53 protein-coding genes, 1 tRNA gene and 1 other RNA gene (2 of these 55 running past the window's edge) are annotated in these 55,462 nt (G+C 61.6%); 27 read left to right on the forward strand and 28 right to left on the reverse strand.

The features are described from left to right. Positions 1 to 524: the end of an NADH-quinone oxidoreductase subunit N gene (locus L4X63_RS04985; protein ID WP_250677482.1), read on the forward strand. The gene continues 883 nt to the left of window position 1, outside the view; the window shows 524 of its 1,407 coding nt (coding positions 884-1,407); its start codon lies beyond the left edge, outside the window; its stop codon occupies positions 522 to 524. Between the two features lie 285 nt (positions 525 to 809). Here the strand turns inward: L4X63_RS04985 and obgE are convergent, their stop codons facing one another. The 7 genes from obgE to L4X63_RS05020 form a co-directional block, all read right to left on the reverse strand. Continuing rightward, complete coding sequence (gene obgE, locus L4X63_RS04990) at positions 810 to 1,826, reverse strand: GTPase ObgE (protein WP_250677483.1); 1,017 nt, start codon at positions 1,824 to 1,826, stop codon at positions 810 to 812. A 78-nt stretch (positions 1,827 to 1,904) separates the two neighbouring features. After that, a complete protein-coding gene (gene rpmA / locus L4X63_RS04995) occupies positions 1,905 to 2,162 on the reverse strand; it encodes a 50S ribosomal protein L27 (RefSeq protein ID WP_250677484.1) in 258 nt (85 codons plus the stop codon). Between the two features lie 72 nt (positions 2,163 to 2,234). Beyond that, positions 2,235 to 2,543, reverse strand: coding sequence for a 50S ribosomal protein L21 (gene rplU, locus L4X63_RS05000; RefSeq protein ID WP_250677485.1), 309 nt, complete (start codon positions 2,541 to 2,543; stop codon positions 2,235 to 2,237). A 348-nt stretch (positions 2,544 to 2,891) separates the two neighbouring features. Then, positions 2,892 to 3,194, reverse strand: coding sequence for a Rieske (2Fe-2S) protein (locus tag L4X63_RS05005; protein ID WP_250677486.1), 303 nt, complete (start codon positions 3,192 to 3,194; stop codon positions 2,892 to 2,894). A 125-nt stretch (positions 3,195 to 3,319) separates the two neighbouring features. Then, a complete protein-coding gene (purT, locus tag L4X63_RS05010; protein WP_250677487.1) occupies positions 3,320 to 4,498 on the reverse strand; it encodes a formate-dependent phosphoribosylglycinamide formyltransferase in 1,179 nt (392 codons plus the stop codon). A gap of 178 nt (positions 4,499 to 4,676) precedes the next feature. After that, positions 4,677 to 6,164, reverse strand: a complete 1,488-nt coding sequence (locus L4X63_RS05015; RefSeq protein ID WP_250677488.1) for an Rne/Rng family ribonuclease — start codon at positions 6,162 to 6,164, stop codon at positions 4,677 to 4,679. Between the two features lie 103 nt (positions 6,165 to 6,267). After that, positions 6,268 to 8,763 carry a TIGR03960 family B12-binding radical SAM protein gene (locus tag L4X63_RS05020; protein WP_250677489.1) on the reverse strand — a complete coding sequence of 832 codons (2,496 nt, stop codon included), beginning with the start codon at positions 8,761 to 8,763 and terminating at the stop codon, positions 6,268 to 6,270. Positions 8,764 to 9,059: 296 nt separating this feature from the next. Here L4X63_RS05020 and L4X63_RS05025 point away from each other — a divergent pair, with 296 nt between their 5' ends. Continuing rightward, positions 9,060 to 9,308, forward strand: coding sequence for a hypothetical protein (locus L4X63_RS05025; RefSeq protein WP_250677490.1), 249 nt, complete (start codon positions 9,060 to 9,062; stop codon positions 9,306 to 9,308). 148 nt (positions 9,309 to 9,456) lie between these two features. Here L4X63_RS05025 and L4X63_RS05030 read toward each other — a convergent pair whose 3' ends face one another. From L4X63_RS05030 to L4X63_RS05050, 5 genes are all read right to left on the reverse strand, one after another. Beyond that, on the reverse strand, positions 9,457 to 9,834 hold the full coding sequence (locus L4X63_RS05030; protein ID WP_250677491.1) for an exosortase system-associated protein, TIGR04073 family: 378 nt from the start codon (positions 9,832 to 9,834) through the stop codon (positions 9,457 to 9,459). A gap of 1 nt (position 9,835) precedes the next feature. After that, on the reverse strand, positions 9,836 to 10,258 hold the full coding sequence (locus L4X63_RS05035) for an exosortase system-associated protein, TIGR04073 family (protein ID WP_250677492.1): 423 nt from the start codon (positions 10,256 to 10,258) through the stop codon (positions 9,836 to 9,838). Positions 10,259 to 10,508: 250 nt separating this feature from the next. After that, complete coding sequence (locus tag L4X63_RS05040; protein ID WP_250677493.1) at positions 10,509 to 11,117, reverse strand: peroxiredoxin; 609 nt, start codon at positions 11,115 to 11,117, stop codon at positions 10,509 to 10,511. A 190-nt stretch (positions 11,118 to 11,307) separates the two neighbouring features. Then, complete coding sequence (locus L4X63_RS05045) at positions 11,308 to 12,039, reverse strand: ATP-binding protein (RefSeq protein ID WP_250677494.1); 732 nt, start codon at positions 12,037 to 12,039, stop codon at positions 11,308 to 11,310. A gap of 59 nt (positions 12,040 to 12,098) precedes the next feature. Then, positions 12,099 to 12,452: a nitrous oxide-stimulated promoter family protein gene (locus L4X63_RS05050; RefSeq protein ID WP_250677495.1), complete on the reverse strand. Its 354-nt coding sequence runs from the start codon at positions 12,450 to 12,452 to the stop codon at positions 12,099 to 12,101. Positions 12,453 to 12,644: 192 nt separating this feature from the next. Between L4X63_RS05050 and L4X63_RS05055 the strand changes: the two genes are divergently transcribed. Beyond that, positions 12,645 to 14,129, forward strand: a complete 1,485-nt coding sequence (locus L4X63_RS05055) for a tRNA nucleotidyltransferase/poly(A) polymerase-related protein (protein ID WP_250677496.1) — start codon at positions 12,645 to 12,647, stop codon at positions 14,127 to 14,129. Positions 14,130 to 14,333: 204 nt separating this feature from the next. On the opposite strand, the gene uvrB is transcribed toward L4X63_RS05055, so the two are convergent. Both uvrB and L4X63_RS05065 read right to left on the reverse strand, forming a co-directional pair. Further along, on the reverse strand, positions 14,334 to 16,319 hold the full coding sequence (gene uvrB / locus L4X63_RS05060) for an excinuclease ABC subunit UvrB (protein ID WP_250677497.1): 1,986 nt from the start codon (positions 16,317 to 16,319) through the stop codon (positions 14,334 to 14,336). Between the two features lie 208 nt (positions 16,320 to 16,527). Further along, complete coding sequence (locus L4X63_RS05065) at positions 16,528 to 16,974, reverse strand: response regulator (protein WP_250677498.1); 447 nt, start codon at positions 16,972 to 16,974, stop codon at positions 16,528 to 16,530. A 266-nt stretch (positions 16,975 to 17,240) separates the two neighbouring features. Between L4X63_RS05065 and L4X63_RS05070 the strand changes: the two genes are divergently transcribed. The 3 genes from L4X63_RS05070 (at position 17,241) to L4X63_RS05080 (ending at position 20,398) form a co-directional block, all read left to right on the forward strand. Then, complete coding sequence (locus L4X63_RS05070) at positions 17,241 to 17,429, forward strand: twin-arginine translocase TatA/TatE family subunit (protein WP_250677499.1); 189 nt, start codon at positions 17,241 to 17,243, stop codon at positions 17,427 to 17,429. Between the two features lie 154 nt (positions 17,430 to 17,583). Further along, a complete protein-coding gene (locus L4X63_RS05075; RefSeq protein ID WP_250677500.1) occupies positions 17,584 to 19,476 on the forward strand; it encodes a GspE/PulE family protein in 1,893 nt (630 codons plus the stop codon). 34 nt (positions 19,477 to 19,510) lie between these two features. Then, positions 19,511 to 20,398 (forward strand): HDOD domain-containing protein, encoded by an 888-nt coding sequence (locus L4X63_RS05080; RefSeq protein WP_250677501.1) that lies wholly within the window; start codon positions 19,511 to 19,513, stop codon positions 20,396 to 20,398. Here the strand turns inward: L4X63_RS05080 and L4X63_RS05085 are convergent. After that, a complete protein-coding gene (locus L4X63_RS05085) occupies positions 20,374 to 20,769 on the reverse strand; it encodes a response regulator (RefSeq protein WP_250677502.1) in 396 nt (131 codons plus the stop codon). The two genes, L4X63_RS05080 and L4X63_RS05085, sit on opposite strands and share 25 nt — an antisense overlap. A gap of 510 nt (positions 20,770 to 21,279) precedes the next feature. Between L4X63_RS05085 and L4X63_RS05090 the strand changes: the two genes are divergently transcribed. Further along, entirely contained in the window at positions 21,280 to 22,269 is a 990-nt protein-coding gene (locus L4X63_RS05090) for an AI-2E family transporter (protein ID WP_250677503.1), read from the forward strand. Between the two features lie 133 nt (positions 22,270 to 22,402). Here the strand turns inward: L4X63_RS05090 and L4X63_RS05095 are convergent, their stop codons facing one another. Beyond that, positions 22,403 to 23,065, reverse strand: coding sequence for a flavodoxin family protein (locus L4X63_RS05095; RefSeq protein ID WP_250677504.1), 663 nt, complete (start codon positions 23,063 to 23,065; stop codon positions 22,403 to 22,405). Between the two features lie 73 nt (positions 23,066 to 23,138). Further along, positions 23,139 to 24,338 carry a protoporphyrinogen/coproporphyrinogen oxidase gene (locus tag L4X63_RS05100; RefSeq protein WP_250677505.1) on the reverse strand — a complete coding sequence of 400 codons (1,200 nt, stop codon included), beginning with the start codon at positions 24,336 to 24,338 and terminating at the stop codon, positions 23,139 to 23,141. Between the two features lie 259 nt (positions 24,339 to 24,597). Here L4X63_RS05100 and L4X63_RS05105 point away from each other — a divergent pair, with 259 nt between their 5' ends. The 6 genes from L4X63_RS05105 (at position 24,598) to L4X63_RS05130 (ending at position 29,726) form a co-directional block, all read left to right on the forward strand. Next, positions 24,598 to 25,521 carry a DnaJ C-terminal domain-containing protein gene (locus L4X63_RS05105; protein WP_250677506.1) on the forward strand — a complete coding sequence of 308 codons (924 nt, stop codon included), beginning with the start codon at positions 24,598 to 24,600 and terminating at the stop codon, positions 25,519 to 25,521. 967 nt (positions 25,522 to 26,488) lie between these two features. Further along, positions 26,489 to 27,346, forward strand: a complete 858-nt coding sequence (locus tag L4X63_RS05110) for a hypothetical protein (protein WP_250677507.1) — start codon at positions 26,489 to 26,491, stop codon at positions 27,344 to 27,346. Positions 27,347 to 27,484: 138 nt separating this feature from the next. Next, on the forward strand, positions 27,485 to 28,606 hold the full coding sequence (locus tag L4X63_RS05115) for a hypothetical protein (protein WP_250677508.1): 1,122 nt from the start codon (positions 27,485 to 27,487) through the stop codon (positions 28,604 to 28,606). A gap of 52 nt (positions 28,607 to 28,658) precedes the next feature. Next, complete coding sequence (locus L4X63_RS05120) at positions 28,659 to 29,105, forward strand: hypothetical protein (protein ID WP_250677509.1); 447 nt, start codon at positions 28,659 to 28,661, stop codon at positions 29,103 to 29,105. Between the two features lie 190 nt (positions 29,106 to 29,295). Continuing rightward, positions 29,296 to 29,520 (forward strand): VF530 family protein, encoded by a 225-nt coding sequence (locus L4X63_RS05125; protein WP_250677510.1) that lies wholly within the window; start codon positions 29,296 to 29,298, stop codon positions 29,518 to 29,520. Next, positions 29,517 to 29,726, forward strand: a complete 210-nt coding sequence (locus L4X63_RS05130) for a hypothetical protein (protein ID WP_250677511.1) — start codon at positions 29,517 to 29,519, stop codon at positions 29,724 to 29,726. The genes L4X63_RS05125 and L4X63_RS05130 overlap by 4 nt, the downstream gene beginning before the upstream one ends. A gap of 105 nt (positions 29,727 to 29,831) precedes the next feature. Here L4X63_RS05130 and L4X63_RS05135 read toward each other — a convergent pair whose 3' ends face one another. From L4X63_RS05135 to L4X63_RS05145, 3 genes are all read right to left on the reverse strand, one after another. Beyond that, a complete protein-coding gene (locus L4X63_RS05135; RefSeq protein WP_250677512.1) occupies positions 29,832 to 30,074 on the reverse strand; it encodes a type II toxin-antitoxin system HicA family toxin in 243 nt (80 codons plus the stop codon). Beyond that, positions 30,071 to 30,277: a hypothetical protein gene (locus L4X63_RS05140; RefSeq protein WP_250677513.1), complete on the reverse strand. Its 207-nt coding sequence runs from the start codon at positions 30,275 to 30,277 to the stop codon at positions 30,071 to 30,073. Before L4X63_RS05140 ends, L4X63_RS05135 begins: the two co-directional genes overlap by 4 nt. A 188-nt stretch (positions 30,278 to 30,465) precedes the next feature. After that, entirely contained in the window at positions 30,466 to 31,284 is an 819-nt protein-coding gene (locus L4X63_RS05145) for a ParB/RepB/Spo0J family partition protein (protein WP_250677514.1), read from the reverse strand. A 327-nt stretch (positions 31,285 to 31,611) separates the two neighbouring features. On the opposite strand from L4X63_RS05145, the gene L4X63_RS05150 reads away from it, so the two are divergent. Beyond that, a complete protein-coding gene (locus L4X63_RS05150) occupies positions 31,612 to 32,619 on the forward strand; it encodes a transposase (RefSeq protein WP_250677515.1) in 1,008 nt (335 codons plus the stop codon). A gap of 149 nt (positions 32,620 to 32,768) precedes the next feature. Here L4X63_RS05150 and L4X63_RS05155 read toward each other — a convergent pair whose 3' ends face one another. Further along, on the reverse strand, positions 32,769 to 33,044 hold the full coding sequence (locus L4X63_RS05155) for a type II toxin-antitoxin system RelE/ParE family toxin (RefSeq protein ID WP_250677516.1): 276 nt from the start codon (positions 33,042 to 33,044) through the stop codon (positions 32,769 to 32,771). Then, the gene (locus tag L4X63_RS05160) at positions 33,044 to 33,316 is read right to left on the reverse strand and encodes a prevent-host-death protein (protein ID WP_250677517.1); all 273 of its coding nucleotides are present in this window, start codon (positions 33,314 to 33,316) and stop codon (positions 33,044 to 33,046) included. Before L4X63_RS05160 ends, L4X63_RS05155 begins: the two co-directional genes overlap by 1 nt. 168 nt (positions 33,317 to 33,484) lie before the next feature. Here L4X63_RS05160 and L4X63_RS05165 point away from each other — a divergent pair, with 168 nt between their 5' ends. Next, positions 33,485 to 33,664 (forward strand): site-2 protease family protein, encoded by a 180-nt coding sequence (locus L4X63_RS05165; protein ID WP_502799895.1) that lies wholly within the window; start codon positions 33,485 to 33,487, stop codon positions 33,662 to 33,664. Here L4X63_RS05165 and L4X63_RS05170 read toward each other — a convergent pair. From L4X63_RS05170 to mfd, 4 genes are all read right to left on the reverse strand, one after another. Then, entirely contained in the window at positions 33,661 to 35,286 is a 1,626-nt protein-coding gene (locus L4X63_RS05170) for a methyl-accepting chemotaxis protein (protein WP_250677518.1), read from the reverse strand. The two genes, L4X63_RS05165 and L4X63_RS05170, sit on opposite strands and share 4 nt — an antisense overlap. A gap of 243 nt (positions 35,287 to 35,529) precedes the next feature. Then, positions 35,530 to 36,492 (reverse strand): peptidylprolyl isomerase, encoded by a 963-nt coding sequence (locus L4X63_RS05175; RefSeq protein ID WP_250677519.1) that lies wholly within the window; start codon positions 36,490 to 36,492, stop codon positions 35,530 to 35,532. 79 nt (positions 36,493 to 36,571) lie between these two features. Next, positions 36,572 to 37,516 carry a peptidylprolyl isomerase gene (locus tag L4X63_RS05180; protein WP_250677520.1) on the reverse strand — a complete coding sequence of 315 codons (945 nt, stop codon included), beginning with the start codon at positions 37,514 to 37,516 and terminating at the stop codon, positions 36,572 to 36,574. A 53-nt stretch (positions 37,517 to 37,569) separates the two neighbouring features. Next, complete coding sequence (mfd, locus tag L4X63_RS05185; RefSeq protein WP_250677521.1) at positions 37,570 to 41,043, reverse strand: transcription-repair coupling factor; 3,474 nt, start codon at positions 41,041 to 41,043, stop codon at positions 37,570 to 37,572. Between the two features lie 169 nt (positions 41,044 to 41,212). Between mfd and L4X63_RS05190 the strand changes: the two genes are divergently transcribed. The 8 genes from L4X63_RS05190 to L4X63_RS05225 all read left to right on the forward strand — a co-directional run bounded on the left by L4X63_RS05190 (position 41,213) and on the right by L4X63_RS05225 (position 48,850). Beyond that, entirely contained in the window at positions 41,213 to 41,557 is a 345-nt protein-coding gene (locus tag L4X63_RS05190; protein ID WP_250677522.1) for a hypothetical protein, read from the forward strand. 120 nt (positions 41,558 to 41,677) lie between these two features. Continuing rightward, a tRNA-Ser gene (locus L4X63_RS05195) sits at positions 41,678 to 41,768 on the forward strand. A 30-nt stretch (positions 41,769 to 41,798) separates the two neighbouring features. Beyond that, an RNA gene (gene ffs, locus L4X63_RS05200) (signal recognition particle sRNA small type) lies at positions 41,799 to 41,897 on the forward strand. A 94-nt stretch (positions 41,898 to 41,991) separates the two neighbouring features. Beyond that, entirely contained in the window at positions 41,992 to 43,758 is a 1,767-nt protein-coding gene (dnaX, locus tag L4X63_RS05205; protein ID WP_250677523.1) for a DNA polymerase III subunit gamma/tau, read from the forward strand. A gap of 50 nt (positions 43,759 to 43,808) precedes the next feature. Continuing rightward, on the forward strand, positions 43,809 to 44,123 hold the full coding sequence (locus L4X63_RS05210) for a YbaB/EbfC family nucleoid-associated protein (RefSeq protein ID WP_250677524.1): 315 nt from the start codon (positions 43,809 to 43,811) through the stop codon (positions 44,121 to 44,123). Positions 44,124 to 44,262: 139 nt separating this feature from the next. Then, positions 44,263 to 44,856: a recombination mediator RecR gene (gene recR, locus L4X63_RS05215; RefSeq protein ID WP_250677525.1), complete on the forward strand. Its 594-nt coding sequence runs from the start codon at positions 44,263 to 44,265 to the stop codon at positions 44,854 to 44,856. 123 nt (positions 44,857 to 44,979) lie between these two features. Continuing rightward, the gene (nifJ, locus tag L4X63_RS05220; RefSeq protein WP_250677526.1) at positions 44,980 to 48,555 is read left to right on the forward strand and encodes a pyruvate:ferredoxin (flavodoxin) oxidoreductase; all 3,576 of its coding nucleotides are present in this window, start codon (positions 44,980 to 44,982) and stop codon (positions 48,553 to 48,555) included. 94 nt (positions 48,556 to 48,649) lie between these two features. Beyond that, complete coding sequence (locus L4X63_RS05225; RefSeq protein WP_250677527.1) at positions 48,650 to 48,850, forward strand: cold-shock protein; 201 nt, start codon at positions 48,650 to 48,652, stop codon at positions 48,848 to 48,850. Positions 48,851 to 49,034: 184 nt separating this feature from the next. Here the strand turns inward: L4X63_RS05225 and L4X63_RS05230 are convergent, their stop codons facing one another. Next, positions 49,035 to 49,655: a pentapeptide repeat-containing protein gene (locus L4X63_RS05230; protein ID WP_250677528.1), complete on the reverse strand. Its 621-nt coding sequence runs from the start codon at positions 49,653 to 49,655 to the stop codon at positions 49,035 to 49,037. Between the two features lie 252 nt (positions 49,656 to 49,907). Here L4X63_RS05230 and uvrA point away from each other — a divergent pair, with 252 nt between their 5' ends. From uvrA to L4X63_RS05250, 4 genes are all read left to right on the forward strand, one after another. Further along, complete coding sequence (gene uvrA / locus L4X63_RS05235; protein ID WP_250677529.1) at positions 49,908 to 52,763, forward strand: excinuclease ABC subunit UvrA; 2,856 nt, start codon at positions 49,908 to 49,910, stop codon at positions 52,761 to 52,763. Positions 52,764 to 52,845: 82 nt separating this feature from the next. Continuing rightward, a complete protein-coding gene (locus tag L4X63_RS05240; RefSeq protein ID WP_250677530.1) occupies positions 52,846 to 53,016 on the forward strand; it encodes a hypothetical protein in 171 nt (56 codons plus the stop codon). Positions 53,017 to 53,102: 86 nt separating this feature from the next. Further along, complete coding sequence (locus L4X63_RS05245; protein WP_250677531.1) at positions 53,103 to 53,678, forward strand: hypothetical protein; 576 nt, start codon at positions 53,103 to 53,105, stop codon at positions 53,676 to 53,678. Between the two features lie 12 nt (positions 53,679 to 53,690). Then, positions 53,691 to 55,238 (forward strand): class I SAM-dependent methyltransferase, encoded by a 1,548-nt coding sequence (locus tag L4X63_RS05250; RefSeq protein WP_250677532.1) that lies wholly within the window; start codon positions 53,691 to 53,693, stop codon positions 55,236 to 55,238. An 8-nt stretch (positions 55,239 to 55,246) separates the two neighbouring features. On the opposite strand, the gene L4X63_RS05255 is transcribed toward L4X63_RS05250, so the two are convergent. Continuing rightward, positions 55,247 to 55,462: the 3' end of a serine/threonine protein kinase gene (locus tag L4X63_RS05255; RefSeq protein WP_250677533.1), read on the reverse strand. Its footprint extends 771 nt past the window's final position; the window shows 216 of its 987 coding nt (coding positions 772-987); its start codon lies beyond the right edge, outside the window; its stop codon occupies positions 55,247 to 55,249.

Here is a 55,462-nt window from a genome sequence, read left to right on the forward strand (position 1 = left end):
CGCACATGGGTTACCTGGCGCTGGCGCTTCTCACCGGGAGCAGGGAAGGATACTCCGCCGTCCTTCTCTACGGGGCCATCTACACCGCCATGAACCTGGCCGCCTTCGGCGCCATCGCCTCCCTTTCCGGTGCCGAAGAGCGGGGCGAATTGACCGCCTACACCGGGCTTGGTCATACCGCCCCCTTCCGCGGGGCGATACTGGCCCTGGCGATGCTGGCCCTGGCTGGCATCCCCCCGACCGCCGGTTTCCTCGGCAAGTTCTACATCTTCTACGCCGCCATCCGCGGTGGCGAGACCACCCTGGCCATCATCGGTATCGTCACCGCCGCCATCTCCGCCTACTTCTACCTGAAGGTGGTGGTGCAGCTCTACATGCGCGAGCCGGAAGGCGCCGCTCCCGCCGCTCCGCATCAAGGTACTCCGGCCGAATCCCTAGCCCTTACCTGTGCTGCCGTAGCCATCCTCTTCATCGGCATCTATCCTTCCCCCATCCTCCGCGTCCTCGACGCCGCCCTCCGGTAAGGCACGGAATACAAAAAGGTAGGTTGCGTTGAACAGCTTCACCGTGAAACGCAACGTTCCGGCCACCCGTATGGTGGAAGCCGTCGCGTTTCGTCCCTCAACGCGATCTACTAGCGGTCCAAGCTGGCTTGGCGTTCCCCCCTTGTCAAAGGGGGGGACAGGGGGGATTTCAGCGCTGCTTCGAATGGTAAATTCCCCCAGCCCCCCGTTAACGAGGGGGATAGCGAATAAAAAAAGGGCCGCTGTTTGCGGCCCTTTTCGTTACTGCTCAATTTTCACAATTACCTACCAGGTCTCGTCCGGCTCGCCCCAGAGGTTGTGGGCGATGTCGTCCAGGAGCGCCTCGATTCCCTCGCCGGTGGCGGCGGAGATCGGGAACACCTTGATCCCCCGCTCTTCGAAGTAGGGGAGGATCTCCTTCAGGTTTTCCTTCACGTGCGGGAGGTCGATCTTGTTGATCACCACGGTCTGGCGCTTCTCGGCCAGCTCCGGGCTGAAGAGTGCGAGCTCGCGATTGATGGCCTCGTACTCGGCGATCGGGTCGCGCTCGGGCATCCAGGAGAGGTCCAAAAGGTGCAGAAGCTGGCCGGTCCGCTCGAGGTGCTTCAGGAAGCGGTGCCCAAGGCCGGCCCCTTCGCTGGCTCCCTCGATGAGTCCGGGGATGTCGGCCATCACGAAGGTTCGGTAGTTCTTGTAGCGAACCACGCCCAGGTTCGGCACCAGGGTGGTGAAGTGGTAGGCGGCGATCTTGGGACGGGCGGCGGAGACCTTGGTGATCAGCGAGGATTTCCCCACGCTCGGCATCCCCAAAAGCCCAACGTCGGCCATCAGCTTCAGCTCGAGCCGTATGCAGCGTTCCTCACCCGGCTCGCCCGGCTGGGCAAAGCGGGGAGTCTTGTGGGTGGCGCTCTTGAAGCGGGTATTCCCCTGGCCTCCGCGCCCCCCCTTGAGGAGCACGATGGATGACTCGGGCTGGTCGAGGTCGGCCAGGATCTCATCCGTTTCGGCGTCCTTGATCACCGTCCCCTGCGGGACCAGGATCTCCAGGGTTTGGCCGCTGGCGCCGTGGCGCTCCTTCCCCATCCCGTTCCTGCCCTTGCCGGCCTTCTGGTGGGGGTGCTGGCGGAGGTCCAGCAGGGTGGCGAGGTGGCGCGATACTTTCACCACCACGTCCCCCCCCTTGCCGCCGTCGCCGCCGTCAGGACCGCCGAATTCGATAAACTTTTCGTGCCGGAAGGAGACGCATCCTGCGCCGCCGTCGCCCGACTTTACGTGAATTTTTACTTCATCGATGAAACTCATGAGTGCCTTTATCCCGTGCAAACGGCAAAAGCCCGGACCATTGTGGCTCCGGGCTTTTGCACTGGTATGTTGCGGCTGTTAGCTGGCCGGGTAAACGGAGACCTTCTTGCGGTCTTTACCCATCCGCTCGAACTTCACCACGCCTTCGATGAGGGCGAAGAGGGTGTAGTCCTTGCCCAGCCCGACGTTGTTGCCGGGGTGGACTTTGGTGCCATGCTGACGGTAGATGATGTTACCGGCTTTAACCGTCTCGCCGCCGAACTTCTTGCAACCTAGCCTTTGGCCGTCGGAGTCACGTCCGTTCCTGGAGCTACCGACGCCTTTCTTGTGTGCCATTTCACTTTCCTCCTGCGGGAGGTTCCGCCTTTATCAGTACGGGTACCGCGCCGCCTTTTTTAAAATTACCACTTAGGCGTTGATCTTTTCGATCTTCAGGATGGTCCTGAGCTGGCGGTGCCCGTTAAGTTTCCTGGAGTCCTTCCGGCGCTTGGACTTGAAGACCAGAATCTTCTTGTCTTTGCCCTGCTCGACAATTTTGCCGACCACAGAGGCGCTGGGCACTAAAGGTGTTCCGATAACGACCTTATCGCCGCCAACCATCAGGACTTCGGAGATCTCGACGGTATCACCTACCTCGCCCTCCAATTTCTCGACTTTAAGAAAGTCGCCCTCGGAAACTTTGTACTGTTTCCCTCCGGTTTTAACTACTGCGTACATTCGACTTCACCACCTTTACTCTGGATTTACTCTGAGCGGCAAACCTTATCTTGAAAAAGACCCAAAGTCAAGGGGTTTTCAAGATCCGCTCAAAATTCTACCTCCGGTACCACGACCAGCCACCGGTAACTTCAGGTTCCTTCCCTTCAACTGGAGGGGAAGGATGAGGATGGGGTGATCTGCTCAGCCGGCAGCTCAGCGCCGCAGCGGGGACAGGTCGCCTCAGGCAAAAGGCTGTCACCGATGGTCCACCACTGTCTGCACTTCCCGCATTGATAGTGGTAGAGCGTCTCCACCGAATAGCTATGACTGCCCTTGTTGGTGTTCATAGTGTGGAGGGAGTATATCTTATGACAGCTCGACGAAGATCTCGTCCCCGCGGATCTCCACCGGGTAGATCTTCAGCGTGCATTCCGGGTGTCCCTCGCAGGCTCCGGTCTTCAGGTCGAAGCGGTAGCCGTGCCGCTGGCAGGAGAGCTTTCCCGCCTCCTTCACCAGCGCGCCTTCCAGCGGCGCGCCCTGGTGCGGACACTCGCGCTCGCAGGCGTACACGACCCCCTTCATCTTCAAAAGCAGGACCTGCTGGCCTTCGATCTCGACCAGCTTCTTGCCCCACTCCGGTACCTCGGTTACCTTCGCAGCGAAAACCATGTTAGTTCCTCCGTTGCATCGAGATCGGGACGGCAGTGCCTGTCCCCTTGCCAGGGATCAGCCCCCTTATATCCCCTCGCCCTCCGGGAGAGGAGCAGAAGTGAGGGAGGGGATGGAAGCCAACGCTAGACGTTGGCGATGGTAACGGCGTGGGCGGACTCTTCGGCGCGCTTCCTCGCGTCGTCGGTGTCTTTGCCGAAGCAGAGGGCGACACCCATGCGGCGCCCTTTGCGGGTGTCCGGCTTACCGAACAGCCTGATCTTGGCGGTCGGGACCGACAGCGCGTCGGCGACTCCCTGGAAGGCGACCTCTTCGGCTTGGTCCTCGGCCAGGATGACGTGGGAAGCGGCCGGCCCGAGGTTCTCGATGGTGGGAACCGGCAGCCCGAGGATCGCGCGCACATGGAGCTCGAACTCGGAGACGTTCTGGGAGAGAAGAGTGACCATGCCGGTATCGTGCGGGCGGGGGGAGACTTCGCTGAAGAAGACCTTGTCCCCCTTGATGAAGAACTCGACACCGAAGATGCCGCGCCCGCCCAGGGCGGTGGTCACCGCCTCGGCCTGGCGCTGGGCCTCGGCCAGCACCGCGGGATCCATTCCCATCGGCTGCCACGACTCGTGGTAGTCGCCGTCGATCTGGCGGTGGCCGATGGGCGGGCAGAACGAGGTGCCGTTCGTGGAGCGGACGGTAAGGAGGGTGATCTCGTAATCGAAGGGGATGAATTCCTCGACGATGACGGTGTCGGAGGCGCCGCGGGCGCCTTCCAGCGCATAGTTCCAGGAGCGTTCGAGAAGCGCGCGGTCGCGCAGCACGCTCTGCCCTTTCCCGGAGGAGCTCATGATCGGCTTCACCACGCAGGGAACCCCGATGGCGTCCACCGCGGCCCGGAACTCTTCCAGGGTGGAGGCGAAGCGGTAGGCGGCGGTCGGCAGCCCCAGCTCTTCGGCGGCCAGGCGGCGGATTCCCTCGCGGTTCATGGTGAGGTTGGTTGCCCGGGCGGTCGGGATGACGTTGAAACCTTCCTTTTCGAGCTCCAAAAGGTAGGTGGTGTCGATCGCCTCGATTTCCGGCACGATGTAGTCCGGTTTCTCCAATCGGACCACCCGCTCCAGTTCGGCGCGGTTGAGCATGTCGATGACGTGGCTGCTGTGGGCGACCTGCATGGCCGGTGCGTTCGCATAGCGGTCGACCGCGACGACCTGGATGCCAAGCCGCTGGGCCTCGATGACGACCTCTTTGCCAAGCTCACCCGAGCCGAGCAGCATAATCTTGGTGGCGCCTTTTTTAAGCGGGGTTCCGATCATTGCCTCTCCTTTGCAAATCTACGTAAAAGGTTAAAAAAGTCCCCCTTTGCAAAAGGGGGATTTAGGGGGATTTGTCTGTATGCTGCGGTGCCGAAATCCCCCCCGGCCCCCCTTTTTCAAAGGGGGGAGAGTTTTCACCAAGTGGGGGGGGAGGGATGGAGTTCTGGGCCCGCCGGATCTAGCTGACGGCGACCTCGAACTGCTCCTGATGGAACCCGGGCTTGGCGCGGACGGTGATCCGCTTCTTGAAGTTTTTCTCCAGCTCCTCCAGGCCGCGGCGCTCCTCGTCGTAGAGAAGGTCGGCCACCTGGGGGTGAACGGTCAGCATCACCTTGGTGCCGCGGATGTCCAGCATCTCCCGGCGGAGCTCCCGGAAGATCTCGTGGCATACGGTGATCTTGGACTTCACGTAGCCCCTTCCCTCGCAGTAGGGGCACGGCTCGCACATCATCCTCCCGAGGCTTTCGCGGACCCGCTTCCTGGTCATCTCCACGAGGCCCAGCTCGGAGATCTTGAGGATGTTGGTCTTGGACTTGTCGCTTTTCAGCGCCTCCTCCAGAGCACCGTAGACCTTCTCGCGGTTCACCTCCTTCTCCATGTCGATGAAGTCGATGATGATGATCCCGCCCAGGTTCCTGAGCCGGAGCTGATAGGCGATTTCCTTCACCGCCTCCAGGTTGGTTTTCAGGATGGTGTCTTCGAGGTTGTGCTTGCCGACGTAGCGCCCGGTGTTCACGTCGATGGCGGTCAGCGCCTCGGTCTGCTCGATGATGATGTAACCGCCGCTTTTCAGCCAGACCTTCCGGCCGAGCGCCCGGCTGATCTCCACCTCGAGGCCGAAGTGGTCGAAGATCGGCTCCTCATCGTCGTAGAGCTCGATCGAATACTTCATCTTCGGCATGAAGGTGCTGATGAACTGCACGATCTTGTCGTGCTCGGGCTTCGAGTCCACCACGATCCGCTCGACCGACTCGGTCAGGATGTCGCGCACCACCTTCTGGGTCACGTCCAGGTCGGAGTGGATGAGGGTGGGTGCCCCCGCCTTATCCTTCTTCTTGGCGATCTCCTCCCAGAGCTTGGTGAGGTAGTGGAGGTCGGCGACCAGATCCTCCTCGCTCTTGCCGTCGGAGACGGTACGGACGATGAAGCCCCCTCCGACCGGTTTGATCCGGTCGACGATCTCCTTCAGGCGCTCGCGCTCCACCTCGTCCTCGATCCGGCGGGAGATCCCCACGTGGTCGACGGTCGGCATGTAGACCAGGTGCCGTCCGGGGAGCGATATGTGGGCGGTGATGCGGGCCCCTTTGGTGCCGATCGGCTCCTTGGAGATCTGCACCAACAGTTCCTGCCCCTCCTGGAGCAGTTCCTCGATCGGGTGCAGCGGGTGGGGAACCGGTTCCTCACCCTCGCGCTCGATGAAGGTGTCGTACTCCTCGACCGAGTCGAAGACGTCCGCCACGTAGAGAAAGGCGGCCTTTTCCAGCCCGATGTCGACGAATGCCGCCTGCATGCCGGGCAGCACCCTCACGACCCTGCCCTTGTAGATGTTGCCGATGATCCCCTTGACCCTGCTCCTCTCCACGTACAGCTCCGCAATGGTGCCGTTCTCGATGAGGGCGATACGGGTCTCGTGGGAAGTTGTGTTGATGACCAACTCGTTTCCCATACAAACCCCTTCTACATCTATATTGAAATCAAAAATAAACTATCTGGGAACGAGTCTTGCCGGTTATGCCGGACAAGCTGGGCGCGCCGGGTGGCGGGCCCGGCTACTGCTCGTTACTGAAGAGAACCTCGAGTTTTTCCAGACGGGCGTCTTTCAGCTCGTCCGTGGAGACCCCGAGGATGGCGGCGGCGTATTCGGCAGGCTTGCCGCGGCCGACCACCATCTCCAGCGTGTTTCCGCTCCCGGTAAGCTCGGAGAGCTCCTCCCGGAGGTCGAACTCGATCACCTTCCCCTTCTTTTCCCGCCGGAGCGGACACGACGCGAGCGCCAGGAAGGCTTCCACCTTCTCCTCGATGCCCGTTGCCATCCCTTCCGGCAGGGTCACCCGGTAGCGCACCCGCTCCATAATAACGGAGAGTGACGGCGCCTTCAGGCCGATCTCCCGCGCCTCCGCCACCCGCACCCCTTCGGGAAGTGCCGCGTTGAGGGCCGTCTGCAGCTGTTCCGCACTGTATCCCTGCTCGACCTCGAAGTCCATGTACTCGGCGTACGACTCGACACCTACCGACAGCGCGGTCGCGAAGGAGAACTTCGGGTGGGGATGGAACCCCTGCGAGTACCTGATGGGAATGCCCGCCCGCCCGACCGCGCGGGTGAAGAGGGTCAGCATTTCCAGGTGGCTCAGGTAACGCATCCTTCCCAGTTTCTCGAAACGGATCCGGATTCGCTGCCCCTGCTCGCCCGGCTCCTGCCCTGTCTGCTGGCAGGCATAGGTGTCGAAGGCAACCGCCTCGTGAAGTCTCAGTTTGACGGTATCGAAATCGCAGACCCCGCAGCCGGTGCAGAAACCGTCCCGGCAATCCGGGGTGGCGGCCTCCACGAGGGCCGCCTGACGCTCGGCCGCCAGGAAGTCGCGAGTGACGCCGCAGTCGATGTGATCCCAGGGGAGCGGCTCGTCCAGCTCGCGCCGGCGGTGGTAGAAGCGGGGATCGAGGCCCGTGGCCGCGAACGCCTGGTTCCACTTCTCACGGTCGAAATGCTCCCACCAGCCGTCGAAGCGGCAGCCCACCCGGTGCGCCTCCACGAGGAGCTTGCCGAGCCGCCGGTCGCCGCGGGCGAAGACACCCTCCATGACGGAAAGGGAGGACTCCTGCCACTTCATGATCAGCTTTTTCTGCCTGAGGGCGCCCCTGAGCCAGCGCTGCTTTTCGACGATCTCCTCTTCGGAGATCTGCGCCTCCCACTGGAAGGGGGTGTGGGGCTTGGGGACGAAGCTGGAGACGGAGACGTTGACGTCGCCGCCGGAGCCGGCGAACTTACCTTGCCGCTTCACCTCGCGGGAGAGATCCACGATCCCCTGCAGGTCGTCCATGGTCTCGGTCGGCAGCCCGATCATGTAGTAGAGCTTGATGAGCCGCCAACCCGAGCCGAACACCGCCCGGGCGTTGTCCAAGAGGTCTGCTTCGGTGATCCCCTTGTTGATGACGTTCCTCAGCCGCTCGCTCCCCGCCTCGGGGGCCAGGGTGAAGCCGGTCTTCCTGACCCGCCTGATCTCCTCGGCCATCTCGGGGCTGAGGCTCCCCACCCGCATGGAGGGAAGCGATACCGCCTTCTTCTGTGCCGCGTAACGGTCCATCAGCCCCTTCAACAGCGGGGTGAGACAGCCGTAGTCGCCGGTGGAGAGCGAGAGGAGGGAAACTTCGTCGTAGCCGGTGTTCTTGAAGGCCTCTTCGGCGATCTCCAGCACCCGCTCCGGGCTCCGCTCGCGGACGGGGCGGTAGATGTACCCCGCCTGGCAGAAACGGCAGCCGCGCGTGCAGCCGCGGGAGATCTCCACGCTGACCCGGTCGTGTACCGTCTTCAGGAAAGGAACCACCGGGGCGGTCGGGTAGTAGGCGCTGTCCAGGTCGGCCAGAAAACGCCGCCGCACACTCCGGTAGCCCGGCTTGAGCGGGGTGATCTCCCTGATCCGCCCGTCGTCCTGGTAGCTCACCTCGAAGAAGCTCGGGACGTAGACCCCCTCGATGCGGGCCAGCCGTTCCAAAAGCTCCCCCTTGGAGAGCCCCGCCTCTTTGGCGTCCCGCACGCAGGCGGCCAGCTCGATGACCGCCTCTTCGCCGTCGCCGATCAGGAAGGCGTCGAAGAAGTCGGCCAACGGCTCCGGGTTGTAGGCGCAGGGGCCGCCGCCGATCACCAGCGGGTAGCAGTTGTCGCGCTCCGCAGCCAGCAGGGGAATCCCGGCCAGGTCGAGCATGTTGAGGATATTGGTGTAGGAAAGCTCGTACTGCAGCGTGAACCCGAGGATATCGGCCGACGCCAGCGGAAGTTCCCCTTCCAGGGTCGCCAGCGGCCTTTTTTCGGCCCGCAGGATCGCCTCCAGGTCCGGCCACGGGGCATACACCCGCTCCGGGGCGATCCAGGATACTTCCTTCAGAACACCGTAGAGCACCTGCAATCCCAGGTGGCTCATCCCTATCTCATATACGTCGGGAAAGGCGAGGACGAAACCGATCCCCTCTCTCTTCCCGGTTGTGGCACCCATTTCGCCGCCCATGTAGCGGGCAGGCTTCTCAACTGTCAAAAGCAGGTTGTCGCTCAAAAAACCCCCGGATTTCTTTTACAATGACCGGCCATAATACCAAATATGCTTCCCCGCTGGCAAGCAATATGGCCCGGGGGCGCGAAGGGAAGCCGACTTGGGCAAATTTATCATGAGTATACCGCATTTGAGGTACTCATTGGAGGATTTCGGGTTCTTTGGGCGCGATATGAAGCCCGATTCGGGCATCTCTCTCATGAAAAGTGCAAAGAAACAGGGATTTGTGACACTCATGAAAACTTGGCACGTCGCGTGCTACTGGAAAACTATCAAACATTTCTCAAAGGAGTTTCAAAATGAAAAAAGTTCTGTCCTCCGTAGTTGCCGCTCTCGTTGCTGTTGCTTTCGCTGGTGTTGTTTTCGCTGCTGACGCTGCTCCGGCTGCTGCTCCGGCTGCTGAGAAAAAAGACGAGAAAGCTGAGAAGAAAGCTCCGGCTAAGAAAGCTAAAAAAGCAAAGAAAGCAAAAAAAGCCAAGAAAGCCGAGAAAAAAGCTGAGAAGAAAGAAGAAGCTCCGGCTGCTCCGGCCGCTCCGGCTGCAAAGTAATTCTCTTTCCAGAGAGTTCGAAAAGGCCGCATCGAAAGATGCGGCCTTTTTTTTTGCCCTGCTCCCGCCAACAAAAAAGGGGGATCAACGATCCCCCTTCCCATTTCCTCTCAGCCGACGGCCGCTACCGGCCCGTTTGGTCAGTTATCTACTCTTTGCGCCACACGTACGGGGGATCGATCAGCGGGTCGTAGAACCCGGGCGTCGACACGAAGAAGGTCATCGTCTCGGCCACACCGGAAATCGTCCGTACCAGCGTCATGCCGATACCCTTGATGGGACCGACGGCAATCGCTTTGCCGACCCCTTCCTCCTTGGAGGTGTTCACGATCTGTTTCGGGATTTCGAGCCAGCCGGTGGCGATGTTGGCGACCCCGCGGGCCAGCTTGTTCGCCATCCCGTCGACGACCTCCTGGGCGGAGGCGTTTTCGATGGTCTGGTTTTCCAGCGCTCTCGCCGAAGGTGCGCAGGTCAGCAGGCAGGCGGCCAGGACCACCGCCGGCAGGGTCAGGCGTGGCATCTTCATCTTACTCTCCCTTGTTCTCGGCACTCTGCTCCGGACTCTGTTCCGGATTCTTTTGCCGCGGCTCGACCCGCTTCTCGTCCCAGCCCTGCCAGACGAATTCCGGCTGGATCATGGAGTCGTAGTACCCCGGCTGGGGGACGGCGAAGAAGACGGTCTCGGTCAGGCCGGTAAATAACCGGTAGAATCCCATCCCGAGCCCCTTGAGAGGCCCGACCACGTACGCGATGCCGCCGCGGTCCCGTGCCATCAGGTAGGACTGTTTGGGTATCTCCACCACCGAGGTTACCGTGTTGGTCACGCCGCGCACGAGCTTGAACGCCATCTTCTCGGCGATCGCGTCCGGCTGCGGTTCGTCCAGCGCAAAGGACGGTGTGGCAGCGAGCATGACCAGCAACAGGGGAAACAGCATGGCGTTCCTACGCATCGTCTTCCTCCACACGGGTACCTGGCGGTTAAAAGCTATGTCCTTTTAACATAGTTGCCCCTCATTGGCAAGCCGCAAGGGTATTTACGGCGGTACGGGCGAGGCGGCTTGAAAGGGGGTAAGCAAGGCCCCGCTCTCCCGGAGGAATCCGCAGGGGAGGGGAGGGGAGAAGAGCACGGCCTACAAAAAGAAACGGCGCGGCCCCCTGCCAAGGGCCGCGCCGTTCCAGGAAGAAGGATCCGGACGAAATTTATTTGCCGCTACCGTGAGTTCTCTTCAGGTAGGTTTTTACGCCTTCGTTAGATGCCTTCATAGACTCGTCACCTTCCTGCCAGTTGGCCGGGCAAACTTCGCCGCCGTGGGTCTCGACGAACTGGAGTGCGTCCAGCATCCTCAGCGCCTCGCTGACGCTCCTGCCGAGCGGGAGGTCGTTGATGACGGAGTGACGGACGACGCCTTTGGTGTCGATGAGAAACAGGCCGCGCAGGGCGACCGACTCGTTGAGCAGGATCCCGTAGGTACGGGCAATATTTTTGTTGAGGTCCTCGACCAGCGGGTACTGGATGTTACCGATGCCGCCGTTGTCGACCGAAGTGTTTTTCCAGGCCAGATGGGTAAAGCGGGAGTCGATGGACACGCCGATCACTTCGCAGTTTTTCTCCTTGAACTCGGCCAGACGCTTGTTGAAGGCGAGAATCTCGGAAGGGCAGACGAAGGTGAAGTCGAGCGGGTAGAAGAAGAGCACGACGTACTTCCCCCGGTAGTTGGAAAGGGTCATCTCGGCGAAAGTGTTGTCAGGCATAACGGCCTGGGCGGTAAAGTCGGGAGCTTCCTTGGTAACCAGGGTGGTAAGGCTCATTCGCTGTCTCCTTTGCTCGGAAATAAGTTCTAATGGGGGAAACTGTACCAGCCTCCTAATACCTTGTCAATGGAAAAAGACTAAAATTATCTTTTTGGTCCCGAAAACGTTTTGCACGAAAAAAAGGCCGGTTAGCGCCGGCCTGAGAACCCCTCCGTTTCCGGAGGGGGAGGAGCGTTTGTGGTGTAGTCTACTTCACGTCGCCGCGGATACCGATGGTGATCTCCTTGAAGGGGATCTCTTTACCGGAGGCAGCCAGCGCCTGGCGGGCGGCCATGACGATGCCGCCGCAGCAGGGGACTTCCATGCGGAGCACGGTGATGGATTTGATGGCCGAGACCCGGAAGAGCTCGGTCAGCTTCTCGCGGTAGGCGTTGTTGTCGTCGAGCTTGGGGCAGCCGACCACCACGGCCTTGCCGGCCAGGAAATCCCGGTGGTAATCGGCGTAGGCGAAGGGGACGCAGTCGGCGGTGATCAGGAGGTCGGCATCCTGGAAGTAGGGGGCGGAGACCGGTACCAGGTGCAGCTGGACCGGCCACTGGGCGAGCTGGCTCGGCTGGCTCGCGCCCGCTGCCGCCGGGGCGGAGGAGGGGGCCGGTGCAAAGGAGGCGACCCGGGAGCCGGGGCAGCCGCCGTGGCCCGCGTGGTGAGGTGCCGGCGCCGGTTTCGGCTGGGGAGCGGCCTCGGCGTGGAGATGTTTCTCTACCGCCTCCTCGTCGAACTCGTCGGCATCCCGCTCGATGATGGTGATGGCGTCCTGCGGGCAGTCGCCGAGGCAGGCACCGAGCCCGTCGCAGAGGTTGTCGGCGGCAATCTGGGCCTTGCCGTCGACGATCCTGATGGCGCCCTCGGCGCAGGACGGCACGCAGAGTCCGCAGCCGTTGCATTTTTCCTGGTCGATATTTACGATTTTCCTGATCATCCTGGTCCCCTTGGCTATTTGAAATTAAATGGTGGCGTAAGAAAAAATACGATAACGGATCAGAAGAAATAGTGCCACAGGAGATCGAGGCGCCCCCTGAGGAGCAGCCGCCGTCCCGAATAGGCCATGACTTCGCGGATGGCGGCCCGCTGGCTCTTCCCGTAGCAGTGAATCGGGCAATGCTTGCAGTCGGGCTTGGGGTCGAGCGGACACTTGGCGCGCTTGGTCCGGGCGTAGGCGAGCAGATCGTGGCAGCTCGTGCAGAGTTCCCCCTTGCGTGAGCCGTGTTTGCCGCGGCAGTAGAACCCGATGAAAGTCTCGAGGACCTTGATGTCGTTGGCCTCTTTGGCCGCCCTCCCTGCGGGTTTTTCCCCGCCGGGCGATCCCGCCTGCGCGGGAGATGTCTCATTCATGGAAGCCACTTTAGTCCTCGGTAAGCACTCAGGAGATGGCGGTGGCTGTCTGTGACGAGCCGCCGTGCCTTTCCGCGATCTTTCATGATAGTGACCATAACGCCAAAAGTCAGCTAAAAGTATGACTAAAATCAAGAAAATGCACTCTGCAACCTTTGCCTTTGCCGGTGATCTGTGTTATTTTTGGCGGCAATGAACACCAACATACCTACAGTCATCATACCCCGCTCGGAACACGGCATCTCGCGCTCCCTTCTCAGTCAAAATGGCGTACGGGTCCTTTACAAGCTCAAGGAGCAAGGCTTCATAGGCTACTTGGTAGGGGGCGGAGTCCGCGATCTTCTGCTCGGGCGCGAGCCTAAAGACTTCGACGTCGTCACCGACGCCACCCCCGGCCAGCTCAAGAAGCTCTTCCGCAACTGCCGCCTGATCGGCCGCCGTTTCCGCCTCGCCCACCTTCATTTCCACGACGAGATCATCGAAGTGGCCACCTTCCGCTCCACGGTCGACAGTGCGGAGGCAGCCGAATCCGCCGAATCCGCGGAGGCCGTCGAGACCGCGGAGACCGCCGAGACCGCCGAGACCGCCGAGACCGCCGAGACCGCCGCTCCCCCGGAGCCCCGCGACGATGGCGACCAGTTCGTCCGGGAGCGCGACGCCCGCCGCCACGGCCCGCGCATGCTGAAAAGCGAAGATGGGATGGTGCTGCGCGACAACGTCTTCGGCACCCCCGAGGAAGACGCGGTCCGCCGTGACTTCACCGTCAATGCGCTCTTCTATAACATCGCCGACTTCTCGATCATCGATCACGTCGGGGGGATGGAGGACCTCAAAAACGGCGTCATCCGCACCATCGGCGATCCGCTGGTCCGTTTCACCGAAGACCCGGTCCGCATGCTGCGCGCGGTCCGCTTCGCCTCCATGCTCGGCTTCAACATCGAGGAGAGGACGGCGGCCGCCCTAAACGAGCTCTGCTCGACCATCAACAAGGCCACTCCCCCCCGCCTGTACGAAGAGATGCTCAAGATGCTCCTCAAGGGGGAAGGCGAGCGTACCTACCAGATGATGAGGAGCACCGGGCTTTTCGCCCCGCTCTTCCCGCATTTCGACGCCTGGCTGGAGCGGGAGTCGGGGGGCTTTCCCCATGCGCGGGTGGGTAAGGCACTGGAATGGGTGGACGAGAAGGTGGGGAGCGGGGTGCAGGTTTCGCCGCAGCTGCTGATTGCCCTGATGTTCGGGGAGTACCTGGAGGATAAAGTCGCCTCCTTCCGGGCCGAAGGGGCCGCGCCGCAGCTCGCCACCGACATGGCGGTGGCCTCCTTTGCCGGGGAGCTCGGGCTGACGGTAGCCATCCCCAACCGGGTACTGATAGCGGTCCGCGAGATCCTCTCCTGCCAGCACCGTTTCCAGAAAACTCCCGGCCGCAACGGCCGCGGCGTGGTGGCGAGGGCGATCTTCCCGGACGCCCTGGACTACCTCCGTTTCATGGAGCGGCTCGCGCCCGCCAAGAAATCGCTCGCGCAGTGGTGGGAGCGATTCGCTGCCGAGCAGCCTGTCGAGGAGGCCCCGCCGGCGCCCGGCGAGGAGGGGGGCGAAGAAGGCACCGCCAAGAAGAAGCGGCGCAGAAGACGCCGGCGGAAAAAGCCGTCCGGCTCGCCCGCACCGGCTACCGAGTAACGAGAAGGGGACCGCCTCACCAGGCTGGTCCCCTTTTTTTTATATCCGCATGCGTCCATCCACAGGTACGGTGGGCAGCCACAACAGCGATTCCCCCTCCCCTTGAGGGAGGGGGGCAGGGGGTGGGGGAGGCTTCCACGAAGTGCCGAAGCCGGCCTCCCCCTCACCCTAGCCCTCCCCCTCCAGGGGGGAGGGGAGGATACGTTACCCGCTAACCAGCTCCCCCGTCTCCAGCCTCTTAATCCGGTCCCTCAGCTCTGCTGCGCGTTCGAACTCCATCGCCTTCGCCGCGGTCAGCATCTCCTTCCTCAGCTTCTTGACGAGCTTCGGGATATCCTTCACCTTTTCCACTTCGTCGGGGACCGTCGGGACGGTGACCCAGTCACGCTCCTCGGGGGCCTGCAAGGCGTCGCCGATGATCCTGCGGACGCTTTCCGGGGTGATGCCGTTCTCCACGTTGTAGGCGGTCTGCAGCTCGCGGCGGCGAAGCGTCTCGTCGATGGCGTCCTGCATCGACCCGGTCACCTTGTCCGCGTACATGATGACGCGGCCCGAGACGTTGCGGGCCGCGCGTCCGCAGGTCTGGATGAGCGAGCGGGTGGAGCGGAGGAACCCTTCCTTGTCGGCGTCCAGGATGGCCACCAGCGAGACCTCGGGGAGGTCGAGACCCTCCCTGAGCAGGTTGATCCCCACCAGCACGTCGAACTCGCCGAGTCTCAACTCGCGGAGGATCTGCATCCTCTGGAAGGTATCGATGTCGGAATGGAGGTAGCGGACCTTCACCCCGAGCTCGCGGTAGTAGTCGGTCAGCTCCTCGGCCATCCGCTTGGTCAGCGTGGTCACCAGCACCCGCTCGCCGCGGGCGGCAGTCTCCCGCGCCTCGTGCAAAAGGTCGTCGACCTGGCCCGCGGCCGGACGCACCTCGATGGCGGGGTCGATGAGGCCGGTGGGACGGATCACCTGCTCGACCACCACCCCTTCCGAGACCTTCAGCTCGTAATCGGCCGGGGTGGCCGAGACGTAGACGACCTGGTTGAGCTTCTTCTGGAACTCCTGGAAGGTGAGGGGGCGGTTGTCCAGCGCGGAGGGGAGCCGGAAACCGTAGTTGACCAGGGTCTCCTTGCGGCTGCGGTCGCCGCGGTACATCCCCCCCACCTGCGGCACGGTGATGTGCGACTCGTCGATCACCATCAGGTAGTCGGAGGGGAAGTAGTCGAGGAGAGTATAGGGAGCCTCCCCCGGGAGGCGGCCGTCGAAATGGCGGGAGTAGTTCTCGATCCCCTGGCAAAACCCCATCTGCTCGATCATCTCGATGTCGAAGAAGGTGCGCTGCTCGATCCGCTGCTCCTCGAGGAGCATGTTCTGTCCCCGGAAGTAGCGGAGCCGCTCCTCGAGCTCGAGCCGGATCTGCTCCACCGCCCGCTCCTGGGTGGCGCGGGAGGCGACGTAGTGGGAGGCCGGGTAGATGGCGAAACGGGAGAGCTTTTGCAGCTGCACCCCACGCAAAGGGTCGATCTCGCCGATGGCGTCGATGGTGTCCCCGAAGAACTGGATCCTAATTGCCCGTTCGTCGTCGTGGGCCGGGAAGACCTCGACCGTGTCGCCGCGCACCCGGAAGGTGCCGCGGTGGAAGTCGACGTCGTTACGCTCGTACTGGATGGCGACCAGGCGCTGCAACAGTTCGTCGCGGCCGAGCTCGTCCCCCTCCCTCAGGCGGATCTGCATCTCCTGGTACGACTCCGGGGAGCCGATGCCGTAGATGCAGGAGACCGAGGCGACGATGATGACGTCGCGGCGGGTCAGGAGGCTACGGGTGGCGGAGTGGCGGAACTTGTCGATCTCGTCGTTGATGGACGAGTCCTTCTCGATGAAGGTATCGGAGGCGGGGATGTAGGCTTCCGGCTGGTAGTAGTCGTAGTAGGAGACGAAGTACTCGACGGCGTTATGGGGGAAGAGCTCCTTGAACTCGCCGTAGAGCTGGGCGGCCAGGGTCTTGTTGGGAGCGAGCACCAGGGCGGGGCGGTTGGCGCGGGCGATCACCTGGGCCATGGTGAAGGTCTTGCCGGAGCCGGTGACGCCGAGGAGCACCTGGTGGCGGTCGCCGCGCAAAACACCGTCGCTCAGCTCCTCGATGGCGCGCGGCTGATCCCCCCGCGGTTCAAATCCGGTCACAAGTTCGAATTTTTCCATGGCGGGGATCATAGCACGCAGCTAGCTGCGCTACAAGGGGGGGCAGGGCCCGGGGGGGCTTGGACGTGGCTCAATCGAGGGAGACGCTGCTGGCGTGGCGTCCCCCCCTTGTCAAAGGGGGGACAGGGGGGATTTGCTGTTGACGGATAGAAAGGCAAATCCCCCTAAATCCCCCTTTAACAAGGGGGACTTTTGAGAGAAGGCAGGCTCAGGCGGCGCAGGTTCTGTGGGGCGGGAGCTGGTTGACGCTGAGCCAGTAGGTCATCACCTGCTTCAGGTCGTCGCAGAACTGCCCGTAGTCGACCGGTTTCCTGATGTAGCTGTTGGCCCCCAGCCGGTAGCTGTCGAGGATGTCCTGCTCCTCGGTCGAGGAGGTGAAGATCACCACGGGGATGGCGCGGGTGCGGCAGTCCTCCCTGATCCTTCTCAACACCTCGAGCCCGTTCACCTTGGGGAGTTTCAGGTCCAGCAGGACGATGAGCGGGGCGATCGATTGGTCGCGGGAGGCGTGGCTCCCGGTGGCGAACAGGTAATCCAGAGCCTCGGCTCCGTCGCGGGCCACCACGATGGCGTGCGGCATGTGCTTCTTTACCGCCCTCAGGGTGAGTGCTTCGTCGTCCGGGTTGTCTTCCACCAGCAGAATGGTCTTGTTCACGGGAATCTCCTGGAGTTAGCCGTTGGGAAGAGGGTTTTCCTATAGCAAAATCTCCGGTAAAAGACAATCATTTTTAATGGGCGTTTGGTAAAAACAATTTTCATGGGAAATCACGGGGACACTAAAGGTTTGCCGGCGGCTGCCGAAAAGGTCTCCACACCCCTGCTGGGAGCGGATTGACGGCGGGAAGCCGCAACTGCTTGACTTTTTTCAGTCTTCGATGCGATACTGCAAAAACTCATGAACCTAGCGAGAAAGGAGTGCTTATGTTCGGATTCGGGATGCCTGAACTGATCGTGGTACTTGTCATCGTGCTGGTGGTTTTCGGCGCCAACAGGCTACCCGAGATCGGCGGTGCTCTGGGAAAAAGTATCAGGAACTTCAAGAAAGCCACTTCCGGAAAGGACGAGATCGAGATCAAACCCGGTCGCGACGACGAGAAGAAGGAAAATTGATACCTTCCCCCCTATTCAGCAGAAGGCTCTCCACCAGTGGGGGGCCTTTTCTGTATCTAGCGAACGAGCCTGCCGAACCCGTCCCCCGGAGACCGGGATATCCTTCCCCCACGCCGGCCAGGCCGCGGCCGGCCCGGCCACCTGAGGGAGCACTATGACGGAGACGACACCCCAGCCCCAGCAGAGCGAGGCCGCCGGAGAGATCGCCGCCCTCCTCGTGAAGGAAGGGGTCATCACCACTCAGCAGCTCGCCTACGCCCAGCGCGTGCACGGCAAGCTCCAGACCGCCAAGACGCTGATCGACGTGCTCCAGGAACTGGAGTACCTCACCCACGAAGACCTCGCCAGCACCCTGCGCAAAAATTCCCCCTCGCTGAGGATCGGCGACTTCCTGGTGGAGCTCGGCTACCTGAGAAAGAGCGAGCTGGAAGCCGCCCTCAACCTCCAGCGGGAATCGGCCGAGCGCCGGATGCTCGGGGACATCATCGTCGAGAACGGCTACATCAACGAACGCAAGCTGATCGAGGTACTCTCCTTTCAGCTCGGCTTCCCGGTGGCCGAGCTCGAGTTCCGCAAGCTCGACCGCAAGCTCTTTTCCCGGGCCCCGTTCCACATCTTCCGCGAGGGGCTCTTCGTGCCGCTCGGGACGGAAAACGGCGTCGCCTCGGTCGCCTTCGCCAATCCCCTCGAGCAGCGGGCGCGGGTCACCGCCGAGTCCCTCTTCGGCCATAACCTCGAGCCCTCCATCGCCAGCAGAAAGGCGATCCTCTCCGCCATCTCCGCCGCCGAAACCAGCGCCGTCAGCGAAGACGTCCTCGAGGCCGACGAGAACACGGTGGTGGGGATCATCAACAAGCTCTTCGACGAGGCGATGAGCCACGGGGCGAGCGACATCCACATCGAGCCGTTGAAGGATCGGCTCCGGATCCGCTTCCGCCACGACGGCGTGATGACCCCCCACCTCGAGCTCCCGCTGGAGATCGCCCCCCAGCTCTGCTCCCGCATCAAGGTCATGGCCCAGGCGGACATCGCCGAGAAGCGGCGCCACCAGGACGGCAGGATCCTCTACGACAGCAGGCAGCACGGCTTCACCCTCGACCTGCGAGTCTCCTTCTTCATCACCATCTTCGGAGAGAAGGTGGTCCTGCGGCTTTTGAGCAAGAAGGAGTCGATCCTGGACGTGAAGGAGATCGGCATGGCGCCCCGCATGCTGGACCAGTTCGTCGAGGACTCCCTCGATGCCCCCTCCGGCATCATGGTGATCACCGGCCCTACCGGCCACGGCAAGACCTCGACCCTCTACAGCTGCGTCAGCAGGCTCAACAGTCTCGACACCAGCATCATCACCGCCGAGGACCCGGTCGAGTTCGTGCTGGACGGGATCGCCCAGTGCTCCATCAACCCGAAGATCGGGGTGACCTTCGAGGAGACCCTGCGGCACATCGTGCGCCAGGACCCGGACGTGATCGTGCTCGGGGAGATCCGCGACACCTTCTCGGCGGAGACCGCCATCCAGGCGGCGCTCACCGGCCACAAGGTGCTCACCACCTTCCACACCGTCGATACCATCGGCGCCATCCTGCGGCTGATGCACATGCAGATCGAGCCGTTTTTGATCTCCTCCACCATCACCTGCGTGGTCGCCCAGCGCCTGCTGCGGCTCGTCTGCAACGACTGCGCGGAACCGTACGTGCCGACCGCCGCCGAGTTCAGCCGGCTGGGGTACACCGCCAAGGACCTCGGGGGTACCGAGTTCCGCATGGGGCGCGGCTGCAAGAGCTGCCGCTTCACCGGGTTCCGGGGAAGGATGGCGGTCTTCGAGCTTTTGACCATGAGCGAGGCGATGAAGGAAGGGATTATGCAGAACCGCTCCTCCACCGAGCTCAGGAATCTCGCGATGGAGACCCCGGGAATGGTCACCCTCTTCGAGGACGGGTTAGTGAAGGCGGCCAGGGGGCTCGTCTCCATCCACGAGGTGCTCCGCGACCTCCCGCGGGTGGGCGTGCCGCGCCCGCTCGGCGACCTGCGGCGCATCCTGGGGTGCTGAGGCGGCCCGAACCATGACGGGACGAGGAAACGAGATGAAGACATCGAATTCACTGGTTGAGGTGGTCAAGGCGAGAATGGCGGCGGGAACCCCGAGCATCCCGGTCTTCCACGCGGTGGCGGTCAAGCTTCAGCAGGTTTTGGCCCAGAGCGACTACAGCATCGAGGACGTCCACCAGTTGATCATCGCCGACCCCGGCCTCGCCTCCAACGTGCTGCGGGTGGCCAACTCCGCCTTCTACGCGGGGCTCAGCAAGGTGGAGACCATCCGGGAGGCGATCATCCGCCTGGGGGCCGGTGAGGTGACCAACCTCGTGATGCTGACCACCCAGCAGGATCTCTACCGCTCGAAGGACGCGCGCTTCGGGAGCCTGATGCAGACCCTCTGGCGGCATGCCCTGAGCTGTGCGGTCGGGAGCAAGTGGCTGGCCCAGAAGTCAGGCTACCCGGCCAAGGCCCAGGAGGCCTTCCTGGGAGGGCTATTGCACGACATCGGCAAGCTCTATCTGCTGAAGCTGATGGAGGGGGTCTGCAAGGAGGAGCAGTTCAAGGCGGCCGCCAACCTGGCGGTCTTGACCGAGGTGCTGGAGACCCTGCACGTGGAGGAGGGGCTTAGGCTGATGGTCCAGTGGCACATGCCGGAGGTTTACTGCCGGGTGGTGGCCGGACACGACGCCGACCAGTGGGATCCCGGCGACGTCATCCTGGGGACCGTCCGGCTGGCCAACCTGACCTGCAGGAAACTTGGGGTGGGGCTGCGGACCGAGGCGGACGTAGTCCTCTTCGCGAGCGCGGAGGCACGTGCCCTGGGGCTGAAGGAGATCTCCCTGGCCGAGCTGGAGATCGTCATCGAGGATGCCCTGAAGACCCCGGTGGCCGGAAACAGGAAGAAGGCGGCCTACGCCGCCTTGTCGGGAAAGTAGAGTTTGATGGTCTCCGGGTCGAGCGGCTTGGGGAGCACCGCCAGCACCCCCAGCTTGCAGCACTCCTCGAGCTCGCTGGGATCCTCCGAGGACGACAGCGCGAAGACGTTGAGATCCTTGGTCCGCTCGTCACCGCGGATCCGCTGCAGGACCGTAATGCCGTCGATCTTGGGGAGCTTGATGTCCAAAAGGACGATCCGCTCGCTCCCCTCGCCCCCCTTGGGCTCCCCTTCGCCGAAGAGCAGGGAAAGGGCCTCAACCCCGTCCCTGGCCACCGTAATCCGGTGGAAACCCGCCTTTTTCAACGCCCTGAGCGACAGTTCTTTCCAGTTGGTGTCGTCCTCTACAAGCAGAATGTCCGCCTGATGCATGGTGTCTCCAACTCGTCCCGATACCTTGGCACGCCCCCCCTCGGGGGTGGTTTGCTGCGCCCCTCTCAGACCGTCCGGAGGATCGAAAGACTCTCCAGCGGATGTTTTTCTCTCTCAGATTGGGCCGGGAAACTCAGGATTTTAGGCGAGCGCTAACATTAAATTAGTTAAATTTGTTTATTCTCTATTTACCATTTGTTACTGTCTATTGCAAGGGATTAATTTTATCTCAGAAGAGTTCCCCTGACTGTCAAAGTCGTCTCAACTCATCCATTTCTCTGAAAATACGATGATTATCGGGACCCTGCTGGTCCTGGAAAAATTTCCGCTGTGGCAGCCATTTTGCCTTTATCAGGAATTTACTGAGACAGCAGTAAGGGAAACCAGTAATAATTAACAAAATGTAATGCCTCCGTTGCAAATCCCCTGCCCCAACGTAATATTCTCCAATGAATCCACCAGTGACTACCTGAACCAGCCGGTAGCGTCCGGCTGAAGTGGAGGTGCCCGATGGCGGCGTCCTTGCTGTGGAGTTACCTGCTGGCCGTGGTCGCGGTCGTGACCGTGCTGTACTATCAGTTGCTGCCGGCGGCGCTCTCGGGGCTGGCCGTGTACGTGCTGACCGCCAAGCTGGCCAGGCACCTCCCCGCCCGATGGGGGAGCAAGGCGCACGCGGTGGCGCTGGCCGGGATCATCCTCGTCGTGACGTTCGCGGTGTCGGGCGGCTTCATCGGGCTCTGGCTCTTCATCCAGGGGCACGAGGGGATGGGGGAGCTGATGGGGGCTGCGGCGGAGCGGCTGGAGGGCCTGAAGCGAAGCCTCCCCGCATGGCTGACGCCCTACGTCCCGGACAGCATGGAGCAGATGCGGCAAAAGGTGGCCACCGTGTTGAGAGAGCACAGCCGCAACCTGTCGCAGGCCGGAGTCTGGGGGGTGAGGACCGCCGCCCACGTCCTCTTCGGCCTGGTCATCGGTGCGATTGCCGTGCTGCACCGCCTCAAAGGGAAGAAGTCACAGCCCCCGCTGGCTGCAGGGCTGGAAGGGAGACTCGCCCGGCTGACCGATGCCTTCGAGAAGGTGGTCTTCGCGCAGGTGAAGATTTCGCTTTTGAACACGGTGCTGACCACCCTCTATCTGGCGGTGATCCTTCCTTTGTGCGGGGTGCATCTCCCGATGGTCACCCTCCTGATCCTGCTCACCTTCGTGGCCGGCCTGCTGCCGGTGGTGGGGAACCTGATCTCCAACAGCATCATCGTCCTGCTGAGTCTCGGGGAATCGCCGTCCGTCGCCCTGGCCTCGGTGGGATTCCTGCTCTTCGTCCACAAGCTGGAGTATTTCACCAATGCCAAGATCGTGGGGGGGCGGGTCGATGCGAGCGCGTGGGAGCTGCTGACCGCCATGCTGGTGCTGGAGGCCGTCTTTGGCATGGAAGGGATGATCGCTGCGCCGATCGTCTATGCCTGGCTGAAGATGGAACTGACGGAGCAGGGTTTGGTGTAAGGGCCGCGGGAGAGGCAGTACAGCGCGGCAGTCGCAGCAGTCACTGAAGTCACTGAAGTCACTGAAGTCACTGAAGTCACTGAAGTCACTGAAGTCACTGAAGTCACTGAAGGGGCGGCAGGGCGCCCCGAGGCTAGCTGACCCCCTTGGTGGCGGACTTGACGAGCCGTTCGCCGAGATCGAAGGCCTTTCGGCAGTCGTTGGGGAAGATGATGTTGTGCCGCTTCTTGCGCTCCTCCGGGTCGAAGTATTCGAAGACCACCTTGCCGTAGTCCTCGAACTGCAGGGTCTCGTTGCAGATGAGAGTTTCGCAGGGACCGAAGACGCGGGCCAGGTAGTTCTGGTTCATGCCGAGGTGGACCGGGTAATGGAACTCCTTCATGGTCTCTTCCGAGACGTTCATGGTGTACACGAAGGCGGTGGGGATCCGGCGGCTGAAGAGGGAGGTGGGGGGGCTCGTGTAGGCGAAGTACTGGAAAAGGAGCCTTTCCATGAACGAGCGCATCTCCCCGGTGACGGTGCCGAAGTAGATCGGCGAGCCGAGTAAGAAGGCATCGGCAGTGGCGAGTTTCTCCAGCACCGGCGTGAGGCCATCCTTCATCGCGCAGACCCCGTAGCTTTTCCCCCCTTTCATCTTGCAGGCGAAACAGCTCGAACATCCCTTGTAGGTGAGATCGTAAAGATGCACGATCTCCGTCTCCGCCCCGCGGGTGCGCGCCCCTTCCAGGGCCTTTTCCAGCAAGGTGGCCGTGTTCCACTTTTTACGGGGACTGCCGTTGATGGCGATGATTTTCATCCGTCACTCCTCTGCGCACCGTTCGGTGCCGTCCTACGTGCTACTCGCCCTTCACCGCCCTGCCTCCCGCCTCTTACATCTTGGCGGAGAGTCTCGCGAACTCCTTCTTGGACCTGACGATGCAGTCCTCGATCGCCATCCCGGCGAAATAGTTGCCCGTCACGAAGAGCTTGCTGCCCGCGATGGCGCGGTCGATATCGGCGGTGATGGCGCCGTGGCCTACCACCGGGGAGGGGAGACGGCTTTCACGCTCGACCACCTGCTCGAGCTCCCCGGCCTTCACCCCCAGCACTTCGGCGATCCGCTTCAGTTTCCCCTCCAGCGGCAACCGGCCGGACTTGAAGTGGAACGCGAAGCCGCGGTACTCGGGGTGGGAAAGGGTGTCGCGGGAAACGGCAGAGTAGAAATCGTCCTGGGGGGCGATGATACCGGCGAGCAGGGGTACCGAGAGCCTCGACTTTTTCACCGCAACGCCCACCGTCTCGATGGTCTCCACGCCGATCTTCCCGAGCGCCTGGGCCAGAGGGGGGGAAATTTCCCCGGCCAGTTTGGATCCCTCAGGCGGCGGCACCGCGATGGCGAGACGTGCGGTCTCGAAGCTCCTTCCATCGGAGAGCTCGACGACGTACTGTTCGCCGCTCTTGGCCAGGCGGGTCACGGTAACGCCGGTGGCCAGGGTGAGTCCGGGGATGGCCGACAGGGTGTCGGTCACGCTGGAAAGCCCCCCCTTGAGGGTGTAGCTCTTGATGACGTCCTTTCTCCGGGGGCGCTTGTTGAAGAGCATGTCGGCCGGGAAGTCGTTGGCCCGCTGCGAGATGACCGCGTTGAAGGCCGGGGCGAAGACCCGCTGAAAGTTTTTGTTCCCCACGATGCGGCCGTAGTAGGAGGCCACGCTCTCCCCTTCCTTCTTGAGGCTGAAGATCCGCCAGGCCGAGGTGATCAGCTCGGGGAAGGAGAGCTGGGACGTGATGCTCTTGATCTGGTTGCCGACCAGCATCATGAACGAGAGCTTCTCACGGGGGAGAATGCTTCCCATGAGCCCGTACTGCTCCATGAGACCGATGAGGCCGCCGTAGGAGTTGTAGCAGGTGTGGGCGCCGAGCTCCAGCCAGAACCCTTCCGCCTCCCCCTGGAAACGGTGGGAATGGAAGCAGCCGCCGGTGCGGTTGCTCTTTTCGAGCACCAGGGTGGTGAGTCCGGCGGAGGTGGCGTAGCTTGCCAGGCTCAGACCGCTGATGCCGGCGCCGACGACGATGAGGTCGTACTTGATCATGGGGAAGGGCTCCTTTGCGGGGTACCAAACCCATCTCCCCTTCCCTTGTCGAGGGCGGCGGGGTGGTGGCCGCGGGAAACTCGAGGGAGGTGATGGAGTATGGGATTGTCAAATGTGATGAGACGGAGTCGAAGCCGGATAAGTCGGCCTATTTAAGCGTGAGGATGTGGTAATGTCAACTGTTTACAACGGTTGACAAGGCCGGAGGCAGCCATTACATTCTGGGGAGAATCTTCCAGGACAAGAAAGGATCGATCTCATGGCTCAGAGGGATTACTACGAAGTACTTGGCGTCAAGAAGGGGGCCGCGATCGACGAGATCAAAAAGGCCTACCGCAAGCTGGCGGTCAAGTACCACCCCGACAAGAACCCGGGGGACAAGAAGGCCGAGGATCGCTTCAAGGAGATCAACGAGGCCTACGCAGTCCTCTCGGATCCCAAGAAAAAAGAGCAGTACGACCAGTTCGGCTCCACCGATTTCCACCAGCGCTTCTCCCAGGAGGACATCTTCCGCGGTTTCGACGTCGGGGACATGTTCAAGGGGCAGCAGGGATTCGGTACCGAGGATATCTTCTCCCGCATCTTCGGGGAAGCCGTCCGCCGCCAGCGCGGTGGTGGCCACGGACGTGGCGCCGGCATGGGCGGCATGGGTGGAATGGGTGGCAAAGGGGAAGACTTCTCGATGGAGGTCCAGGTCACCTTCCGGGATTCCTATGATGGCGCCGAGAAGCGGGTGGCCTTCATGAGGGACGGAAACCGCGAAGAGCTCTCCGTCAAGATCCCGGCCGGCATCGAAAGTGGCGCCAAGCTGCGGGTGGCGGGACGGGGCGGCCCGGGACGTTACGGTGGCCCCTCCGGAGACCTCTTCCTCACCGTGATCGTGGGGCCGGATCCCCTGTTCCAGCGTGAGGGGAACGACATCGTGCTGAACCACGAGGTCAAGTTTTCGCAGGCGGTGCTGGGCGGAGCCATCGAAGTTCCCACCATGGAAGGGACCAAGCGGATCAAGATCCCCGGTGGCATGCAGACCGGCACCAAGGTGCGGCTGAAAGGCCTCGGCTTCCCGCTCATGGGCAAGCAGGGGCGCGGCGACCTGTACGTCAAAATCGCCATCCACGTCCCCGAAAAGCTATCCCCCCGCCAGCGCGAGCTCATCGAGCAACTCTCCGCAGAAGGGCTCTAACAGAAAAGGGGACTGGCTCCGCAGGTGCCAGTCCCCATCCCCCACTCCCGTATACAGGGCACCGCCCCGTGCCTGCTCAACCCACCAGGATTCCTTTCAATATCCGCGAATACCGTAGAATCAAGCTCCCCCCTTTTGCGAAGGTTCTTCGAAGAGTTCCGGGGAACCTGCAATGGGGTTCCTAACAAGGACTATGGGCGCTACGTCCCCCCCTTTGCGAAGGGGGGACAGGGGGGATTTGCCTCTCACTGGCCCTCTCGTGCCCCCGTTCCCTGACCTACGGACCCCGCTGATGGTTCGTCCATCGAGCCCCGCTAAACGGCACCCGTCCCCTGAAAGACGAAAAACGGAATCCCTTATTTGCACTTTCTTGGGAAACCGCAAATAAGGGACATGCTTATTTGCATTTCCCCCTGAAAGTGCAAATAAGAACGTTGCGTTATTTGCACAGTGAAACAAGTAGTCGATGGTGTTGGAATCAACTTCACTGCGGCGAACAAGGCACTCATGCCGGAGCCTTCACCCCGATCACCACCAGGTTCCCCAAATCCTCCCCCACCGAACTAAGCACTCCTCAGCCTTATTCTGATAGAGAACCCTATAGGTTTCACCTTTGACAATGCTGAGAGATGTCTATATAGTCGCGCCTAATGTACTAGATTACCCTTAGCTCTCCGTGAGAGCATCATTTGCGGCTAATAGCCGAGGGAGAGGCGGAGGGTACACGGGTAACTTATGTAACTTGTTAAGGCCGGAGGGCCGCGAGATGGTTGTCGCAGGATTAATAGGTTACATAAGTTACCCACATCCCCCCGTCTACCCCCTAAAAGTCACCTTCGAAAATGGGAAGGTCACTAGTATTGAGTGATTCGCCGAGGTTGGTGAGCTACTCTGCGCAACTCAATAAAATCACGGGTAGCCACCGACGGTGGTCAGCTAAAAACTCGCAGCCAGCGGGAAGGTATTTGTGAAACTAAGCGACGGCCCCTCGGTTTCTGACTTTGAAAGGATGACGATGCGTTTTCTTGTTTTCGTTGTGATGATGATGTTTCTCGCCGGTTGTGATCAGGCGAGCTTGATGAAAAAGATGATCCCGCCCGAGGCTGATTCCACAGCACGCGGCTACATTGACCTCCTCAGACAAAACCGGTTCAAGGAAATTGAGAAGGACCTCGATCCGAGCATCAATACCCCAGACATACCAAAAGCACTGGTCAAGATGGCGCAGATGTTCCCCGCGGAGAAGCCAGAATCCGTGACGGTGGTGGGGGTGCATACTTTTCACAACGACGTCACGACCACCACCAATATGACCTACGAGTACCAGTTCCGGGGCACCTGGCTTCTTGTTAACGTCGCGACGAAGAAACAGGGCGCGGCCACCACCATCGTCGGGTTTAACCTCAACCCGATTCCCGACTCCCTGGAAAATCTCAACAGGTTCACTCTATCAGGCAAGTCTCCCTTGCAATACTCGGTGCTTGCCCTGGCCGTTCTGTTCACGTTGTTCACCCTCTACTCCCTGGTGATCTGCGTTAGGACAAAACCCCTTAAGAAAAAATGGCTTTGGATACTACTCATCCTGCTTGGAGCGGCTAAATTCTCGGTAGATTGGACGACTGGGCGCTGGGATGTTTTTCCATTGTATGTCCAACTGTTCAGTGCCTCGGCGTACGCCCCCTTGTACGGTGCGTGGACGATCAGCATATCGTTGCCTTTGGGCGCGGTTGTTTTCCTGCTGATGCGTAAATCCCTTTCGGGCCAACCGACCGGCACACCGCCGCTGGCCGGTACGGCCTCTGAAAATGAAGAATGGCGGATTTAGAGGGGCTGAGGGGGATGCTGGTTGGTTCGTTGAGTTACTGAGAGGGCATAGAGAAACTCAACCATCTAACGTCCCCCTCCCCCCCCGCGTGCCGAGAACGTTCAATATACCGAATCGGGTTCGAATGGTGATATGACAATGACTATGAAGTTTCGACTTACTTTCAATGGGCAAATAGCGAGCGGCCAGAATGTCAACGATGTGAAGGCCCAGCTTGCCCAGCTTTTGAAGACGGATGTCGTCCAGATTGAGCGTTTGTTCTCAGGCGTCACGACGATCCTGAAAAAGGAGCTTTCCCTGGAAAAGGCCCAGGAGCTTAAGACGATCTTCGATCGGACTGGTGCAATCTCGGTCATTGAACCAATAGAACCTCCCCCCGCCCAAACTTCAATGCCGGGCGCGAGCGCTGCTCCTTTTCCATCTGAAGGCTCTTTTGTCTGTCCAACCTGTGGCATCACCCAAACCAAAGGTCTGGCCTGTGTAAGATGCGGGGTGAAATTTGATGCTCCGGCCCTCAATGCAATACCAGCGGCTATTCCAGCGGCCATTCCAGCGGCCATTCCAGCGGCCATTCCTTCGCGTAAAATCCCTCCCTCCCAGCCTCGCTCTGCCGCCAGACTAAGTTCTCGCCATTCGGAAGAGAAGCCCGTCCAGCTTCTCGTTACCATATTATTGCTAATAGTCGCCATCTTGCCATTAGCAGCATGCGCAGGTCTGGATCTGTTTTCTGGCGAAGAGACCGCCAGGGTGTTATTGGCGGAATCGAAGGCAATTCATTTGGGAGGGGTGTCTGTGGGGGCGAGGCACTACACTGACGATGCTAAGGCCAAGACGGTTTTTCTTTCTCCGGAAATGAACCCGGTAAGGATAATCGTCCAAGACAAAAACTTTGGAATGTCGAAGGAGGGGAGGCGCAGTGCCCGGTTCTTTTTAACTGACGAAGCCGGTGACGTGGTTGCCCAGTCGCAGTCCAGCACCTACGGTGGAAACGCGAAGGCCAAGCAATCTATGACATTGGAACGGGATTGGATAATTGGGACCATCAGCCTCAGTAAAGCTGGATCATACAAAATCAGCTTCAATGAAAGCAGTTCTCAGGCCAGTACAGGCCAGACCTACGCCGTATTCAAGAGAAACGTGATAAACGTGCCATGGATGTACTATGTTTTCAGCCTCGGATTTTCGATAGTCGTCATAGCAGGAATGGCAATGAGTGGCCGGGTTTCAGTTGGCGTTGGGGTCCCCGGTCGGGATGCGTGACTAGACGGGGCCAGTTGGAATTAATTGCATAGTTTTACGAGGGTAAAAGTACATGAAACTCGAAGATGACTACAAAAATAAATATTCAGACCGGTTATTTGAGGCGTTGTTCGCTGTTGTGACAGGCCTCATAGGCGGTTTTTTCATGTTTGTTGCAGTATGGTTTGGACGCGCAATTTTAAAGCATGGCAAGTATGACAGCGGAAGTGTCGTGTTGTTCATGATTATATTCTTCATCTCTTGGTGGTTCCTAAAACTGACTTATAAACTTGCCTTTCACAAATGTGAGCATTTGCTGTCTAATTTCGAACTGCGTGTCACGGGTTGGTTTTTCATTCTATTTGTGCCAGCAATGTTAGCAATGAGCCTATTTAACCATGAATGGCCAAACCTTAAAGAGTTAATACCGTGTACCCCTGGTGTAATATATGGCTTTTATGCTCTGAAGGTTGTCCAAAAAAGAGCAGGATCTGCTGGTCTGAGCGACAAAACCTGTTAGCTCGGCAGGCCAAACCCTTGGCGATTACGGGCCGGGCGTTGGATGGCCCGAGGACCGAAACACTTTGCACTGGCTAGAGAACTGGGGAACCGTTCCGGCTGTGGAGATCGCGGTCGACATCGTACGAAAAGAGCTGTAAAAGAAATTGAACCACTCTGCCTCACCAATCTCACACGTGCATGGTAATCAGATGACTGAAAGCTCGAAAGATCCCCTCCACGGCGTCTCGCTCAAGATGATGCTGACCGAACTGGTAGCCGAATATGGGTGGGAAGTGATAGCGAAGCGGATCGATATCCGCTGCTTTACCAATGACCCCAGTATCGAATCCAGTCTGAAGTTTTTGAGACGTACCCCGTGGGCCAGGGAAAAGGTCGAAAGGCTGTACTTGAGAGGGAAGAGGTCCAAGCGATGACAAAGCTGGTCGGCGCACCTAAACTGGTTATCTGGGCGGAGAAGATCCGCAAGGAACGAATGAGAGTTTGGCAGGAAACCTCTCCTGAAGTGTTCAAGGCGATCGAGCCGTTGGTGAGCCGCCAGTCGAATGCGGACTGGTGGATAACCAACAAGGACAAGGGGCTCGATGCCATCTGCAAGCTGCTGCTGGGAAACATGAGATAGCCGCCAGGGTTGGGCGAGGGGGCATATCCATTATCGGGTATCTTGGCCGCAGGACCCGGTCAAGTAGGGCCAGCGATGCGCTGATTGCAGGGGAGAAGAGAAAAGCTAAGAGAACAGTCGATCCAGTAGTTGTTCGCGGGTTAACCTGTGATGGGATGCAACATCGGCGAGGATTGCAGCGAGGGTTCCAACTTTCAGCGGATTGTGAGCCGGGATCGTCACGCGATGTTCGCCGTTCACGTTTGTCGAAAGACGAATATGGCTGCCTGTCTGACGGGTGACTTGATAACCTAAGCTGCGGAGTGCCTGCGCGAGATCGTTGCCGGTGATGTCGCGCGGCAATCTCATACAGCGATTACTTCTTCATGGACAAAATGGAGGCGGATGATCTTCGGCACCTTGCCTTCCTCAAAATGGCACTTCACGGCATCTCTTACGCTATGGTGAAGCTCCTCCAGGGTATCAGCTTCTGTGAAAATGGATTCCCCGAGGGCTTTAGCGATGTATCCGCCTTCTGGTGCATCTTCAACAACGAATAGAATTTCGCTCATGGCCGCTCTCCTTGTCGGAAATATAACAAAGTCCCCTTCAGCAATCAAGGAGAGTCCGGACGGCAGCCCGTCATTCAGCCTGGGGTTGGCTTGATCACTCCGTGGAGGGTTCCCCCACCCCCCGGCCCCCTCCCTCAAGGGGAGGGGGGGATGGATTGGCAGTGGTTGCTTTCGGGCTTCGGCGGCGGTTAGGGGGATGGCTGGGCCGCGATCAGTTCGTCGAGATGCTTGAGGACGGCGCCGCAGGTGGCCTGAACAGTGGCGATGTCGTCTTTCATCGATTGAAGCTGAGCCGGCTTCAGTTTCCCCAGCGCCACTCCGTCCACTTTCTTCGCAAAGGCGGACACGAACGACACGTCTACTTCCTTCTCCTCTGCCGGCTTGGCCGGCTGCGCTTCCTTCTCAATCACTTCGCCGGTAATCAACCCCTTGTCCTTGTATTTCTTGTACAGCGCCACCATCTTGGCTCGGCTCTCTGCCTGGGCGATCTTTGCCAGGACCGCAATAGGCGCCCCTGGGTTTTGCCGAAGGTCGTCCTTCACGCTGTCCGGCAGTTTGTTGAGCGACAGTAGGGCGTACGTTTGGGTTGAACCCAAATTGATCCGGTTCAGCAGGTCGGCAGGCTGGTAGCCATGCTTAACCCTCAGTGCTTCGAGCGCTTCGGCTCTTTCGATAGCGGTGCAAGGTTCACGCACCAGGTTTTCCACCAGCATGACCTCCTCTGGTTCACCATCAGTCAAAATGGCCGGTATCGTCGATAGCATGGCTAAGGGGGCCGCCAGGCAGCGCCGATACCCCGCCGCGACGCAGAATGTTCCCGGTTGACCGGGGTCGGGGTAGACCACGATCGGCTCCATTACCCCATGAACGGCGATGGATTGGGCAAGGTTCGCCAAGGCCTCATCGTCAAAGTGTGTCCGCATCTGGTTGGGGGTCGGGTGGATGAGGGCTAGGGGGAGGTTGTAGAGCTTCCCCTTTTCGTACTGTTCAGCTGTGGTCGTTGCCATAACGCCACCTCCTGTTTGCATGATTGGTAACTTTTAACATTTTCGTGGTTTCTGTCAAACCCGAGGTGGAAAAAGTCACTTTTTCTAGAACCTAGAAAGAAATGGCTTAACTTATTGGAATTGCATAGGAATACCTGAAAAATCATCCCCCTCGCCAATGGACCGTCGGAGCGGGAGCAGATGGTGGGACTACAGCTATTTACCCGGAATTACATCGTAAATTGTTATCGCCAAGAGGTCGATATGTCCATGATCTGCCCATCCAGAAACGTCGAAATGGGTACAACTTTCGGTTGCCGGCGAGGGGGAGGCTGGTAGACTTCCCGCATGCCTACCCTCGCTCGCATAGACCAAGTCGAACTTCTCCAGCACGTCATCGTCAAAGCCGTCCCGGGCCAACGACTCTTCGAGGACGATACCGACCGTGACATCTTCCTCAAGACGCTGGAACCTCTCCTCGCCCGGACGGGGACCCGGTGCCTCGCCTGGGTCCTGCTGCCCGACCACTTCCACCTGCTGCTGCGCCCCACCACGCAAAGGCTCACCACCTTCATGCTGCCGCTCTTGGTCGGCTATGCCCGCGGTTTCAACAAGCGGCACGGCCGGCGCGGGCGCCTGTTCCGCGGGCGCTACAAGTCGGTGGCCTGCGAGGACAACACCCTCAAAGAGTTGGTCCGCTACCTCCACCTCCACCCGTTACGCTCCGGCGAGGTGGCGAAATACAAGGATCTGGAGAGCCACCCATGGTGCGGCCATGGTGCGATCATGGGGGGGATGGTACTGGGATGGCAAAGCGTGGGAGAGGTGCTGGAGAATTTCGGCAGGAAAAGGGTCCGCTGCCTCCTGGCCTACCGCCGGTTCGTGAAGGCGGGCGTGGGGCAAGGCGAGCGGCGGGAGTTGGCCGGGGGAGGAAAGCGGCGGGTGCGAAGGCTAGGCGTAGAGGCGGATCCAACGCGGTGTGACGGGCGCGTTCTCGGCACCAGCGCCTTCGTGCGCGGGATCGAGGAAGCGCAGGAGTGGCAACGGGCGCCGGTGCGGGGGAGGGCGGCGAACATCTTCTCTCGAAACTGCGCAGTGGTTTCGGTATCGGACGTGGTGGAAAAGGTAGCCGCGGCGGTCGGGTTGAGCCCGGAGCAGGTGCGGCGGCGGAGCCGGGCCCCGGATGTCCGGAGGGCGCGTAGCTTGGTTTGTTACCTGGCGTACGTACGGAATTGTCATCCCGGCAAGGCGGTAGCCGCCGAATTGGGTATCGCCCACTCGACCATCTGCGCCGGAGCCATGATGGGAGAAAAACTGCTCAGCAAGGATTATCGCCTGTACCAAATGTGGAGGTGAAGTCACTTCGTGGAGGCTTCCCCCACCCCCTGGCCCCCTCCCTCAAGGGGAGGGGGGATTTTTTTGCCAGGCCGCGACGTGGGACGGAAAAGGGGTGAAGGTTGGGGTGATTGGGAGAGGAATTATGGGGTGTCGTTGGCGCTTAACCGCTAACGGTACAGCTCGTCGTGACTGCCTATGTCGAGGAGGATTATTTCTTTTTCGGTAATGAGGATGGTGAGGGTGATGCGGTAGCTGTAGGTCAGCCTGACGGCATGGCAACCTGATAATTTCCCCGACAGCGGGTGCAGCGCCAGAGCCGGCTGGAAAGGGTCTTCCTGTAATTGGGAAATGACTTTCGCAAAGGGTGGCCGCAGGTCGGGATGCTTTTTGAAGAACCTGCGGGCTTGGCGCAGGAACTGTTCTGGTGTGGCAATGATATACATCAGGCGGGCTCTTCTGCATCGAGCGCCTGCAAAAGCTCGTCGGCGGTGGCAAATCTCGTCACCCGCCCGTTCTTCACATCTTCCAGGGACATACGCACACGGCTCAGATATGCCTCGTTTGCCTCGGCAACCAGTTCCCGGTAGCGAGCTTCGGAAAGCACCACGTACTGCGGCTGGTTGTTTCGGATGACATACACATCGCCATTGGCTATTAGGTCGTCCACCGCTGCAATTCCGCGCCGTTTCAACTCCTGTGCGGGAAGTGAGTTCATGTTAGACTCCTTTTGGTACCTTATTAGGTACCAAAATCATAACAGGAGTCCAAAGCGATTACAATATGCAGGTAGCCGCTTCCCCCACCCCCCTGTAACCTGGCCCCGGCTCTGATTGGCCGACTGCGACGAAAATCCCCCCTGTCCCCCCTTCGCAAAGGGGGGAACGTGCTGCCAACGGTGGTGGCCCTCCACTTCCTCGCCTTCGTGGCACTTCTCTCCGTCAACCTCGGGGTGCTGAACCTGCTTCCGCTACCGATCCTGGATGGCGGTCACCTGGTATTTTTCGGGATCGAGGCGGTCATCGGGCGGCCGGTCCCCCTCCCTCAAGGGAGGGGGGATGGTTAGCCACTTATCCTGAACTGGCGCACGACCCCGTTCAATTCTTCCGCCATGGTTGCCAGTTGGGAGGCTGCTTGCGCGGAGTGCCGCGAGCCGTCCGCAGTGCTCCGGACCGCGCTGGATATCCGGTTGGTGTTTGCGGAGATTTCTTCGACGGTGGCCGTCTGCTCCTCGGCGGCGATGGCGATCTGGTTCACCTGCTGGCTCACCTTGTCGATCTGGAAAAGAATCTCCTTGAGGGCATCGCCGGACTTCGCTGCGGCTTGGGTCCCCTGATGAACCTCGCGCACCCCCTCTTCCATGGCGGCAACCGCCCCTTTGGTCTCCGCCTGGATCGTCTTGATCATCTCGCCGATCTCGCGGGTCGCCTTGGTCGTCCTCTCCGCCAGGGCACGCACTTCGTCGGCCACCACGGCAAATCCTCTCCCCTGCTCTCCCGCCCGCGCCGCCTCGATGGCCGCATTGAGCGCCAGGAGGTTGGTCTGGTCGGCGATGTCTTCGATCGTGCAGATGATCTCGCCGATCTGGTCGGACCGGGCCCCCAGATTTTCGACGGTGTCTGCGGTTGAGCGGACCCGCTCCGCGATCCGGTTCATCACCTCGACGGTGTCGGCCACTACCTTGGTGCCGGTCCGGGCCGTGGCGTTCGCCTCGTCGGAATTCTTCGCTGCGGCGTGGCAGTTGCGGGCGATGTCGGTTGCGGTGGCCGCCATCTGCTCGGTGGCGGTCACGACGGAGTGAGTCTGCCCGGCTGCCTCTTCAGATCCGCCTGCCATCTCCTGCGAAGTGGCCTGGAGTTGAGCCGACGACGATGCGATCCCCGTCGATATCCGGGAGGCCTGGGCCACGATCTCGCTCAGGTTGTGCGCCATGTTCGCCATGGCCGACATCAGTTGGCCGGTCTCCGTCAGGTCTCCCTGCTCAATGGCCACCGAGAGATCCTTCTCGGCTATCCTGTTGGCGGTGTCCACCGCCATCTTGAGCGGCATGGAGACGCTTTTCACGATCCAGACGAAAATGAGTGCGGCTACGATCACCACGGCGACCGAAAGCGTCACCACCACGGCCAGCGCGGTCCTGGCATTGTTTCTAGCCGTGCGTCCCGCCTCGGCGGATTGGTCCTGCACCTGGACGGCGAGATCCTTCAGCGCGTCGAGAAAGGCCCTCCGCATCGGCTTCACCGCGTCGAGTGCCCGGACCGCTTCCGCGTTTTTCCCCTCCCTCACCAGGGCTATCACGCTGTCGCGCCCCTTGACGTAAGGGGTGCGGTTATCCAGGACCGTCTGGAACATGGCCTTTTCCTTCTCGGAGGCCATCGAGTCCTTGAGCTTATCCATGTTCTCGTTGGTCGCTTTCCGGTTGCGTGTGGTGATCTCCAGCTCCTTTTTGGCGGTCTCCGGATCGCCCGAAAGGATCGCCTCATCGATGTGGATGGCGCTCGTGTGGATGGCTTCGGTGATGGCGGCCGCCCTGAGCAGCTGGGGGACTCTCGTGCCGGTGAGTGTATCGATGTTACGGTTGAGGAGGGAGATGGAGTAGATCGCAGTGCCGGCGACCCCGACCACGGTTAGTATGATGATGCCGACTCCGATGAACAGCTTACGCCTGATGGACAACCCTTGTTTCATACGACCTCTCCTTTGCGTTCCTTGACCCTGTTGGCCCTCACCGTCTCCCCGGGTGGGATGAGATCGGTATCGGTGGAAAGGGCGAACACTTTAATCAAAAGGTGGGAAGCGAGAAACTGTTTGATTTGGAGCTGTCTAGAGGGGGGGGACGAAAAGGGGCTGAAGGCTGGGAGGATTTGCAAAAGCAAGGGGACTGGCATCTTCGGAGCCAGTCCCCTTTTCAATCAAGGTGTTCGGCGGAGGTTACTGCTTGATCTCGATGGCGGCGGAGCTGCGGAGGTCCTTCACCCACTGGGCGAAGCGCTCGTCGGACTTCTTCTTGTAGAGGATGTCCTCGATCTCGCTTTTCACGTCGTCGAACGGCTTCCCGGCGCTGACGGTCTTCTCCTCGAGCTTGATGATGTGGAGACCGGCGGGGCTCATGACCACCGGGCTGATCTCGCCCGGCTTCATGGCGGCCACCGTGTCGCCTATTTCGGCTACCATGTCGGAGCGCTTGAAGGTTCCCAGGTCGCCGCCGTCCTTGGCCGCGTTCGGGTCGCTGCTGTACTTCTTGGCCAGCTCTGCGAAATCCTTACCTTCCTTGGCCTGCTTCAGCACTTCGTTGGCCTGCGACTCGGCCTTGGCCAGCGTTTCGGCGGTCGGGTTCTTGTCGAGCTTGAAGAAGATGTGGCGGGCCCGGTACTGCTCGTCGGCCCCGTAGCGGGTGCGGTTGGCGTCGTAGTACTCGCGCAGCTCCCGGTCGCCCACCTGGATCTTGCTCCGGACCTCCTGGCTCATGAGCCTGAGCCGCTCGAGCTGCTCTTTGAGCTGCGCCTTGTACTGCTCGAAGGTGGTGCCCTGGGCGGCCAGGGCCTGGGCCAGCTGGGCCTGGGTCATGTTGTTGTTCTGGCGGCGGACGTCGTCGATGGCGGCCTTGACCTCCTCGTCGGAGACCTTGATGTCGAGCTCCTTGATCTTCTGCTCGATCAGGCGCTTGTCCACCAGCCTGCTCAGGGCGGCGCTCTTGAGTCCCATCTTCTCGGAGGCGGGAAGCTTCTCGGCCTCCTTGAGCAACTGGGTGTACTCCCTGTCGACCTCGAGCTTGGTGATGATGTCCTCGTTGACGGTGGCGGCGATGCCGTCGATGACCTGCGCGGCGTGTGAAGGGAGGGTGGGGAGGAGAAGCAGTGCTGCCAGGGCGATGCCCGCAATGATCTTTGACATGGTCGTTCTCTTTGGTGCTGGTTAGCAAAAGCGGCCGGACTTTCGCCCGGCCGCCTGGTTCCCGATTATCTGGTCGCTGCTACGGTTTCTTCGGCTGAGCCGGCTGGGCGGGCTCGGCCGGCTTGCCAGCGGCCCCGGCCTGGCCACCGTCGGCGGCGCCGGTCTTCAGCTGCTTGAGGGCGTCTTCCTTGATGTCGATCTTGGCGCTCTTCTTCAGGTCCTCTTTGAGCTTCTTGAAGACTTCCTGCTGCTTCTGCGGGAGGATCGCCTGCTTGATCTGGTCCTTGACCTCCTCGAAGGAGCGGGTGCCGGCCGCACGCTTGCCGGTCAGCTTGATGATGTGGTAGCCGAACTTGGTCTTCACGATCCCGGAGACCTGACCTTCCTTGAGGCCGAAGGCGACGTTCTCGAAGTCGGGAATCATGGAGCCGCGGCCGAACCAGCCGAGGTCGCCACCTTTCTGGGCGGCACCGTCCTGGGAGTACTTCTTGGCGAGATCTTCGAAGCTGGCGCCGGCTTTGAGCTGCTTCTCGATGTCCTTGGCCTGGGCCTCGTCCTTCACGAGGATGTGGCTGGCCTTGATCTGCTCGCCGGTTTTGAACTTGTCGATGTTCTTGTTGTAGAAGTCCTTCAGCTCTGTGTCGCTCAGGCTGGCCGATTCCTCGACCTTCTTCTTGAGGTAGGCCTCGACGATGACGCGTTTTTTCAGATCCTCAAGCTTGGCGGCCACCGCCTCGCTCTTGTCGATGCCGTCTTTCTTGGCCTGCTGGATGATGAGGTCGCGCACCACCATGGTGTCGAGCATCTCCTTGCGCCCTTCCGGCGTTTCGGTCATCGGCTTCAGGTAGGGGGGAAGGTTCTCCTGCTCCCGGTAGAAATCCTGGTCGGTGATCTTCTCGCCGTTCACCTCGGCGATGACGGCGCCGCTCGACTCCTTCTTGGTTTCGCCCGCCTCTTTCTTGCATCCGGTAACGGCCACGCAGAGGGCGAGGGCCAGCAGGATGGCAGTTTTCCTGAAGTGCACGGTAAGCTCCTTTTTATCGTAAATATATTCAAATCCATGAGACGCTAGCATAATCACCCCAGGCATTTCAAGACATTTCTGGCCTCGTTGAGGACCCCGTCGAAGGAGCTGTCGGCGACCTTGGCGTAGAGCCTGAAGTCAGGCGTGAAGCGGTATTTCCCCTTCTCCTTCCTGAGGAGCGCCATGATGGCATCGGGGGAGACCGGGGTCCTTTCGTGGAAGGCGAATCCGAGCTCGTCTCCGGCCAGCTCGATCTCCTTCACCAGGAACTTCTTCAGCAGCACGCGGAGCCGCATGACCTCCAGGAGATAAACGGCGGCCTGCGGCAAGGTCCCGAAGCGGTCCACGAGCTCGGCCCTGATGTCGTCGATCTCGGCCTCGTCGGCCGGCTGGGTGAGTTTCTTGTAGATGAGGAGCCGCTGGTTGGGGTCCTTCACGTACTCCTCGGGGATGAAGGCGGGGACCTTCAGCTTGATCTCCGGCTCGATCCGCTCCGGCATCTCCTCGCCCTTGAGGGTCCTGACCGCCTCGTCGAGAAGCTCGGCGTAGAGCTCGTAGCCGACCGCCGCGATGTCGCCGCTCTGCTTGGCCCCCAGAAGTTCCCCGGCGCCCCGGATCTCGAGGTCGTGGGTGGCGATCCTAAAGCCCGCGCCCAGCTCGGTGATGTCCTGGATGATCTTCAGCCGCTCGCGCGCGTCCGGCGAGATGGCCCCCTCGCCCGGGATGAGGAGGTAGGCGTAGGCGCGCTGCTTGGAGCGGCCGACCCGGCCCCGCAGCTGGTAGAGCTGGGAAAGCCCGAAGGTGTCGGCGCGGTTGATGATGAGCGTGTTGGCGGTCGGAATGTCGATCCCGCTCTCGATGATGGTGGTGCACAAAAGGAGGTTCGCCTCGCCGTGCATGAAGGAGAGCATCACCTTCTCGAGCTCCTTCTCCGCCATCTGGCCGTGGCCGACCACGATGCGCGCCTCCGGGACGATGCGGCGCAGTTCGTCCGCCATGGCGCCGATGGTCTGCACCCGGTTGTGGACGAAGAAGACCTGGCCGCCGCGGCGGAGCTCCCGCAGCACCGCCTCCCGGATCAGCTCGTCGGACGAGCGGGAGACGAAGGTCTTGATGGCCAGCCGGTCCACCGGCGGGGTGTCGATGATGGAGAGGTCCCGGATCCCCATGAGCGACATGTAGAGCGTCCTCGGGATCGGGGTTGCGGTCAGGGTGAGGATGTCCACCACGGCGCGGAACTGCTTGAGCCTCTCCTTGTGGGCCACCCCGAAGCGCTGCTCCTCGTCGACGATCAAAAGCCCCAGGTCCTTGAAGACCATGTCCTTTTGCAGCAGGCGGTGGGTCCCGATGATGATGTCCACCTCCCCCTTCTTGACCCCTTCCAGGATCTGCTTCTGCTCCTGGGGGGTGCGGAAACGGGAGAGCATCTCGACCCGCACCGGGTAATCCTTGAGCCTCGCCGAGAAGCTCTCCAGGTGCTGCTGGGCGAGCACGGTGGTCGGGACCAGGATGGCCACCTGCTTGCCGTCCAGGGTGGCCTTGAAGGCGGCCCGCATGGCGACCTCGGTCTTGCCGTAGCCGACGTCGCCGCAGACCAGCCGGTCCATCGGGCGGGTGCTCATCATGTCGGAGAGCACCTGGTCGATGGCCGAGGCCTGGTCGGGGGTCTCCTCGAAGGCGAAGGAGGCTTCGAACTCCCGGTACATGTCGTCGGGAGGGGTGTACTGGAATCCCTGCTGGACCTCGCGGGCGGCGTGGATCTTCAGAAGTTCCGCCGCCATCTCCTGGACTTCGCTTCGCGCCTTGGCCTTGGCCTTTTCCCACCCGGCGGCACCCAGGCGGTCGAGCTTGGGCTCCACCCCTTCGGCGCCGACGTAGCGCTGCACCAGGTTGATGCGGTCGACCGGGAGGTAGAGCTTGTCCCCGCCGGCGTACTCGAGGAGGAGGAAATCCCCCTCCATCCCGGTGAGGGCGATGTGCTCGAGCCCCCGGTAGATGGCGACCCCGAAATCGATGTGGACCATGTGGTCGCCGGGTTTGAGTTCGGCGAGCGAGGTGAGGAGCTGCTTCTTCCGCGCCTCGGAGAGCCCGCGCCTCTTCACCCTCTTGCCGAAGATCTCCTCCTCGGCGATGACGACCAGTTTTTCGGCTTCCAGCCTAAAGCCGCGCGAGATCTCGCCGATGAGGATCTCCACCCGGCCGGGGGGGCGCTGGGCGGCGCCCGGGAAACGCTCCTCGGAGATCTCCAGCGGGAGGCGGTAGTGGGAGAGGAGCTCGTAGAGGCGCCGGGCCTGCCCCGCCTGGTGGCAGGGGATGAGCACCCGGTTCTGGGCGGCGATCCAGGAGACGATGCGGTCGGTGAGAGGGGAAAGCCCTCGCTCTCCTTCGGTATTGAGCTCCGGTTTGAGGTCGGCGTTGGCGTGGGTGGCCAGGCGGATCACCTCGCCTCCCGCCCCTTCCAGCTGGAGCCGGGGGAGGAGCAGCCGGCGCCCTTGGGCGAGCCGCTCCTCGAGGAGGGGGGGGGAGAGGAAGAGCTCCGCCGGATCGCAGGTGATGGCGTCGCGGAGCTCGGCGCGGGTGTAGGCCGCCTCGAGGTCGGCGCTGAAACGCTCGGCCGCCTCGGCAAGCGCCTCGGGATCGACCCCGACGTAGACGGCGTCCGCCCCGGCATAGTCGAGAACGCTCTCGAGGCCGGGATGGAAAAGGGGCTGCAGGAAATCGATGCCGGGGGGGTAGATGGCGCTTTGCAACTGCTCCAGGAGCTCGCGCCGGCGGTCGGCGCCGATCCCCAGGTGGTCGCAGCGCCGCTTGAGCCTCGGGGCGAACGCCTTCAGCACCTCCTCGGAGAGGATCACCTCGCGGGAGGGGAGCAGCACCAGCTCCTCCAGGGGCTCCAGCGAGCGCTGGGTGACCGGGTCGAAGAGGCGCATGGTCTCGACGAGGTCGCCGAAGAACTCGACCCGGACCGGTTTCTGCTGGTCGGGAGGGAAGATGTCCAGGATGCCGCCCCTGACCGAGAAGCTGCCGCGGTCCTCGACGATCGGGACGTGGGAGTAGCCGAGCTTGACCAGCTTGGCCACCAGCTCCTCGCGCTCGATATCCTCGCCGGACAGCAGGTACTGGCAGACTTCGCCCAGGGTCTGGCGCGGGATCACCCGCTGCAGCAGGGAGGAGAGCGGGAGCACCAGGGTGCGGACCCGCCCGTCCAGAAGGCGCACCAGGGCGTTCAGGCGTTCCCCGACCACGTCGGGATGGGGCGAGGCGGTGTCGAAAGGGGTGACGTCCCAGGAAGGGAAGCCGAGGACGGAGTCCGGGTGGCTGGCGTAGAAACGGAGCTCCTGCACCAGTTCGTCGGCCCCCTCCTGGTCGGCGGTCACCACCACCAGGGGGGCGTCCATGCTCTGGGCGAGCCGGGAGAGGAGGTAGGCAGGCGCCGACCCCTCCAGCCCGGACACGCTGACGAGAGCGGCGGGGGAGGCGAGTTGCCCGGTTAGGCGGCGTATGTAATCGGGATCAGGCATGGTCATCGCGAATGGAGAGGCCGTTCCGGTGGGGGGAACGGCCCGATCCAACATACCACAGTGGGCATCCCCTTTGGCAAGAGAGATCGATAAAAAATATAAAGTAAATGGCCGGTGCTGCCGAAAACGTAGGTATGTGCCGCGAATACCGGGCTATAGCGCAAAAAGGTGAAACATGAAAGACGACGAGATCATCCACTCAGACGTGCTCAATTACTTCAATGCCGAGTTCGATGCCCTCGACGAGCGGCTGAGAACCGGAAAGCTCGACTACAAGGAGCGCGTGCTGGTGAGCCGTAAAATCGACGAGGCGGTGCATCTTTTGGCCCCCTACGTCAGGAGCGACCCCCGTGCGCGTCACCTGGTCAGGAGTGCGGAGGCGCTCAAAAAGGAATTGCTGTCGGTGCGCGAGATGATCGTGAAGCAGCTCAAGACCGAGGATCAGCAGGCCCTCTGGCAGGCCATCACGGAGCGTAAGACCACCGGCCAGGGGAGCGACGGCCCCGATACCGCCCATTGAAGACCCCGCCCCGGCCGGCGCCTCTCCGCGTGGGGGACCGGCCGTCCTTAATGAATTTGTCTCTTCCTGCAAAAATCGCTTTACAATTCACAAACCGTATATTATATATCGTTTTCCTGTGGAGAGATGTCCGAGTGGTTGAAGGAGCACGCCTGGAAAGCGTGTGTACGTTAATAGCGTACCGAGGGTTCGAATCCCTCTCTCTCCGCCATATAAAAATTTCTTTGCGGACAGATCTGATAGCTGGGTCCCGCGCAACGGAAGGTTATGAACCCCGTCAGGTCCGGAAGGAAGCAGCGGCAGTAACCGCCACCGTGTGCCGCGGGGTAGCCCAGCTATCAGCTCTTTCCGCAATCCCCCGCACTCCCTTCCCCGCTTTTTTCGCACTTCGTCATCACCTAACTTACACGACTTGAGCCGAGAGGTTGTTTCCCTTGTCCTATCTCGTCCTTGCCAGAAAGTGGCGTCCCCAGACCTTCAGCGACTTGGTCGGGCAGGAGCACGTCAGCCAGACGCTCAAAAACGCCATCGAGGGGGGGAGGGTCGCCCACGCGTTCCTCTTCACCGGCGCCCGCGGGGTGGGTAAGACCAGCTCGGCGCGCATCCTTGCCAAGGCCCTGAACTGCGAGTCCGGTCTCACCGTGGAGCCGTGCAACAAGTGCTCGGCCTGCCTGGAGATCACCGAAGGCAATTCGGTCGACGTCTTCGAGATCGACGGCGCCTCCAACACCGGGGTCGACGACATCCGGGAACTGCGGGACAACATCAAGTACCTCCCCTCCCGCTCCCGCTACAAGATCTTCATCATCGACGAAGTCCACATGCTGACCACCAACGCCTTCAACGCGCTGTTGAAGACGCTGGAGGAGCCCCCCGCCCACGTCAAGTTCATCTTCGCCACCACCGAACCCCACAAGGTACCCATCACCATCCTGTCGCGCTGCCAGCGCTTCGACTTCAAGAGGATCCCGCTGCCACGCATCGTGGCGAGGCTCCGCTACATCGTCGACCAGGAGGGGGTGAGCGCTTCCGACGAGGCGCTGACCGTAGTGGCGAGGAAGGGGGACGGCTCCATGCGCGACTCCCTCTCCACGCTCGACCAGGTGCTCGCCTTCTGCGGGAACACGGTCTGCGACACCGAGGTCACCGCCCTTTTGGGGGTGGTGGACCGCCGGCTGATCGCCGAGGCGACCCGCGCGGTCCTGGACGGCGAGGTGCGGAGCGTGCTGGAAATCGTGGCCAAGGTCGATTCCTTCGGCTACAGCATGCGCCAGTTCTGCCACGAGCTGATCGATCAGTTCAGGAGCATATCCATCCTGAAGGCGGTGGGGAACGAGACGGGGGAACTGCTCGATCTCTCCGAGGCCGAGCTGGACGATCTCCGTGCATTGGCTGCCTCCACCACCCTGCCGGACCTGCAGAGAAGGCTCACCCTGCTCTTAAAGGCCGAGGGGGAGATGGCCCACTCCGGGTTCCCCCGCCTCATGCTGGAGCTGGCCCTGATGAAGATGGCTACCCTGCCGCCAGCGGTTCCGGTGCAGGAGCTTTTGGCCCGGCTGGCCGCGCTGGAAGGGGGCGCTCCCCTGGCTCCCCGCCCGGCCCCGCAGGGAGCCCCGGCTCCCCGGCAGCAAGGCCCGGCTCCGTCCGCTCAGGCGGCACCGAGGCCGGCCGCTTCCCAGCCGGTCATGCGCGATCAGGCTCCGCCCGCGGCTCCGGTAAGGGGACAGGCAGCTGCGGAGCCCGCCCCCCAGCGTTCGCAGGCTCCGGCCGGACCTCCCGTCGACGAGGGGGATCTCTGGGGGAGCCTGGTCAACTTCGTGAAAGCGAAGAAGCGCATGCTCGGCTCCCAGCTCGAGCATGTGCGCCCCGTCAAGATCTCGCGGAGCCTGCTGGAGATCGGCTGCTTGACCGGTTCGTTCGAGTTGAAGTACCTGCAGGACCCCGAGCAGCTCAACGAGCTCAAGGAGCTCGCCAAGCTCCACTTCGGAGGCAACCCGGTCGTCAAGGTGGTGGCCCTCAACGAGGTTCCGGCCAACGCGCCTCCCACCCTGGAGGAAAAAAAAAGCCATGAGAATGCCGAACGGAAGGCAACCCTGAGGCGCGAGGCGGAGGGGCACCCGCTGGTGGCGGCCGCCGTGGAGCTCTTCGATGGGGAGATCGCGGACGTGACGGAGCTCCCCAAGGAACTCCCTGAAACATAACAACGTTAGACGGTTTACGTTTACGACAATACAGAAACGGAGGAATAACGATGTCCAAAGGTTTAGCTCAGATCATGAAGCAGGCTCAGATGATGCAGCAGAAGATGGGGAAGCTGCAGGAAGAAGCGGCCCAGAAGACTGCCGAGGTCACCACCGGCGGCGGCGCCGTCACTGCCGTGGTTAACGGCAAGAACGAAGTTCTTTCCCTCACCATCAAGAAGGAAGCGGTCGACCCGGAGGACGTGGAAATGCTGCAGGACCTGGTGCTGACCGCCATCAACGAGGCCCTGAAGAAGGTCCACACCGAGATGTCCGAAGAGATGAGCCGGATTACCGGCGGCCTGAGCATCCCGGGCCTTTTCTAAAGTCACGGCAGGTTTGTACCGGCGGTTGAGAAAGGGCGCAGGCGGTATGCCGTGCGCCCTTTCGATTACCGGCTGCTGGTACAAAAATTTTTTTAGTGAAATCAACCAATAAAAAAATGTTTTATCCGCGGTGGGAAATATGCTACATTTTTCGGACTCGTTGACCCGGCTGGTGGGAGAGCTGAAAAAACTCCCCGGGGTGGGCGAGAAAAGTGCCCTCAGGCTCGCCTTTCACCTGATGAAATCGCCGGCCAACATGGAGGCCCTGGCGGACAGTCTGTTGCAGGTGAAGGAGCGGGTCGGTTTCTGTTCGGTCTGCTTCGCCATCACCGAGACCGATCCCTGCTGGATCTGCTCCGGCGAGCGGGACCCCGCCACCCTCTGCGTGGTGGAAGAGCCCCAGGACCTCCTGGCCCTGGAGCGGAGCCGGGCCTTCAGGGGGCGCTACCACGTGCTGCAGGGGGCGCTCTCCCCGCTAAACGGCGTCACCCCGCGTGATCTGAGGATCGCCGAGCTTTTGGAACGGCTCAAAACGGGGGAGGTCCGCGAGGTGCTGATCGCCACCAACTTCACCGTGGAGGGAGAGGCCACCGCCCTCTACCTCACCAAGCTTATCAAGCCGCTGGAGATCAAGGTCACCAGGCTGGCCCACGGCATCCCGATCGGAAGCGATCTGGAGTACGTGGATGCGGCTACCGTCCAAAGGGCCGTCGAGGGGCGTTCGGAGCTTTAGTCCCGCCCCCCCTGGCGGCCCGTGTTTGTTCCCGTTTGACAGCTTTGCGACTACTTGATTCGTTGAGATAGCAATTTCACCCCTAGGTTCGACCGGTTCTCTAAACCCAACAGGAGGAAATCAATGTCCCGCAGAATGGTAACAATCGACGGCAACACTGCAGCAGCCCACGTGGCCCACGCGACCAACGAGGTGATCGCCATTTACCCGATCACCCCTTCGTCGGTGATGGGCGAGATCTCCGACGAGAAGAGCGCTCGCGGCGAGAAGAACATCTGGAATACCGTTCCGTCGGTAGCCGAGATGCAGTCCGAGGGTGGCGCTTCCGGTGCCGTCCACGGCTCCCTGCAGGCCGGCGCGCTGACCACCACCTTCACCGCCAGCCAGGGCCTCTTGCTGATGATCCCGAACATGTTCAAGATCGCCGGCGAGCTGACCTCCACCGTCTTCCACATCTCGGCCCGCGCCATCTCGGCTGCCGCCCTCAACATCTTCGGCGACCACTCCGACGTCATGGCTGCCCGCGCCACCGGCTGGGCCATGCTCTGCTCGAACAACGTGCAGGAGGTCATGGACTTCGCCCTGATCGCCCAGGCCGCCACCCTCAGGGCCCGCGTGCCGTTCATGCACTTCTTCGACGGCTTCAGGACCTCCCATGAGGTTCAGAAGGTCGAGGAACTCACCTTCGACGACATGCGCGCCATGATCCCCTCCGAACTGGTGCAGGCGCACCGCGACCGCTGCATGACCCCGGACCGCCCGGTCATGCGCGGCACCGCCCAGAACCCGGACGTCTACTTCCAGGGGCGCGAGACCGTCAACCCCTACTACCCGGAATGCCTCACCATCGTCCAGGAAGAGATGGACAAGTTCGCCAAGGTGGCCGGCCGTCAGTACAAGCTGGCCGAGTACGTCGGCGCCCCCGACGCCGAGCGCGTCATCATCGTGATGGGCTCCGCCGCCGACACCGTCCAGGAGACCGTGGCTACCCTCACCGCCGCCGGTGAAAAGGTCGGCCTCCTCAAGGTCCGCCTGTTCAGGCCGTTCCCGGTCGCCGCCATCGCCGCCGCCCTGCCGGCTTCCGTGAAGAAGATCGCCGTCCTCGACCGCACCAAGGAGCCGGGCTCCCTGGGCGAGCCGCTCTACCTCGACATCCGGACCGCCATCGGCGAGGCGCTGGCCGACGGCCAGTGCAACTTCAAGCAGTACCCGATCATCGTCGGCGGCCGCTTCGGCCTGGGCTCCAAGGAGTTCACCCCGGGGATGGCCAAGGGGGTCTTCGACAACCTCAAGGCCGACAAGCCGAAGAACCACTTCGTGGTCGGCATCGTCGAGGACGTCACCAACTGCTCGCTCGACTACGATGCGAACTTCGTGAACCCCTCCGCCGGCACCTACGCCGCCATGTTCTTCGGCCTGGGCTCCGACGGCACCGTCGGCGCCAACAAGAACTCCATCAAGATCATCGGCGAGCTGACCGACAACAACGTCCAGGCCTACTTCGTGTATGACTCCAAGAAGGCCGGTTCGGTGACCACCTCGCACCTCAGGTTCGGCAAGAACGAGATCCGTTCCCCGTACCTGATCAACCAGGCCGACTTCGTCGCCTGCCACAACTTCTCCTTCCTCGAGAAGTACGACATGCTCGTCAGCGCCAAGGAAGGCGCCACCTTCCTCCTCTGCTCGCCGTTCGAGCACGACCAGGTCTGGGACTCCATGCCGGTCGAGGTGCAGCAGCAGATCATCGCCAAGAAGCTCAAGTTCTACGTGATCAACGCCATCGAGCTGGCCGAGAAGCTCGGCCTGGGCGCCAGGATCAACGTGATCATGCAGACCGCCTTCTTCAAGATCTCCAACATCATCCCGCTGGAGACCGCGCTGGCCGCCATCAAGGACGCCATCAAGAAGTCGTACGGCAAGTCCGGCGAGAAGGTCGTCGAGATGAACAACAAGGCGGTGGACGCCGCCCTGGAGAACATCTTCGAAGTGGCCGTCCCGGCCGCCGCTACTTCCAAGCTGACCAAACCGCCGGTCGTCGGCGCCCACGCTCCGGAGTTCGTCCAGAACGTGACCGCCACCATGATCGCCGGCCTCGGCGACCAGCTCCCGGTTTCCAAGATGCCGGCCGACGGCACCTTCCCGACCGGCACCTCGCAGTACGAGAAGCGTAACATCGCGGTCGACATCCCGGTCTGGGACGAGGCCCTCTGCATCCAGTGCGGCATCTGCTCCTTCATCTGCCCGCACGCCACCATCAGGATGAAGGTCTACGACGCCGACAAGCTCGCCGGCGCCCCGGCCACCTTCAAGGCGGCCGATGCCCGCGGTAACGAGTTCAAAGGGATGAAGTGCACCGTCCAGGTCGGTCCGGAAGACTGCACCGGCTGCGGCGCCTGCGTTGCCAACTGCCCGGCCAAATCCAAGGAAGATCCGAAGCACAAGGCCATCAACATGAAGTTCCAGGCCCCGCTCAGGGCTTCCGAGGCTGCCAACTACGACTTCTTCCTGGCCATTCCGGACACCAACCCGGCCCTCGTCAAGCCGGAGACCCTCAAGGGGAGCCAGCTGATCACCCCGCTCTTCGAGTACTCCGGTGCCTGCGCCGGCTGCGGCGAGACTCCGTACCTGAAGCTCCTCTCCCAGCTGTTCGGCGACCGGGCCCTGATCGCCAACGCCACCGGCTGCTCCTCGATCTACGGCGGCAACCTCCCCACCACCCCGTGGGCGAAGAACAAGGACGGCCGCGGTCCGGCCTGGTCCAACTCCCTGTTCGAGGACAACGCCGAGTTCGGTTTCGGCATGAGGCTCGCCGCTGACAAGTTCAACCAGGCCGCTCTCGAGCTCCTCGCCGAGCTCCAGGGATGCTCCTGCTCCGCCTGCGCCGGCATCAAGGACGTCATGGCCGAGATCGTTGCCGCCGACCAGGTCACCCAGGCGGGCGTCGAGCTCCAGCGCGGCCGCGTGGCCAAGCTGAAGGAAGCCCTCGCCACCTGCAACGAGCCGGCTGCCAAGCAGCTCCTCCCGCTGGCCGACTACCTGGTCAAGAAGTCCGTCTGGATCGTGGGCGGCGACGGCTGGGCCTACGACATCGGCTACGGCGGCCTCGACCACGTCATCGCTTCCGGCAAGAACGTGAACCTCCTGGTCCTCGACACCGAGGTCTACTCCAACACCGGCGGCCAGGCTTCCAAGTCCACCCCGATGGGCGCCGTCGCCCAGTTCGCGGCGGGCGGCAAGCCGCAGGCCAAGAAGGACCTCGGCATGATCGCCATGGCCTACGGTAACGTCTACGTGGCCAAGGTGGCGCTCTCCAACCCGGCCCAGTGCGTGAAGGCCTTCATCGAGGCGGAAGCCTACGACGGCCCGTCCCTGATCCTCGCCTACAGCCACTGCATCGCCCACGGCATCGACATGGCCACCGCCGTCGAGACCCAGAAGCGTGCGGTCGCCTCCGGCCACTGGCCGCTGGTCCGTTACAACCCCGAGCTGGCCGAGCAGGGCAAGAACCCGCTCATCCTCGACTCCAAGGACCCGAGCATCTCGCTCGAAGAGTACGCCTACGGCGAAAACCGCTACCGCGTCCTCAAGAAGAACAACCCCGAGGCCGCCGCGGCCCTCATGGCCCGCTCCACCGAGCTTACCGCCCGCCGCTACGACCTCTACAAGAAGATGGCGGAGATGGAGTTCGGGAAAGAATAGTCTTGACACTCCCGGGGCCAATTCATAAAATCCTACATGTGCCGGGAATCCTCCCGGCACTAATTAAAGAAGAAAGTAACAGGAGAACGCAGTAATGGCAAAAGGTGTAGTGAAGTGGTTCAACGACAGCAAAGGGTTTGGTTTCATCGAGCAGGATAACGGCGAGGACGTATTCGTACACTTCTCCGCGATCAAGGGCGACGGTTTCAAGTCCCTTGCTGAAGGTGATGCCGTTGAGTTTGACGTGCAGAATGGGCCGAAAGGCCTGCAGGCCGCCAACGTCACCAAAATTTAAAGCCGAGCTTTAAAGCTACCAAAAAGCCCCGGAGTGACCCTCCGGGGCTTTTTTAATTGGGAGCGGGTTGTTGAGGGGAAGAAAAGTCCCCCTTGATAAAGGGGGCTTTAGGGGGATTTGCCTTGCGGTCCGTCAACGGCAAATCCCCCCTGTCCCCCCTTTGACAAGGGGGGGCCTGATTCTGCTACTCGATGCAACTCCCGACTGAGCCGGGGCGGCAAACGGTCCGGTCGATCCAGAGGGCCCCTTCCATGCGGGTCCCCACCAGCCGCGTGCCGCGCAGGCGCGCCTGGTTGAGCGAGGCACCCTTGAGATTGGCCCCGGAGAGATCGGCGAGCTCGAGATCGGTGTCGGCCAGGTCGGCCCGCTCGAGATTGGCCTGCTTGAGGTTCGCGCGGTTGAAGCGGACGCCGCTCAGATCCATCCCGACCAGGCTCAGACCGCTCAGATCGGTCCCCGAGAGGTCGCGGGTGGTAGCGAGGATCCCTTGGACTTCCGCGGAGGTGAGCCTGCGGTCGGTGACCTTCACGACCTTGACGGCCGCGCCGCTGGCGTCACCTTTGTGCGCCTTCGCCGACCGCTTTTTCTTCGCGTGAACCTTCTTCTTCGCCGGCTTCTTGGCCTTCGCCGGAGGGGTTTCCGCCTCACGGGCAAGGGCGGCCAGCTTCAGCTCCGCCTCCTTGAGGGCGGCCGCCTCGTCCTTGCCGGTCGCGGGGCCGGGGGCGGGGGGCGCGGGCCAGGCGGGGATGGCGAGGCTCAGGCCGAGGATGACGGGCGTGACGATACGGGCAAAGGAGCGTTTCATGGTGCTCTCCCTGAATGGCGATTGACTCTCATACTGGCCGGTGCGAGGGCCGGTACAGCTATCTTATCGGCCCGCCGCCGGAAAACTGTACAGCTAAACGAACCTCCCTTCCCCCCCGCCGCTCTGCGGAAAGGGAGGGACGGATGAGGAGTATCTTTCCACAACCCCCGTGCCGTGTAAAAGGCCTCCCGGGTATGCTACTATTGAGGCTGCGGCTCGTGCAAAGCTAGAGAACGACAGATTGGGAGTGAAATGGCGACTGATAAAATAGTGGTAAAGGGTGCCTGCGAACACAACCTCAAGTGCATCGACGTTGAGATTCCCCGCGACAAACTCGTTGTCATCACCGGCATCTCCGGTTCTGGCAAATCAACCCTCGCTTTCGATACCATCTACGCAGAAGGGCAAAGGCGTTACGTAGAGTCGCTCTCCGCCTATGCCCGCCAGTTCCTGGAGCAGATGGAGAAGCCCGACGTGGAATCGATCGAGGGACTCTCTCCGGCCATCTCCATCGAGCAAAAGACCACCAGCAAGAATCCCCGCTCGACCGTTGGCACTGTAACCGAGATCTACGACTACCTGAGGCTCCTCTTCGCCCGCATCGGCAAGCCCCACTGCTACAACTGCGGGCGCATCATCACCTCGCAGACGGTGACGCAGATGGTGGACCAGGTCATGGCATTCCCCCAGGGGGCCAAGCTCACCCTCCTCTCCCCCCTCGTCCGCGGCAGGAAAGGGGAGTACAAGAAGGAACTCCTGCAGCTCCGTAAGGACGGCTTCGTCCGGGTCATCGTGGACGGCACCACCTACGACCTCGCCGAGGAGATCGTACTCGACAAGAAGAAAAAGCACGACATCGACATCGTGGTGGACCGCCTGGTGGTCAAGCCGGGGATCGAACGGCGGCTGGCGGATTCGCTGGAGACGGCGCTCTCCCATGCCGAGGGGATCGTCAAGGTGGCTCTGTCTCCTGACAAGGAGCGGGAGATCGAGGAGGAGACGCTGCTCTTCTCGGAGTCGTCGGCCTGCATCGAATGCGGCATCTCCTATCCCGAGATGACCCCGCGCATGTTCTCCTTCAACAACCCCTACGGCGCCTGCCCCGACTGCACCGGCCTCGGTACCAGGATGTACCTCGACGAGGAGCTGGTGGTTCCGGACGCGGCCCTGACGCTGCGGGAGGGGGCCATCGCCCCGTGGGAAAAGCGTTTCTCGGGGTGGTACCAGCAGACCCTGGAGGCCTTGGCCAAGTCCTACGGCTTCGACGTCCACACCCCCTACAATAAACTCTCCAAGGACGCCAAGGACGTCATCATGAACGGCTCGAACGGGGAGCTGGTCGACTTCTGGTGGGAGGACGAGAGTGGGAAGCGGCACTTCTACCGCAAGGCGTTCGAAGGGGTCCTCAACAACCTTGAGCGCCGCCACCGCGAGAGCGATTCCGAGATGGTGCGTGAAGAGCTCGAAAAGTACATGAACGTCATGCCGTGCCCCACCTGCAACGGCGCCCGTCTCAAGAAGGAGGCGCTCTTCGTGCTGGTGGGCGAACGGAACATCCAGCAGGTGACCGCCCTTTCCATCAAGGATTCCCTGCACTTCTTCGAGTCGCTGGAGCTGACCGAGAAGGAGGAGGACATCGCCCGCCGCATCCTGAAGGAGATCAGGGAACGGCTGAACTTCCTGGTCAACGTCGGCCTCGACTACCTGTCGCTTGACCGCTCCTCGGGGACCCTTTCAGGTGGTGAGGGGCAGCGTATCCGGCTCGCCACCCAGATCGGCTCCTCCTTGGTCGGGGTGCTCTACATTCTGGACGAGCCCTCCATCGGTCTCCACCAGCGCGACAATACCCGGCTTCTGAACACCCTCCGGCACATGCGGGACCTGGGGAACACGGTGCTCGTGGTCGAACACGACGAGGAGACCATCGAGGAGGCCGACTGGGTGATCGACATGGGCCCCGGCGCCGGCGTGCACGGGGGCGAGGTGGTGGCCGAGGGGACCCCGGCCGAGATCATGGCCAATCCCCATTCGCTCACCGGGCTCTACCTCTCCGGCAAGCTCGCCATTCCGGTTCCCAAGAAACGGCGCGAGGGGAACCGCTTCCTCACCATCGAGGGGGCCAGCGAAAACAACCTCAAGGGGGTCTCGGTGGAGATCCCGCTCGGGGTGATGACCTGCGTCACCGGCGTGTCCGGCTCCGGCAAGTCCACGCTGGTGATCGACACCCTCTACCAGCTCTTGAACCAGAAGCTCTACAAGAGCCGGGAGAAGGCGGGGGCGGTCAAGGACATCCGGGGCATCGAGGTGCTCGACAAGGTCATCAACATCGACCAGTCCCCCATCGGGCGCACCCCGCGCTCCAACCCGGCCACCTACACCGGGCTCTTCACCGAGATCCGGGACATCTTCGCCCAGCTCCCGGAATCCAAGATGCGTGGCTACAAGCCGGGACGCTACTCCTTCAACGTGAAGGGGGGGCGCTGCGAGGCCTGCTCGGGGGACGGCATCATCAAGATCGAGATGCACTTCCTCCCCGACGTCTTCGTCCAGTGCGAGGTCTGCAAGGGGGCGCGCTACAACCGCGAGACCCTGGAGGTGAAGTACAAGGGACGCTCCATCGCCGAGGTGCTCGACATGACCGTCTCCCAGGCGCTCACCTTCCTGGAGCACATCCCCCGCATCAAGAGCAAGCTGAGGACGCTCGAGGAAGTCGGCCTTGGCTACATCAAGCTCGGCCAGTCGGCCACCACCCTCTCCGGCGGGGAGGCCCAGCGGGTCAAGCTCGCCAAGGAACTCTCCAAGAGGGCCACCGGGCGGACCATCTACATCCTCGACGAGCCGACCACCGGCCTGCACTTCGCCGATATCGCCAAGCTTCTCGAGGTACTGCACAAGCTGGTCGACGCCGGCAACAGCATCGTGGTCATCGAGCATAACCTCGACGTCATCAAGACCGCCGACTGGATCGTCGACCTCGGCCCCGAGGGGGGCGACCGGGGGGGCGAGATCATCGCCACCGGAACCCCGGAACAGGTGGCCGAAGTCCCCCGCTCCTATACCGGTCAGTACCTGAAGAAGATGCTCGACAAGGGAGGGAAGAAGGGATAGCCGCCCAGGGGCCTGCCGCCGGAGCCCCGCCGGGAGCGGAGCGGCGGCGGTCAACTAACGCCAGAGTGGCCGGAGGTACGCCATGGAAAAGGAAGGAAGCGGGTGCGGTTGCAGCGGCCGGGACGGGGAATGCCCGGCCTGCGGCATGGACGCGATCCTGTCGTACTGGTGCGACTCCTGCCGCCGCTCGGTTCCGGATAAGCGCTGTCCTCATTGCGGATTGAAGGCGAAACGCAAAAAGCTGAGCCCGTGAGAGTAGCACTATTTATAGAATGGATTAAGGTTAATAGTAAGGGTCAACCATCACACCGGAACTGAATAAGCGACTGGACTACCGCCATGAGAAAGGTGCTGCTACTTCGACTGCTGGCCGTTATCTGCTTGACCGTGGAGATGGGTTGTGCTTCCCTATTGCCGCGCAGCAAGCAGGTAGCGGAATCCCCTTGGACGGAGTACGCAGACGCCAAGAAGGCGTTCGATGCCATCACCATCGGCAAGACAACGGTGGACGATCTGAAGGATCTGGGCTTCGACATCAAGGGGTCTCCTAACATCAAGGTGCTGAACTACCTCGACATAGCGGCCAACGTTCAGAGTATTCCGCTGCAGGAACTCGATCCCGGCCTGCAGGCGTGTCTGAGGGCGCGCTCCGATTGCAGGGCCTATGTCTTCGAGCCCTCCCGTATAAACAGTAAACGGATCGGCAGCTTCTGGCTCGACATCTTCAATTTCAGGAAAAAAACCCACGAGACGGGATGGCGCTTCAAGGCGCTGATCGTCTTCATCGACCACCACGTGGCCTACAAACTCTCCAGTGGCGAGCCCCAGATCGATACCATGCAGGACCAGGTGAATCCGCTGGGACCCTTGCAGTCGCCGGCCGGTATCTTCACCAAATTGATCCCGGGGATGTAGCTTTGCGTTGGAATGCAATGGCAGTACGTTGAGGATGGCATGGATTGGAAGGACGGTTACATAACCGGAATAGAGTACGTACACGGCGTCTACCGCGAGCTGGCCCCCTCCGTACTAAACATGGCGCTGCTTCTCCAGAGCCTCGAACCGATTCCCCTCCAGGAAGGATTCACCTACTGCGACCTGGGGTGCGGGCAGGGCGAATCCGTCAACCTCTTCGCCGCCTGCCACCCGGAAGGGCGCTTCCACGCCGTCGATTTCAATGCCGCCCACATCGCGGGCGCCCGCACCCTCGCTTCCCGCACCGGCCTCAAGAACGCCACCTTCTGGGAGGCGAGCTTCTCCCAGCTGGAAAGCATCACCCTCCCCGACTTCGATTTCGTGGTCATGCACGGGATCTACAGCTGGGTCGGAGAGGAGAACCGGCGGTACATCCGCGAGTTCCTCCGCAAGAAGCTCAAGCCGGGCGGTGTCGTCTACCTGAGCTACAACTCCCTCCCCGGCTGGAGCCCCCACGCTCCGCTGCGCCAGCTCCTTTCCTCCTATGCCGACAGCCAGCCGGGAACTCTCGAGCAGCGGGTCGACCGCGCGGTCGCCTTCGCCGAAAGGCTGAAGGAGGCCGGCATCGCTCTCTTCGACGGCGGCACCTCGACCAGGGATTTCTTCGAGTACCTCTGCACGCTTCCCCGCAACTACATCGCCCACGAGTTTTTCAACCGCGACTGGACCCCCTACTACCATGCCGACGTGGTGCGCGAGCTCGCTCCGGCAGGGCTCGCCTTTGCGGGGGCGGCCAATTTCGTCGACCACCAGGACATGCTTCGCTTCTCTCAGCCCCAGCAGGAGATCCTGGACGAGGTGGCCGACCGGGTGTTGAGGGAGACGCTGAAGGATTTCACCGCCTGTCCGATGCTGCGGCGGGATATCTTCACCAAGGGGCGGCCGCGCCTTACCCCCGAAGAGCAGGTAGAGCGCTTCCGTGCGCAAAGGCTCGCGCTGGTGGTTTCGGCAGGATCTTTGGAAAGAAAGGCGCTTTTCCCGGTGGGGGAGGTGCTGTTCGACCGCGAGCTCTACGATCCTATCCTGGCCGCCCTGGACCAACGGCCCCAGACGCTGGATCAGCTGATGCAGCGCGACGAGCTCGCCTCGCTGCGGATCGGGAGGGTGGTGGAGGCGCTGCTGGTGCTGTTGTCGGCGGAGTGCCTGCTGCCCGCCGTGGAGCCGCCGCTTTTGGCCACCATCGCCGTGAAGAACCTGAACGCCGCGCTCCTGGACCGGGAGCTGAACAACCTGGAGAAGCTCTCCCTCGCCTCCCCCGTTCTGCAAAACGCCCTCAAGCTCGAATGGCTGGAACGTCTGCTGATCGCCTGCCAGTCCACCGGCGCGGGGAGCGACCCGGTCCCCTGGATCTGGGACAACATGAAGGCCCACAACCACAAGCTCTCCCGCGACGGTGAGATCCTCATGTCCGAGGAGGATAATCTCGCCGAGCTCCGCTCCCAGGCCGAAACCTTCCGCAACGAAAAACTCCCCCTGCTGCGAAAGCTCGGGATCGTCTAGCTCGCACCTCAGTCAAGCTCTAGCGGATCCTCTTCCAGCGCGGCCAGCTGTTCGCGCAGCTGCAGAATGTGCTCGCCCCAGTAGCGCACCGTGTTGAACCAGGGGAAGGTGCTCGGGAAGATGGGATCCTCCCAGCGGCTTCCGAGCCAGGCGCTGTAGTGGAGCATCCGCAGCGCACGCAGCGGTTCCACCAGCCGGAGCTCGCGCCGGTCGAAGTCGCGGAA

The sequence above is a fragment of the Geomonas sp. Red32 genome (assembly GCF_023652955.1).
Lineage (GTDB): Bacteria > Desulfobacterota > Desulfuromonadia > Geobacterales > Geobacteraceae > Geomonas.

What these genes read in the sequence shown, in the direction of transcription:
- obgE (WP_250677483.1), bottom strand. Translation starts at nt 1,826, where the DNA reads ATGAGTTTCATCGATGAAGTAAAAATTCACGTAAAGTCGGGCGACGGC.
- rpmA (WP_250677484.1), bottom strand. Translation starts at nt 2,162, where the DNA reads ATGGCACACAAGAAAGGCGTCGGTAGCTCCAGGAACGGACGTGACTCC.
- rplU (WP_250677485.1), bottom strand. Translation starts at nt 2,543, where the DNA reads ATGTACGCAGTAGTTAAAACCGGAGGGAAACAGTACAAAGTTTCCGAG.
- L4X63_RS05005 (WP_250677486.1), bottom strand. Translation starts at nt 3,194, where the DNA reads ATGGTTTTCGCTGCGAAGGTAACCGAGGTACCGGAGTGGGGCAAGAAG.
- purT (WP_250677487.1), bottom strand. Translation starts at nt 4,498, where the DNA reads ATGATCGGAACCCCGCTTAAAAAAGGCGCCACCAAGATTATGCTGCTC.
- L4X63_RS05015 (WP_250677488.1), bottom strand. Translation starts at nt 6,164, where the DNA reads ATGGGAAACGAGTTGGTCATCAACACAACTTCCCACGAGACCCGTATC.
- L4X63_RS05025 (WP_250677490.1), top strand. Translation starts at nt 9,060, where the DNA reads ATGAAAAAAGTTCTGTCCTCCGTAGTTGCCGCTCTCGTTGCTGTTGCT.
- L4X63_RS05030 (WP_250677491.1), bottom strand. Translation starts at nt 9,834, where the DNA reads ATGAAGATGCCACGCCTGACCCTGCCGGCGGTGGTCCTGGCCGCCTGC.
- L4X63_RS05035 (WP_250677492.1), bottom strand. Translation starts at nt 10,258, where the DNA reads ATGCGTAGGAACGCCATGCTGTTTCCCCTGTTGCTGGTCATGCTCGCT.
- L4X63_RS05040 (WP_250677493.1), bottom strand. Translation starts at nt 11,117, where the DNA reads ATGAGCCTTACCACCCTGGTTACCAAGGAAGCTCCCGACTTTACCGCC.
- L4X63_RS05045 (WP_250677494.1), bottom strand. Translation starts at nt 12,039, where the DNA reads ATGATCAGGAAAATCGTAAATATCGACCAGGAAAAATGCAACGGCTGC.
- L4X63_RS05050 (WP_250677495.1), bottom strand. Translation starts at nt 12,452, where the DNA reads ATGAATGAGACATCTCCCGCGCAGGCGGGATCGCCCGGCGGGGAAAAA.
- L4X63_RS05055 (WP_250677496.1), top strand. Translation starts at nt 12,645, where the DNA reads ATGAACACCAACATACCTACAGTCATCATACCCCGCTCGGAACACGGC.
- uvrB (WP_250677497.1), bottom strand. Translation starts at nt 16,319, where the DNA reads ATGGAAAAATTCGAACTTGTGACCGGATTTGAACCGCGGGGGGATCAG.
- L4X63_RS05070 (WP_250677499.1), top strand. Translation starts at nt 17,241, where the DNA reads ATGTTCGGATTCGGGATGCCTGAACTGATCGTGGTACTTGTCATCGTG.
- L4X63_RS05075 (WP_250677500.1), top strand. Translation starts at nt 17,584, where the DNA reads ATGACGGAGACGACACCCCAGCCCCAGCAGAGCGAGGCCGCCGGAGAG.
- L4X63_RS05080 (WP_250677501.1), top strand. Translation starts at nt 19,511, where the DNA reads ATGAAGACATCGAATTCACTGGTTGAGGTGGTCAAGGCGAGAATGGCG.
- L4X63_RS05085 (WP_250677502.1), bottom strand. Translation starts at nt 20,769, where the DNA reads ATGCATCAGGCGGACATTCTGCTTGTAGAGGACGACACCAACTGGAAA.
- L4X63_RS05090 (WP_250677503.1), top strand. Translation starts at nt 21,280, where the DNA reads ATGGCGGCGTCCTTGCTGTGGAGTTACCTGCTGGCCGTGGTCGCGGTC.
- L4X63_RS05095 (WP_250677504.1), bottom strand. Translation starts at nt 23,065, where the DNA reads ATGAAAATCATCGCCATCAACGGCAGTCCCCGTAAAAAGTGGAACACG.
- L4X63_RS05100 (WP_250677505.1), bottom strand. Translation starts at nt 24,338, where the DNA reads ATGATCAAGTACGACCTCATCGTCGTCGGCGCCGGCATCAGCGGTCTG.
- L4X63_RS05105 (WP_250677506.1), top strand. Translation starts at nt 24,598, where the DNA reads ATGGCTCAGAGGGATTACTACGAAGTACTTGGCGTCAAGAAGGGGGCC.
- L4X63_RS05115 (WP_250677508.1), top strand. Translation starts at nt 27,485, where the DNA reads ATGACTATGAAGTTTCGACTTACTTTCAATGGGCAAATAGCGAGCGGC.
- L4X63_RS05120 (WP_250677509.1), top strand. Translation starts at nt 28,659, where the DNA reads ATGAAACTCGAAGATGACTACAAAAATAAATATTCAGACCGGTTATTT.
- L4X63_RS05125 (WP_250677510.1), top strand. Translation starts at nt 29,296, where the DNA reads ATGACTGAAAGCTCGAAAGATCCCCTCCACGGCGTCTCGCTCAAGATG.
- L4X63_RS05130 (WP_250677511.1), top strand. Translation starts at nt 29,517, where the DNA reads ATGACAAAGCTGGTCGGCGCACCTAAACTGGTTATCTGGGCGGAGAAG.
- L4X63_RS05135 (WP_250677512.1), bottom strand. Translation starts at nt 30,074, where the DNA reads ATGAGATTGCCGCGCGACATCACCGGCAACGATCTCGCGCAGGCACTC.
- L4X63_RS05140 (WP_250677513.1), bottom strand. Translation starts at nt 30,277, where the DNA reads ATGAGCGAAATTCTATTCGTTGTTGAAGATGCACCAGAAGGCGGATAC.
- L4X63_RS05145 (WP_250677514.1), bottom strand. Translation starts at nt 31,284, where the DNA reads ATGGCAACGACCACAGCTGAACAGTACGAAAAGGGGAAGCTCTACAAC.
- L4X63_RS05150 (WP_250677515.1), top strand. Translation starts at nt 31,612, where the DNA reads ATGCCTACCCTCGCTCGCATAGACCAAGTCGAACTTCTCCAGCACGTC.
- L4X63_RS05155 (WP_250677516.1), bottom strand. Translation starts at nt 33,044, where the DNA reads ATGTATATCATTGCCACACCAGAACAGTTCCTGCGCCAAGCCCGCAGG.
- L4X63_RS05160 (WP_250677517.1), bottom strand. Translation starts at nt 33,316, where the DNA reads ATGAACTCACTTCCCGCACAGGAGTTGAAACGGCGCGGAATTGCAGCG.
- L4X63_RS05170 (WP_250677518.1), bottom strand. Translation starts at nt 35,286, where the DNA reads ATGAAACAAGGGTTGTCCATCAGGCGTAAGCTGTTCATCGGAGTCGGC.
- L4X63_RS05175 (WP_250677519.1), bottom strand. Translation starts at nt 36,492, where the DNA reads ATGTCAAAGATCATTGCGGGCATCGCCCTGGCAGCACTGCTTCTCCTC.
- mfd (WP_250677521.1), bottom strand. Translation starts at nt 41,043, where the DNA reads ATGACCATGCCTGATCCCGATTACATACGCCGCCTAACCGGGCAACTC.
- L4X63_RS05190 (WP_250677522.1), top strand. Translation starts at nt 41,213, where the DNA reads ATGAAAGACGACGAGATCATCCACTCAGACGTGCTCAATTACTTCAAT.
- L4X63_RS05210 (WP_250677524.1), top strand. Translation starts at nt 43,809, where the DNA reads ATGTCCAAAGGTTTAGCTCAGATCATGAAGCAGGCTCAGATGATGCAG.
- recR (WP_250677525.1), top strand. Translation starts at nt 44,263, where the DNA reads ATGCTACATTTTTCGGACTCGTTGACCCGGCTGGTGGGAGAGCTGAAA.
- nifJ (WP_250677526.1), top strand. Translation starts at nt 44,980, where the DNA reads ATGTCCCGCAGAATGGTAACAATCGACGGCAACACTGCAGCAGCCCAC.
- L4X63_RS05225 (WP_250677527.1), top strand. Translation starts at nt 48,650, where the DNA reads ATGGCAAAAGGTGTAGTGAAGTGGTTCAACGACAGCAAAGGGTTTGGT.
- L4X63_RS05230 (WP_250677528.1), bottom strand. Translation starts at nt 49,655, where the DNA reads ATGAAACGCTCCTTTGCCCGTATCGTCACGCCCGTCATCCTCGGCCTG.
- uvrA (WP_250677529.1), top strand. Translation starts at nt 49,908, where the DNA reads ATGGCGACTGATAAAATAGTGGTAAAGGGTGCCTGCGAACACAACCTC.
- L4X63_RS05240 (WP_250677530.1), top strand. Translation starts at nt 52,846, where the DNA reads ATGGAAAAGGAAGGAAGCGGGTGCGGTTGCAGCGGCCGGGACGGGGAA.
- L4X63_RS05245 (WP_250677531.1), top strand. Translation starts at nt 53,103, where the DNA reads ATGAGAAAGGTGCTGCTACTTCGACTGCTGGCCGTTATCTGCTTGACC.
- L4X63_RS05250 (WP_250677532.1), top strand. Translation starts at nt 53,691, where the DNA reads ATGCAATGGCAGTACGTTGAGGATGGCATGGATTGGAAGGACGGTTAC.